Genomic DNA, 57,671 nt, shown 5'->3' with positions numbered 1-57,671 from the left:
AGCTTCGTCCATTTCTAACACCTTCTTTTCTAACTTATCAATTTGAACTTCTAATTTAGACAGTTGATTTTTCAATCTTTTAAGTTCTTTATCTCCTAATTTTGAAAACTTAAAAGCCTCTTTTTTACTAGTGTCAACTTTTTTAGGAGCCACCGTTCTTTTTTCAGCTTCTCGTAAATTTTCAATTTGATGTTGCTCTAAGAAATAATCAATATCACCTAAATATTCTTTAATTACTTTGTCTTTAAAACCGTAAACTGTTGTGGTTAAACCTTGCAAAAAATCTCTATCATGCGATACTAAAATTAATGTACCGTCAAAACTATTTAATGCTTGCTTTAACACATTTTTTGAAGCTATATCTAAGTGATTTGTTGGCTCATCCATAATTAAAACGTTGAAAGGAGACAACAATAACTTACACAATGCCAATCTATTTCTTTCACCACCCGATAACATTTTGGCTTTTTTATCTACAGCATCACCTCCAAATAAAAATGCACCCAACATATCTCTAACTTTTGCTCTGTTAGAATCTGTTGCGGCATTCTCCATAATCTCTAGTACCGTTTGTTCAGGCTCTAAATATTCTGATTGGTTTTGAGCAAAATACCCTATTTGTACATTGTGCCCCAATTTAAAATGACCACCGTGCGGAATTTCACCAACCAAAATTTTTGCCAAGGTAGATTTACCTTGACCATTTTGTCCAACAAAAGCAATTTTACTATTTCTTTCAATTAATAAATCTACATTTTCTAATACATGCTTATTTCCATAACTTTTTGAAAGTCCTTCTGCTTCAATAACAACTTTACCTGGCTCTTTTGAAATTTGAAAGCGAATATTCATTACAGCATTGTCATCATTATCAACTTCAATTCGCTCAACTTTATCAAGCTTTTTAATAAGAGATTGCGCCATTGATGCTTTATTGGCTTTTGCTCTAAACTTATCAATTAGTAATTGCGTAGCTTTAATTTCTTTCTCTTGATTTTTTTGAGCTTGTAATTGCTTTTCTTTTATTTCACTACGCAACAATAAAAATTGTGAGTATGGTTTTTTATAATCATAAATTTGGCCTAATGAAATCTCAATAGTTCTATTGGTAACATTATCTAAAAACATTTTATCATGCGACACCAAAACAATAGCTCCCGTATATGCTTTTAAAAAATTTTCTAACCAAATAATAGACTCAATATCCAGGTGATTTGTAGGCTCATCTAACAATAAAATATCATTGTTTTGCAATAATAATTTTGCAAGTTCAATACGCATTCTCCATCCTCCAGAAAAGGTATCGGTTAACTTATCAAAATCCTCTCTTTGAAAACCTAAACCTTGTAATATTTTTTCGGTATTTCCTTTGTAATTATAACCACCTAGTAACTCGTATCTATGTGTAAAATCGTTTAAATCAACCATTAAATCATGATAGTATTCACTTTCATAATCAGTTCTTTCAGCTAACTCAACATTAATGGCTTCTAATTTTTTTTCAATTTGTTTAATTTCTTCAAAAGCTTGATAAGCTTCTTCTAAAATTGTTCTTCCTTCAACAAAATCAATATCCTGACGCAAAAAACCAATACGAATATCTTTATCAAAAGCCATAGTACCTCCAGAGCTTTCAATATCTTTTGAAATTACTTTTAAAAGGGTAGATTTTCCTGCACCATTCTTCCCTATAAGTCCTACTCTATCTCCTTTATTTAATTTAAAAGTTATTCCTGAAAATAAATCGGATCCGGCAAAGGAAACCGTTAAATTATGTACGTTAAGCATTTAGTTTTGTATTTTTATGTAATTTTGTGTTTTTCGCAAAATTCTTGCAAATTTACTATAAAAAAATTGGAACTCAGTTAAAGTTATTTTTAATTAAACCTACCTACAAAAACGCTTATCTAATGATTAAAAAAGGAAATAAACTTTATAGTATTTTTTTTAATAAATGCCCAAGATGTCATGAAGGTGATTTTATGCAGGAAAAAAATATTTTTAAATTGCACAAGGCTTTTAATATGCATGAAAACTGTACAAAATGTGGATTGAAATACACGATGGAACCTTCATTTTTTTATGGTGCAATGTATGTAAATTATGGACTAACCGTAGGAATAGGAATTATAACTTTTGCAATAGCAACCTTATTTTTTAAATTAAGTTTACTTGAAAGTTTTCTACCAATTGTAGTTATGTTAGTATTAACTGCGCCCGTTACTATTCGCCTTTCAAGAATTATATGGATTAACATTTTTGTAAAATACGACCCTACTACAATAAGAATTACTGAAAACGATCAATAGAAATTTCAGAATCTATTTCAGTTCCTTTTTCTAAGCTATTAAACAATTCTTTTGCTGCTGTTGGAGCAATCATTACACCACGTGTTCCCAAACCATTTAAAATAGCCAAATTTTTATGCTTTGGATGAATTCCAACTAACGGTCTTCTATCTTTTGTAGTTGGTCTAATTCCGGCAATGTGATCAATAATTTTATATGAACAAGTAATACAAGTTTCTAACTTTTCAATAAGTTCAAGTTTACCTTCTTTTGAAGGGTTCATTGTTTTGTCTTTCCAATTAAATGTAGCACCAACTTTATACAAATCATTTCCTATTGGCATCACAAAAACGGCAGCTTTTATTAAAAAGTCTACTTTTAAATTTGGTGCATGAATAATTAACAATTCACCTTTAGCTTCTTGCATTGGTAAATAGTTAAAATACGGATTTTTTTTAAGTCCAAATCCTTCACAAAAAATAACTTTAGAAGCTCTTACATCTTTGTACTTCACAATATTTTCTTCAGAAATTAAAGCATTATACTCAAAAGATTCATTTCTTATTTTATCATTTTCATTTAAATAAGTAGTATAATCTTCTAATAATTTTTTGGTGTCAATCCTTCCGGTTTCTTGAAGCTTCCCATAACCAAAATCAGCAATAATCCCTTTATACCTCTCTTGTACAATTTCAGGAACCATATAATTGGTTAACTTTGGTTTATCACAAGCAACAAACCAATTATTTTGCTCTTCAATAGATTTAAATATTCTGTATATATCTACCGAATAATCATACTTTCCATTCAATTTATGCTCCAATTCTTTATAGAATGGCAATGCTATTTCTAATTGAGAAACTGCATTCCAAACAGGTGTAAACCTTTTTAAAATAACAGGATTATACATACCTCCTGCAACAATAGATGAATTTTGAGATTCATCTTCAAAAACCAAAAAAGATTTTCCGTGATCTTCAAGCTCTTTTGTAAAAGCCAATCCTGCCAAACCTAAACCAACAATTATATAATCTACTTGCATTAGCTACATTTATGTGTTAAAAAAAAACTCTTGCGGTTGCAAGAGTTTTAATTTTTTATGAAATTATTTTATTAATAATTCCACATATCAATTTCTTTATTGCGAATTTCATCCTTAATTTTATTGGACTCTAACACTTGAAATAATGCATTTCCTTTTACGTATTGAGAAACATCTCTGTTTCCATAAATATTCTCAGTACGATAAATAATGGCACTAAACCTTCTTGCATTTAAAATATGATCGAAAGAAATAGGATGCGCAGAATTTTTATGATTGAAAACTTTCATATTATGCAATACTTCACGAGCATCTCTATACCACACCCAAAACAACGCAAGTTTTTCTGTGTTATCAGAAACATCATCATTCCCCATAACTTGAACATCTGGAGCTACAGGAGCTATTGCTAACAATCTATATTTTAATTCTCCTTGACGCTTATCAAAATACCAAAATCCTTTAATTTTAAAGCCTTCAATATCTTGTGAAGTAAGGTTAATTCTATCAATGTATTCTTCAATATTAGTATTACCAAGGTTTAATTCATCAAAACCAGCATCGGTAGTATCTACTCTTGAAAGTTTACCAATAATTTCGGCCTTCGTCATTTTAGCTGTAAAATAAGAATCATCGTAAATTTCAGTAATTTCTCCAGATTTTATACCACGCAATAACGTATCAAACAATGAACGTCTATTCATAGAAACACTTACAGTGTCAACAGGGTAATATAAAGGTAAGTTGATACGTTCATTCAAATCAATATATTCCCAAACAACTTTAGACCAAACAATATCTCTATCATCAATATAACCGTATTCTAATGGTTTATCATCATCAACAGCTAATTGTCGGTCAGTTTTTTTACCAATATCTTGAGGTACCCTTGCATTACCTAAATTTGACTGCGCTATAATACTGCTTTGAAATAACAACAACGCCAATACAACTATTCCAATATGTTTCTTATTCATCATTTAATTTTCAATTTACTGTATTTCTACACTTACGGCTGAAGCAGGTTTAATTCTATATGTACTATTACCTACTAACGAAGATTTAATATCAAAAATTGTAATTACATCGCCTCTTCTTGATTTTGCAATCGCTTTTTTAGCCTGTGCATTCATCTTGTTTCCTCTAACTACTACCGCAGATTGACCAGGAACCTTAATAGTAAAGCCAGTAGTTCTTAAAGATAAATCAAAATCAAAATCAGGTAAAACAGCACCCACAGTAGCTTTTTCTAAACTCTGTTTTTGCATTTTTACGTACCCCATTTCTTTTCTAACAGATCCGCTAGGAGAAGGAATACCTTTAATTCTAAATTTTTGAGAAGTACTAACAGTAGTACCATCAGGTAATTTACCCGAAACATTTATAGTAACTTCTTTACCTGAAACTGGTTTCATTATATATTTTCCAGAGCCACCAATTTTTGTTAAGCCATTACCTCTTGCCGTTACTTTATTATCTGAAATTCCAGGAATTGAAATAGTCATAGGGTTATCAACTCCCATATAAACAACATTCATTTTATCTGCTGAAATAACTGCATTATTTGGCTTTGGAATTACAGCATAACTTGTTTCAATTGGAATAACAACATCTTTTCCATCTTGCGTAAATACAAATTCACCTTTAAGGTCTTTCTCTCCAACTGTTCCTGCAGGAAAACTTAACTCAACTCCACCATCTTTAAAGAATTTTTTATCAATAGAATTATCATTTACGGTAACTCTTGAAGGTTTTAAAGTTGCATCATATCTTCCTAACACCAATTTACCTTTGAAATTTTCTCCTTGAAAGAATGCAGATTTTTCAGGAATTAATATAGTTCTATAAGTGTTTTCTGAAATACCAGCATCAGCTTCTAACTGACCACCTAAAATTGAATTATATATCTCTGAATTTGTTACTTTAACATCTGTTTTCATAGATGTTATGTTTGTAAGAGTTGAGATTAAAGGAAAACCTTCATATCTATTATTTAACCAAGGTTGGTCTTTTCCATCTCTATTCTTTTGAACTGAAGTACTAAATCTATCGCTAATATTTGCTGCTAACGGACTATTTTCTCCAACAACAGCTATAGTACCTTCTCTATAAGCTTTTATTTGATCTAAAAATTCTTGACCTTTTTTAGTGAACTTATCTCCTACAAAAAAGTATTCATCAACAGTTGAAGTTTTATCCATTGATTCATAATCTTTAGGGTCTTCAACGCCCTTTAAAAAAGTTTCTTCTAAAGAATTTAAATAAGTAGTAAACGTAACTGTTAAGTTTTTAATTTTTTCTACTTGTTCAAATTTTGCAGCATATTTTTCTGGTTGATCAGCTGCTTTCGTTTTCAGATTATCATATTTTGCAATGTTACTTTTTTCAAACAAAATATTATTCTCTGTTAATTTTTCATTCATATACCCAAATGCAGAAAGAACTTGCTTAGACATTTGCATTGCAATCATTGCAATGAAAACTAAGTACATTAAGTTAATCATTTTCTGCCTTGGTGATAATTTACCTGAAGCCATTTTAATTAGTTTTTTTTGTTAATAATTTAGTTAAACAATCAACTAATTTTTAGTTTTTTGGAGTCATTGCAGATAACATACCTCCATAAACACCGTTTAATGATGATAAATTATTTGCCATAGATGCCATTTGCTCTTTTAGTTTTGCAGCATTTTCACTAATCTCTTGGTTAATTTCAGCTTGTCTACTAGTGCTTTCTAATTGAACTTTATATAAACTATTTAAAGATTCCATTTGTACTGCAGCCAATGAAAGTTGTTCACTGTATTTATTTGTTGCTGCTATAGAGTCAACTGCTGGGGCAATATTATCAGCTGCTCCTTTAAAATTTTGAAGGCTTTGTCCTAAACTTTCCATTAAGCCAGCATCTAACTTAGCTTCTTTTAACATATCATCTAATTTAGAAGATAATAAGCTTTGCGCTTGACTTGCATCTTTTCTATCTTGATCTTTATCTGCTCCTCCAGCTAATTCTGGGTATACTAAACTCCAATCTAAATCTTCTTCAACAGATTCAAAAGCTGACAAGAAGAATACAATTGCTTCTACTGCCATACCTAAAGTTAACATTTCACTACCAAATGGCCAGTGTTGAATTTTAAAAAGAGCTCCTACAATAACTACTGCCGCTCCAATTCCGTATGCGTAATTAAAAAGTTTTTTCTTATTTTTTGATTGTGCCATAATAAAAATTTATATGTTTTTAAGGTTGATTACTAATTTGAGGTTGTTCCAAGAAAATCTTGTACGGTTCTAAATCCTATATAACTTCTCGCTGAATCTTTGTATTCGTAATCTCGAGTACTTACTTCTAAATAGTAAGCAACGTCTTTCCAAGACCCTCCTCTAATTACTTTGCGATGATTATCTTCAATTTCTACGTTAGGGTTCATAGTTGACCCCATTTTATAAGATCCTTCATTATATGCAGTATTAGTCCATTCTGAAACGTTTCCTGCCATATTATACAGTCCATAATCATTAGGATTGTATGATTTTGCTTCCATAGTATACAAGGCGCCATCAACTGCATAATCACCTCTACTAGGTTTAAAGTTAGCTAAAAAGCAACCTCTATCACTTGTTGTGTAAGGTCCTCCCCAAGGATATGTTGAAAAGTTTAAACCACCACGTGCCGCATATTCCCACTCAGCTTCTGTAGCTAATCTAAAATACGGAACAGTTGTTGAATTCTTTTTTGTGCTTAAAAAATCATTTTTAATTTTAGTTCTCCAACTACAAAATGCTTTAGCTTGCATCCATTGCACACCAACTACAGGATAGTCATCATAAGCTTGGTGATAAAAATAATCTTGGTGCATTGGATCATTATAAGAATAATTAAAATCTTTTACCCATACAGTTGTGTCTGGATAAACTTCAACTACTTTAGATTTAATATAATCTTTTCTTTCTCCTTTCCCTCTTGCTGCAGACTCGCTGTCAAACCAAGAGTACTTGAATTTTAATTTTTTGGTATCTAAAATTCTTTTCCCATTAAAACTATTCTCTAATGGAATGTACATAGTGTCCATTACTTCTGAATAATACTCATCAGGAAATTCGCTAGGGTTCCAAACCAATTCAGGATCCCAATCTAAAGAACGGCCTTGCAAAGGTGAATCCATATCTCCAATACTTCCATAATTATTCATCATGTATTTCTCGTACGGTGTCATATTTGTTGTATCAATATTTTTAAATTGATACTCTTCCAATACAATATTTGTATCATCAGACATTAAATCTGACAATAACGCTAATTCAGTTCTAACAATTGAATCTCGTACCCAAAATACAAATTGTTTGTATTCAGCATTTGTAATTTCAGTTTCATCCATATAGTACGGACGCACTGTAACTGTACGGGTTGGTGAGTTAAGTGAACCGGCAACATCTTCATCTTGTCTACCCATTGTAAATGACCCTCCTGGAATTAACACCATTCCTAAAGGTTTTTTAGAATGCCATTCACTCTTTGATTTTACTCCGGTAAGCTCTCCCTGATCACTTGAACCACAGCTATATATTAATAAGGATAATAAAATATACAGTGATATTCTCTTCATAATAATTTTATTCATAATCTATTTACGCAAACCTATTACTAATTATTTTAAAAAACAATACTTTATTTAACGACTTAAACATAAAAAAACGAGTTTTAGTATATCTAATCATTATTTTTTTTTATACTATCTTTTTTAACGTTCTAATCCACCTTTCAGGAATTTCTTGATTGGTGGCGCTTATATAATCTTCGTATGTACATGGTATTAACGTGTGTCGCTTAAATTTATTACTTTCATTTAAGGCAATTTCCATCCACCATCTTCCACTTTTATTACTTTTATGAAAGTTCAACAATTGGTCTTCAATTGGAACAATATATTTTTGATATCTATCTTTTAATCCGAAAGGATAGTCATTCGCACGGTAATTTACACCTTCAATAAAATACCAAATCATTTGTGAAATTAATTGTGCTGTTTGATTTTTAGAATCAAGTTGTGCATTGTATTCATAAATTCCAAAGGAAGTAACCTTATCACTAATACCTGCATATCTTGAAATTGCACAAATTTCAGCACCTGTAAATCCGTTTGGAGATGCATTGTTATTTGCCGGGGCTTCAGAGTTTTTAACAGCCGATAAATCTACACTTACAATATCTGCATCACGTAAAACTGGCTCTACAATTGGCATTGAATTAGAAACTTCTCCTAAGCGGTATGCTTCAAAGTACAGGCTTTCTAACAAATCTATTTCTTCTTGTGCGTTAAAATAAGTTTGATACCCAATATTACTAAAGTTAAACAAATTTGCAGGCTGATCCATCACTATTCTACTTAAATAGGAGGTTGAACTCAACTCAGATTCAATAGAACCTAAATCAAATTTACTATCAACTGCAACTAAGTTAACTGTTTGCTCTAACTCATCATACGCACGGTAATTGGCGTATGTTAAATCTTGACCACCACCAATAATTACAGGAATAATGTTTCTTTTAATTAAATATGAAAGTAATTGTTTAACAGCAAAGTAAGTATCTTGTATGGTGTTTCCTTGCTGAATATCTCCTAAATCAGCAACATTCACTGGCCAATTTCCAGGAAACAACTCATATAAAGCTGTTCTAACAGCATCTAAACTATCTCCAACTCCAAAATTTTCTTCTGAAGCTCGTCCTTCAAGAACACCAACAATAGCTATTTTAACTTGATCTAAGTTTGGAAACCCTTTTTCTGACGTATAAATTTCAATACTTTGCCCTAAATTTTGATTAGCTCTCATTTGTGTGCGAGCCAATAAATCATCCTTAACAGGTTTTAAATAGTCGAAATTCATGTGCAGGGGTTATAGCTTTTAATTTTTCCGACGCAATATAGCTAAAAATATTATTTCTTTTTAGTTTTACGCTTCGTTGTTTTCTTTTTAGGTGTCTTTTTTTCAATTATATCTTTTACCTCTTCCAAAGTTAATTTAGTGGCATCAACTGTTTTTGGAAGTTCAATTTTTAGTTTTCCTTTTAAAATGTTAGATCTTCCCCAACGGGCTTTTTCTACTCTAATTCCTTCGTCTTCCCAATTATGAAGTACTTTTTCAATGTCTTTACGTTTTTTATCTTCAATCAACTCAACAATATCAGCTGCTGATAAATTATCAAAATCGTATTTTTTATTAACATTAATGTAAAGACCATTCCATTTTAAATACGGTCCAAAACGCCCTACTCCTTTTTGCACAGGTAATCCATCATGCTCAGCTATTGGAGCATCAGCTAATCTTTTTTCTTCAATAAGTTCTATTGATCTTGCTAAATCTATTGTCATAGGATTTTCATCCTTCGGAATAGAGACAAACATTTTGTCAAACTTAATGTAAGGTCCAAAACGACCTACTGCAACAATTACCTCAGTATCTTCATAACTACCTATAGTTTTAGGAAGCTTAAACAAATCCATTGCTTCTTCGTAAGTAACAGAATTTAATGTTTGATCTCCTTGTAAACTTGCAAATTTAGGTTTCTCTTCATCAGTAGCTTCACCTATTTGAACCATTGCCCCAAAACGTCCTAAACGTGCATAAACATTTTTACCACTTTCTGGATCAACTCCTAACAAACGTTCACCTTTTGCTCTATCAGCATTTGCGGCAACATCTTCTACCACTGGATGAAAGTTTGTATAAAAATCTTTTATCATTGAAATCCAATCTTCCTTTCCTTCAGCAATTTCATCAAATTCAGATTCTACTTTTGCTGTAAATCCAAAATCTAAAATATTTGAAAAATTGGCCACTAAAAAATCATTTACAATATTTCCAATATCTGTTGGAACCAATTTTCCTTTATCTGAACCAACTTTTTCTGTTAACAACGTATTGCTAACTGCGTTATTTTCTAATTTTAATTGTGTATAATTTCTTTCAACTCCTTCAACCATTCCTTTTACAACATATTCTCTTCTTTGAATTGTTGAAATTGTTGGCGCGTATGTAGATGGTCTTCCAATACCTAACTCTTCTAATCTTTTCACCAAAGAAGCTTCTGTATAACGGTAAGGACCTTTTGTATAACGTTCTGTAGCTGTAATGTACTCGTTATTTAATTGATCTCCTACAGTTAAAGTTGGCAACATGCCATCTTGTTCTTCATCTTCATTATCATTTCCTTCTAAGTAAACTTTTAAGAAACCATCAAACTTGATCATTTCTCCATTTGCTGTGAAAATTTTATTGTTATTAGAATTTCCAACTTTTACATTGGTACGTTCTAATTGTGCGTCACTCATTTGAGATGCAATAGTTCTTTTCCAAATTAAATCGTACAATCTGTCTTGATCATAATCAACTGAAACAGTATGCTGACTCATATTAGTAGGTCTAATTGCTTCGTGAGCTTCTTGCGCTCCTTTAGACTTGTTACTAAAGCTTCTTGGAAAGCTGTAACTTTCACCATATGATGAAGTTATTTCTTGCTGTGCATCATTTTTACAATCGTCTGATAAGTTTACACTATCAGTTCTCATATAAGTAATTAAACCGGCTTCGTATAAACGTTGCGCAATCATCATTGTTTTAGCTACTGGAAAATACAATTTTCTAGCTGCTTCTTGTTGTAATGTTGAAGTTGTGAATGGTGCTGCAGGTGATTTTTTTGCAGGTTTCTTTTGCAAATCATTCACTTTAAAATCAGCTCCTAAACATGAATTTAAAAATGCTTCAGCTTCTTCTCTTTTATCAAAATTCTTAGCCAAAGAAGCTTTGAATTTTTTTCCGTCTAATGAAATAAACTCACCTACAACTTTATAAGAAGCAACTGGTTTAAAATTTTCAATTTCACGCTCTCTCTCAACAATTAATCGCACTGCTACAGACTGTACTCTACCTGCTGATAAACCACCTTTTACTTTTCTCCATAAAACTGGTGAAAGCTCGTATCCAACCAATCTATCCAAAACTCTTCGAGCCTGTTGTGCATTTACTAAATTATAATCTAAACTTCTTGGATTTTCAACAGCTTTTAAAATAGCTTTCTTTGTAATTTCATGAAAAACAATTCTTTTTGTAGCAGCATCTTTTAATTTTAACTGCTCAAATAAATGCCAAGCAATTGCTTCTCCTTCGCGATCCTCATCAGATGCTAACCAAACTGTTTCTGCTTTTTTTGCTAAATCCTTTAATTTTTTTACAAGTGCCTTTTTATCTGAAGGTACTGCATACTTTGGCATAAAATCTCCATCAACATTTATCCCTATTTCCTTGGAAGGTAAATCTGCAATATGTCCAAAACTTGATTCAACTTGAAAATCTTTTCCTAAAAATTTCTCTATTGTTTTTGCTTTTGCAGGTGACTCAACTATCACTAAATTCTTCGCCATATATCTTATTCTTAAGTATTTATATCCACAATCTCTGTTTTTTTAACATTAAATTACATTAAAAAATTGTGAGTTTTCGGACTGCAAAAGTAGGTTCTTTTTTTTAAAAACAAATTTTAAGTTTCAAAAAGAACCTTTTTTAACATACTTTTCACGTCTAATTTTCTGCCAATATGTCACATTATTGATTTATTGGTTATATCTTTGCAAATCAATTTGGATATATGAAAAGTGATAAAGTAATAGTAGAAAAAAATCAAGGTCAAGCACTTTTAACCGAAAATAAAAAAGAGAACACTAAAAAAGTATATTTAGAAAGTTATGGTTGTTCCATGAATTTAAATGATAGTGAAATTGTAGCTTCAATTTTATCTGAAGAAGGTTATAACACTACTAATTTAATGGAAGAAGCTGATTTGGTTTTGGTAAACACTTGTTCTATTAGAGAAAAAGCTGAGCAAACAGTTCGTAAACGTTTAGAAAAATACAACGCTGTTAAAAAAATAAACCCAGCAATGAAAGTTGGTGTTTTAGGTTGTATGGCTGAACGATTAAAAGCTAAATTTTTAGAAGAAGAAAAAATAGTTGACCTAGTAGTAGGACCAGATGCATATAGAGATTTACCTAATTTATTAGAAGAAGTTTCTGCGGGTAGAGATGCTGTAAACGTAATTTTATCTAAAGAAGAAACTTACGGAGATGTTTCTCCAGTACGTTTAAATAGCAACGGTGTTTCTGCTTTTGTTTCCATAACTAGAGGTTGTGATAATATGTGTACTTTTTGCGTGGTTCCGTTTACAAGAGGAAGAGAGCGAAGCCGTGACCCAAAAAGTATTATTGAAGAAATTAGAGGTTTAGTAACTAATAATTATAAAGAAATTACACTTTTAGGTCAAAACGTAGACAGTTATCTTTGGTATGGCGGCGGCTTGAAAAAAGATTTTAAAAACGCTTCTGAAATTGCAAAAGCTACTGCAGTTGATTTTGCGCAATTATTAGATTTAGCTGCTACTGAATTTCCTAACACACGATTTAGATTTTCAACATCAAATCCTCAAGATATGAGCGTTGATGTAATTCACGTAATGGCCAAACATAAAAATGTTTGTAAATATTTACACCTACCTGTTCAATCTGGAAGTACTTCTGTATTAAAAAGAATGAACCGTCAACATACGCGTGAAGAATATATTGAGCTTATTGACACTGCAAGAAGAATTTTACCAGACTGCTCTATTTCACAAGATATGATTGCTGGTTTTTGTGGAGAAACCGAAGAAGAACATCAAGAAACATTAAGCTTATTAGAATATGTAAAGTATGATTTTGGGTTTATGTACGCTTACTCTGAAAGACCTGGTACTCCTGCTGAAAAACGCATGAAAGACGATGTTCCTTTAGATGTTAAAAAAAGAAGATTGGCTGAAATAATTGAAATTCAAAGAAAACATAGCCATTTAAACACTAAAAAGTTTGTTGGTAAAACGGTAGAAGTTTTAATTGAAGGAAGTTCAAAAAAATCTAATGCACATTGGAAAGGAAGAAATACACAAAATGCTACTGTTATTTTCCCTAAAGGAGATGAACAAATTGGTGATTTTGTAAATATTTATATTGAAGATTGCACATCAGCTACGTTATTAGGTAAAAAAGTTTAAAACTATGGAATCACTACAAGCAATTAAACAACGTTTTGAAATTATTGGTAACGATTTACAATTAAATCGTGCACTTGAAAAAGCAATTCGAGTTGCTCCTACTGATATTTCAGTATTGGTAACTGGTGAAAGTGGAGTTGGTAAAGAAAGTATTCCAAAAATAATTCATCATTTATCACATAGAAAACATGCAAAATACATTGCTGTAAACTGTGGTGCTATTCCTGAAGGAACAATTGACAGTGAACTTTTTGGCCATGAAAAAGGTGCTTTTACAGGAGCTACTACCACTCGAAAAGGATATTTTGAAGTAGCCGATGGTGGTACTATTTTTTTAGATGAAGTTGGTGAATTACCATTAACAACACAAGTACGTTTATTGCGTGTTTTAGAAAATGGTGAGTTTATAAAAGTAGGTTCATCACAAGTTCAAAAAACAAATGTTAGAATTGTTGCCGCTACCAATTTAAACATGCACGAAGGTATAGGAAAAGGAAAATTTAGAGAAGATTTATACTACCGTTTAAGCACTATTGAAATTACCTTACCTCCACTAAGAGAACGAAAAAATGATATTCATTTATTATTTCGAAAATTTGCTGCAGATTTTGCCCAAAAATATAAAATGCCAACTATTAGATTAACTGATGACGCTGTTAAAATTTTAGAAAATTATGGCTTTCCAGGAAATATTAGACAACTAAAAAATATTGCTGAACAAGTTTCAGTTGTTGAAGAAAATAGGCAAATAAATAGTCAAAGTTTAATGCAGTATTTACCTAGCAAAGGAACCAACTTACCTTCAGTAATTGACGAAAATAAATCGGCAAGTGATTTTTCTTCAGAAAGAGAAATTATGTATCAAATTTTATTTGATATGCGTAATGACATTAACGATTTAAAAAAATTGACGCTTGATTTAATGAAAAGTGACGACACTGTTAAAGTAAAAGAAGAAAACAAACATTTGATTCAAAAAATTTACAGTGAAAAAACTATTGAACAGCCAAAAGAAAATCAAATTGAAGTTGTAAGACTTCAAGATTCTTACGCAAACAATAGCAATATAGATGATGAGTACGAATTTGCTGAAACTATTGATGCTGACGAAAGCCTATCTATTCAAGACAAAGAAATTGAATTGATAAAAAAATCTTTAGAACGTAATAACGGCAAACGCAAAATGGCTGCCAAAGAATTAGGAATTTCAGAAAGAACACTGTACCGAAAAATTAAACAATACGATTTATAATTCTTTTATCAACTATTAATAAATTTAGTACTTTTACACAGTATCACAACTATTATAAATGAAAAAACTTAGTATCCTTCTTCTTTTTGTTCTAACATTTACCATTCAAAGCTGTGGTATTTATTCTTTTACAGGAACCAACTTACACCCTGATGTAAAAACAGTTCAAATAGATTATTTTCCTAACAATGCCATTTTGGTAGAACCTACTTTAAGTACTGTTTTTACTTTGGCGCTTCAAGATAAGTTTTTAACACAAACCAATTTAGAACTTGTAAAATCTAATGGTGACTTACAATTTGAAGGTGAAATTACGGGCTACAAAATAAATCCAATGACAGCTACGGCTGAACAAACAGCATCACAAAACAGAATTACAATTACTGTAAATGTTCGTTTCTATAACAATAAATTAGAAGAAGATAATTTTGAGCAAACGTTCTCATTTTATTATGATTTTGATGGAGACCAATCACTTACAGGTACATTGTTAACAGATGCTTATGATGAAATTTTGGAACGTATAACACAAGATATTTTTAACGCTTCAGTAGCAAAATGGTAAACTCATGAACAGCACAGACTTTACTAACTTACTACAAAACCCATCGCAAATTAACGCTTCAAAAACCGAGCTTTTAAATGAAGTTATTGAAATGTATCCCTATTTTCAATCTGCCAGAGCTATTCAATTAAAAGCACTTAAAACAACTAACAGTTTTAAATACAACCAAGCACTTAAAAAAACAGCTGCTTACACAACCGATCGTAAAGTTCTTTTTGATTTTATCACATCACAAAACTTTATTAAAAACACGTATAAAGAAATTCATGTTTTAGAAGAAATTGAAGTTATTGATCCAGAAACAATTGAGGCTTTACAAGAAAATATTGAAGAAATTACAGTAGAAGAAAATAATACACCTGCAACACAAAATGATGCTATTGAAGAACTTTTAGAAATAGGAAAACCAATTCAATTTAAAAGTACTGAACCTCATTCATTTAATGAATGGATGCAATTAATTTCGAAAAAAACTATTGACAGAACAGAAATTCAAACAAATACAACTAAAAAAAACACAAAAAACGAAGATAAATTTCATCTTATAGATAAATTTATTGAAGCCAAACCAAAAATAAAACCAGTTGATAAAAACGCTGTTTTTCAAGATATTACACCTAAGCAAACAGAAGAAAACGAAAGTTTAATGACCGAAACTTTAGCCAAAGTGTACCTAGAACAAAAAAAATACGGAAGCGCTATAAAAGCGTATCGCATTTTAAGTTTGAAATATCCAGAAAAAAGTGGTTTCTTTGCAGACCGAATTAAAGCAATAAAAACTTTACAAAAAAACAAGTCATGACATATACACTATTTTTAGTACTTATTATGATAGTAGCATTTTTGCTAATACTAATCATTATGGTTCAAAACCCAAAAGGTGGTGGATTATCTTCTTCTTTTGGAGGAGGAGGAACACAATCTTTAGGAGGTGTTCAAAACACAACAAATTTTTTAGATAAAAGTACTTGGACACTTTCAATAGTGTTATTAGCACTTATTTTATTATCTAACTTTGCAGCACCAAGAATTAATACTGTTGATACAAGTTCTGAAATTGAAAATACTATTGAAAACCGTGAGGTACAGGATGTAGAAAGCTTTCCTGCTACTGAACCAGTTTCGCAAGATTCAGTTCAATAATATTTTAAATAAAATATTTATAAATGCCAATGTGTTGTGACACGTTGGCATTTTTTTTATCCCAAAATTCTGTAAAAAGCACATTTGTCAGTAATCGCACATTGGCACAATTTTGGGAAGTTTAATTCAAGAATTAATAATTTTTAAACTAATTATAAAAATGAATAAAATTAACATTAAACCATTAGCAGATAGAGTTTTATTACAACCTGTTGAAGCCGAAACAACTACCGCTTCTGGACTTATAATTCCAGACTCAGCAAAAGAAAAGCAACAAAAAGGAACAGTTTTAGCCGTTGGAAACGGAACTAAAGATGAGCCAATGACTGTGAAAGTTGGTGATACAGTTTTATACGGTAAATATGCAGGTACTGAACTTGTTTTAGAAGGTACTGAGTATTTAATTATGAGAGAGAGTGATATTTTAGCAATTGTTTAAATTTCATATATAGCTATTTACGGTTGTAATTAGCTCAAAAAAACTTATAAAAATCAGCAAAAAGCAAAGGCGCAAAGCCAACAGCATTTTGCAAAAAAATATAATTAAAATGGCAAAAAATATAATTTTTGATATAGAAGCACGTGACGGATTAAAGCGTGGTGTTGACGCTTTAGCAAATGCAGTTAAAGTAACATTAGGTCCTAAAGGAAGAAATGTAGTTATTGGAAAAGCTTTTGGTGGCCCATCAATAACAAAAGATGGTGTAAGCGTAGCAAAGGAAATTGAATTAGAAGATTCTCTTGAAAATATGGGAGCTCAAATGGTAAAAGAAGTAGCTTCAAAAACCAACGATTTAGCCGGTGACGGAACAACTACTGCTACCGTTTTAGCACAAGCAATTGTAAAAGAAGGTTTAAAAAACGTTGCTGCAGGAGCAAATCCATTAGATTTAAAACGTGGAATTGACAAAGCTGTTGAAGCTATTGTTAAAAACTTACAAGAACAATCTGAAGAAGTTGGTAACCAATCAAACAAAATAAAACAAGTTGCATCTATTTCAGCAAATAATGATGATACTATTGGTGATTTAATTGCTGAAGCATTTGAAAAAGTTGGAAAAGAAGGTGTAATTACTGTTGAAGAGGCAAAAGGAACTACAACATATGTTGATATTGTTGAAGGTATGCAATTTGATAGAGGATACTTATCTCCTTACTTTGTTACAAACGCAGACAAAATGCTAACTGACTTAGAAAATCCTTACATTTTGTTATTTGAAAAGAAAATAACAAACCTTAAAGATTTACTTCCAATTTTAGAACCAGTTGCCCAAAGCGGTAAACCATTATTAATTATTGCTGAAGATGTTGAAGGAGAAGCTTTAGCTACTTTAGTAATGAATAAATTACGTGGTGCATTAAAAATTGCAGCTGTAAAAGCTCCAGGTTTTGGTGACCGTAGAAAAGCAATGTTAGAAGATGTTGCTATTTTAACTGGTGGAACTGTTATTTCTGAAGAAAGAGGTTTAAGTTTAGAAAACACTACTTTAGAAATGTTAGGTACTGCTGAAAGAGTAACTATTGACAAAGACAATACAACTATTGTAAATGGTGCTGGTGATGTAGATATTATTAAAGCTAGAGTTGCACAAATTAAAACTCAAATTGAAACTACAACTTCAGATTACGATAAAGAAAAACTTCAAGAGCGTTTGGCTAAATTAGCAGGTGGTGTTGCAGTTTTATATGTTGGTGCGCCAAGTGAAGTAGAAATGAAAGAGAAAAAAGACAGAGTAGATGATGCATTACACGCAACACGTGCTGCTGTTGAAGAAGGAATTGTTGCCGGTGGTGGTGTTGCTTTAGTTAGAACTATTGAAGTATTAAAATCAATCACTTCAGATAGTTTAGACGAAGTAACTGGTATTAAAATTTTAGCAAGAGCTATTGAAGAGCCATTACGTCAAATTGTTGAAAATGCTGGTGGTGAAGGTTCTGTTGTAGTAGCTAAAGTTATGGAAGGAGAAAATGATTTTGGATACAATGCTAAAACAGATGAGTACACTCAAATGCTAAAAGCTGGTATTATTGATCCTACTAAAGTTACAAGAGTTGCATTAGAAAATGCTGCTTCAGTTTCTGGTATGATTTTAACTACTGCGTGTACATTAGTTGACATTAAAGAAGATACTCCGGCTCCTGCTATGCCTCCAATGGGTGGTGGAATGCCTGGAATGATGTAATCATTCTTTTAATAAAAGAAAATATTTAAAACCACTTGATAGCAATCAAGTGGTTTTTTTATTGAAAAAATTAAAGATTACTAGCTGTTCACATTTAGTATAAGATAATTTTAAGTATTTTTGAAACGTATAATTCACAACCATAAATAATGAAAATTGAAGCAATTACAACTATTGAAGAATGTAGAAAAGTATTAACTTCTGAAATAAAAACATTTCCAGATTGGCCTGAAAAAGGTGTAAATTTTAAAGATGTCCAAAGTATTTTATTTAACCCAGAGTTAGCTTCAGTTACTTCACATTATTTAAAAGAACTACTACCAAAAAACGAAAACAACGAGTTTGAATTCAATAAAATATTGTGTTTTGACGCGCGTGGATTTTTATTTGGTTTTGATTTAGCGCAAGCTTCAAAAGCACCAATGATTTTAGCTAGAAAACCTGGAAAACTACCTGGAAAAGTAATTACTCAAATTTTCAAAAAAGAATACGGAACAGATGAAATTCAAGTACAAGAAAGGTTAATTGTACCTGGAGACAAAGTACTTATTCATGACGATTTATTAGCAACAGGTGGAACTGCAGGTGCAGCTGCCGAAATAATTTTAAAATGTGGTGCTGAAATTGCCGGATTTAACTTTATTATGGATCTTACTTTTTTACCAGGACGAAAAGAACTTCAAAAATATGTTTCAAATTCAAAAATTAAAGCCCTTTTAGAATTTTAATTTTAAAAATACCTATATAAAAAAGCCAGATTAGTATTTACTAATCTGGCTTTTTATTTTATAGCTAGTGCAAACTTTAAGCTTTACACTCGCAAGATCCTGGTTCACATTTAGTACAACCTTCAGCTTTAGCCACAACTTTTTCCGATTTACAAGTTGAAGCTGCTGTATCGCATTTACCACATTCTTTTGCTACAGAAGCAGTTTCAGTGTTGCATTGGCATTTTCCATCTTCACAAGTACACTCATCACCATCTTTACAAGTACAACTTTCAGCATGTTTTAATTTAACTGATTGCTTCTTTAAGTCCATTTTACAAACTGGACAAGCACCAGCTTCTTCATACGATTTTCCTTCTTCACAATCCATTGGGCACTTAAAAACTTCACTTGAAGCAATAGCATCCTCACTTTTATGTTCGTGTTCCTCGTGAATTTCAATCTCAACTTCTTCTTTCTTTGTTTCTTTACAAGATGTAAACATTACCGCTATTGAAAAGATAGCAGCTACTAATAACATTGATTTTTTCATTTTTTATACGTTTTATTTTAATTAACAATCTAATTGATTGTAAAAATACTAAAATAAAACTTATGTAACATAGGTATCATAATTAATTACGCTGCTTCAAATTTTGATAATAAAAAGCTGGAAGTAAAATAAAAACAAAAAGAGGATGAATTAAGAACCTTCTTATATAAAACAACAACATATTGCTATTTATATTAAAATAGAGAATTAAAAATAAAAATAAACCAAGTATTAAAAAGGCCAACAAATAAAACTTAACAGAAAATACTAAATACTCTAAATTACTAAATACCAAATAAATAACACCTAAAGAAACTATAGTGTTTAAAAAGTACCTAAAGCCTAAATGTAAAAAAAAGCGTCCAAAATTAATGGTTGGAATTGAAATATGTAAATAGTCACCCAAAAAATAATCATGCAAAGGATCGTAAAAAAATGGCGCTACAAAACCTCTAATTGCAATTAAAATTGCAACTAAAAATACAATGAATACAAAACGTATTATTTTATTCATTTCTTCAATTTTGAAAATTTTTGGATCCACACAAACCACAACAAAAACGTAATTCCGTAAATTATTGAAGGGAAAAGCAAATCGTGTAAAACATACTGGTAATTGGGATATTTGTACAAGGCAATACAAATAATTGCAATTCGTAACACATTAATGGCGTAGATAATAAAACTTCCAATAACAATATATAAAAAGGTAGGCCAAAATGTTGTTGAAAAAGAAACTATAAATGAAATAAATAAAATTATAATACTAATTGCATTACAACCTTCAATAACACGTGCAATAATTACATTATTTAAAGTTAAATTCAATGACAATTCATTTGGATGCTGTGCTACTGAAGCCTCATAACCAAATGTATTTAAAACAGCTACAGTTTGATTGGCTACAGTTTCAGTAATTGGTGCGCAAGTAAAAAAATTAGAAGTGTGTTGAGTGTTGTTTAAATACAAGCCGTATAAAAAAGATAACAGCGCATAGGTACCAAAAAACTTTATCAAAAAAAATACAATAAATTTATTACTTTTCACCAAAAAAGAATTTTAAATTTGCATAAAACTACAAATTAAAAATGAACATTACTCCATTAAAAAATTCGGTAAATAATATTTTTAGTCAAGATACTTCAACTTCAAAAAAACTACAGCAAGTATGTGATTATTTAAAACAAGAAATTCCATATTACGATTGGGTTGGGTTTTATTTCAAAAACGGAGATAAAGACGAATTGAAATTAGCAGAATTCGCAGGAGAACCAACAGACCATGTAATTATACCTTTTGGAAAAGGAATTTGTGGACAAGTTGCAGTGAGTAATGAAAATTATGTAGTTCCTGATGTTACAGCACAAGACAATTATATTTCTTGCGGATGGAAAGTAAAAAGTGAAATTGTAATACCAATATTTGTAAACAATGAGAATATTGGGCAAATTGATATTGATTCTCACACCATTGATCCTTTCTCAAAAGAAGATGAATTATTACTAGAATTTGTTTGTGAAAAAGTATCTGAACAGTATTCAAAAAACACCACAGCTTAAGGTTTAGTATCTAACTGATAATCAACACAAAAAAACATTTAAAAGTAAATTTATTTTCATTCTTTTTTTATATTGAAAAATAAACAGAAACCTTTAAAATTATCCTCTAATTTGTATTGTATAAATAGCTGATAATTATTAGCTTTGCGCAAAAGCAACAATACACCACATGAACACAACTAAAAAAGCAAAAAGCGCATTAATTTCGGTATTTCACAAAGATGGTTTAGAACCAATTATTCACAAATTAAATGATCTTGGAATCACCATTTATTCAACTGGAGGAACAGAAAAATTCATTAATGATTTAGGTATTAACGTTGTACCTGTTGAAGAATTAACATCATATCCATCAATTCTAGGAGGAAGAGTTAAAACATTACACCCAAAAGTTTTTGGTGGAATTTTAGCAAGAAGAGAAAATGAAAACGACTTAGCTCAATTAGGTGAATTTGAAATCCCTGAAATTGACATTGTAATTGTTGATTTATATCCTTTCGAAAAAACAGTAGCAAGTAAAGCTCCTGAACAAGATATTATTGAAAAAATTGATATTGGTGGTATTTCTTTAATTAGAGCAGCTGCAAAAAACTTTAAAGATGTTATTTGTGTTTCATCTATGAATCAATACGATGAATTTTTACAAATAATGACAGATAATAACGGAACAACAACTATTGCTGACCGTAAAAATTTCGCTGCAAAATCTTTTGCTGTTTCAAGTCATTATGACACTGCTATTTTCAATTACTTAAATGATGATGAACCTGTATTTAGACAAAGTTTTGATGTTTCAAAACAATTGCGTTACGGAGAAAACCCTCACCAAAAAGGATTCTTTTATGGAAACTTAGATGAGTTATTTGAAAAATTACACGGAAAAGAACTTTCTTTCAATAACTTATTAGATGTTGACGCTGCCGTAAACTTAATTAAAGAGTTTAAAGGAGAAGCTCCAACATTTGCTATTTTAAAACACAACAATGCTTGTGGATTTGCACAAAGAGAAACATTAGTACAAGCTTATGTTGATGCATTGGCCGGAGATCCTACTTCAGCATTTGGTGGTGTTTTAATTGCCAACCAAGAAATTGATGAAGCAACTGCTACAGAAATTCACAGTTTATTTTGTGAAGTTGTTATTGCACCGTCATTCTCTGAAGCTGCATTACAAATATTAAAAGGAAAGAAAAACAGAATTCTTTTAATTCAAAAAGAAGTAGAATTTCCAAATATCAGCTACCGAACTGCACTAAATGGAGTGTTAGCGCAAGACCCAAATAATATTACAGATACTAAAGAGGGATTAAAAAACGTTACTAATAGAATTGTTACTGATTCAGAAATTGAAGATTTATTATTTGCTTCAAAAATATGTAAGCATACAAAATCTAATACCATTATCTTAGTTAAAAACAAACAACTATGCGCAGGTGGTACAGGTCAAACATCAAGAGTTGATGCTTTAGAACAAGCAATTACCAAAGCAAAAACATTTAATTTTGATTTAAATGGAGCCGTAATGGCAAGTGATGCATTTTTCCCATTTCCTGATTGCGTAGAAATTGCAGGAAAACAAGGAATACAAGCTGTAATACAGCCAGGAGGTTCAATCAAAGATCAATTATCTATTGATTATTGTAATGAACACAATATTGGAATGGTATTTACAGGAACACGTCATTTCAAGCACTAATTTTAGTAACTTTGAAAGGATAGAATAAGAATTTAAAAAAACAATAAATAAAATATGGGTTTTTTCGACTTTATGACGGAAGACATTGCCATTGACTTAGGTACGGCAAATACGTTAATTATTCACGATGGAAAAGTAATTGTTGATGCTCCATCAATAGTTGCACGTGATAGAATTTCGGGGAAAATAATTGCCACTGGTCAAAAAGCTAGTTTAATGCAAGGAAAAACTCATGAAAATATTAAAACTATTAGACCTTTAAAAGATGGTGTAATTGCAGATTTTGAAGCTTCGGAACAAATGATAAAAGAATTTATCAAAAACATTCCAAGCATTAAAAAGAAATTTTTTACACCATCTTTAAGAATGGTTATTTGTATTCCTTCTGGTATTACGGAGGTTGAAAAAAGAGCGGTAATTGACTCTGCCGAACATATGAATGCCAAAGATATTTATCTAATTCATGAACCAATGGCGGCAGCTATAGGTATTGGTATTGATATTATGGAACCTAAAGGAAATATGATTATTGATATTGGTGGTGGTACAACTGAAATTGCTGTAATTGCTTTAGGAGGAATTGTTTGCGACAAATCAGTAAAAGTTGCAGGTGATGTTTTTACTGCTGATATTGCGTACTACATGAGAACCCAACACAATTTATACGTTGGTGAACGTACAGCTGAAAAAATTAAAATTCAAATTGGTGCAGCTACTGAAGATTTAGAAACACCGCCTGAAGATATGCTAGTTCAAGGACGTGATTTACTAAGCGGAAAACCAAAACAAGTTCAAGTTTCATTTAGAGAAATTTCTAAAGCCTTAGATAAATCAATTTTAAGAATCGAAGATGCTGTTATGGAAACTCTTTCAAGAACACCTCCTGAATTGGCGGCTGATATTTATAATACCGGAATTTATTTAGCTGGTGGAGGATCTATGTTACGTGGGTTAGACAAACGTTTATCTAGAAAAACAGACTTACCTGTTTATGTTGCCGAAGACCCTTTAAGAGCAGTTGTTAGAGGAACTGGTATTGCGTTAAAAGAGCTTGATAAATTTAAAAATGTATTAATGAAATAATACATTTTATAGAATTACTATATGCAGCAAATTATTTATTTTTTTAAAAAATTCAGATTTTTTCTGCTTTTTTTGCTGCTTGAAATTGTAGGCTTATACTTTACCATTCAACATCACTCCTATCATAAAAGTAAATTTGTAAGTTCAGCAAATGCAATTACTGGCGGAATTTATAAAAAAACCACTGCAATATCAGATTACTTTCATTTAAAAGCAGAAAACAAACTGCTAAACGAAGAAAATACCCGTTTAAAAAATTTATTAGAAAATAAAGAAGTTGAGTATTCCGTTAATTTTTTAGTTAAAGATTCTACAAAATACACTAAAAAATACGAATATATTGCTGCTAAAATTATTAAAAACGATTACACCAAAAGAAATAATTTTTTAACCTTAAACAAAGGTACAGAACAAGGATTAGCTTCAGATATGGGTGTAATAAATGGCAAAGGAATAATTGGTGTTGTTAAAAACATTTCTGCCAACTATGCCTCTGTTTTATCTATTTTAAATAAAACTTCTAAAATAAATGTAAGTTTAAAAAATAGTGATCATTTTGGAACACTTATTTGGAATGGTGAAGATTACAACATTTTACAAATATCAGATATTCCTAGGCAAGCCCAATTAAAAATTGGAGACACAATTTTAACTGGTGGTAAATCTGTAATATTTCCCGAAGGAATTCTTGTTGGTACTATTAAAGATTTTAAGTTTGAGAATAACCAATATCAAGAAATTAACGTACAGTTATTTAATGATATGAGTGCACTTGGCCATGTTCAAGTAATTAAAAATCTTGAGAAAGAAGAATATAAAAAATTAGAACAAACCCTTTTAAATGAATAATATCATTTTAACAAATAGTTTCCGCTTTATAGCCTTGTTACTTTTGCAAGTGTTTGTATTCAACCATATTCATTTGTTTGGTTATGTAAATCCGCTAGTTTACATAGCTTGGATATTTCTTTTTCCTATTCGAAAAAACATTAATCTATTTCTAATTTTAAGCTTTTTACTTGGATTGTCTGTTGATTTTTTTTCAGATTCAGGAGGAATTAATGCAACGGCCATTGTATTTATTGCGTTTATTAGATTACCTCTTTTAAAAACAATTTTAGGAAAGTCAGATTTTGATTATCTTTTATTTAATTTAAGAACTATTGCTTTTAGCAAAGCACTTTTATTTATTTCAATTTTAACAATAATTCATCATTTTATCGTTTTTAGTTTATCATACTTCAGCTTTGAAGATTTATTAACGATTGTTTCTCGCTCTTTAACTACAAGTATTTTTAGTATACTTATTATATTGCTAGGAATTACTTTATTTACAAAAAAGAAATAAATGAAAAGAATAGGTTTATTATCAATAGTAATTATCCTTGTTGGAATTATTTTTATTGGTCGTTTATTTTATTTACAAATTTTAAGTAACTCATACCAACTACATCCTTTAAATAATTCAGCAGTTAAAGTAACTTATGATTATCCTGAAAGAGGCTATATTTACGATAGAAATGGACTTTTATTAGTTGCCAATCAACTTTCTTATGATATCATGATTATTCCAAGAGAAGTAAAACCCTTGGATACACTTGAGTTTTGTACATTATTAAAAATTACCAAAGAAGATTTTTTAAAAAAGTTTAAAAGAGCTAAAAGGTACTCTTCAAGAATACCTTCAACATTTGTACCTCAACTTTCAAAATCTGATTATGCTTATTTACAAGAAAAAATGCATAAATTTAAAGGGTTTTACATTCAAAAAAGATCATTAAGAGAATATCCTGTAAAATCTGCTCCCAATGTTTTAGGTTATATTAGCGAAGTAAATGAAGCTATTATAAATAAAAATCCATATTACCAATTAGGAGAATTAATTGGCACAGCTGGTGTTGAAAAAACGTATGAAAAAACGCTAAGAGGAACTAAAGGTGTAAAATATATTCAACGAGATCGATTCAATAAAGAAATTGGTCCGTATAAAAATGGAATTTATGATACACTTCCAATACCAGGGAACGATGTTACTTTAACTATTGATGGTATTTTACAACAATACGGCGAATCATTAATGGCACATAAACGAGGCGGAATTGTAGCAATTGAACCTTCATCAGGTGAAATTTTAGCATTGGTTTCTACTCCAACTTACGACCCAAATTTAATGGTTGGAAGAGATCGTTCTAAAAATTTCACAAAAATGTATCTTGATAGCGTTAGTAAACCTTTATTAGATCGAGGTTTACAAGGAGAATACCCTCCAGGATCGCCATTTAAAGTTATTACCGCATTGGTTGCATTACAAGAAAATGTTATCAATTCTTCCACAGCTATTAAATGTTTTGGAGGCTATAAATATGGATCAGGAAAAGGTGCGTTTATGGAATGCCATTGCGGAACTCATGGAAGCCCCGTTCTCTTAGATAAAGCAATTTATAGATCTTGCAATAGTTATTTTGCCAATGCGTATCGTAAATCTATTGAAAAATATCCTTCATCTTCTGAAGGAATGAATATTTGGAGTAATCACGTGAAAAGTTTTGGCTTAGGAAATTATTTAAATAATGATTTATCTGTAGGTCAAAAAGGTTTGGTACCAACCGGTAATTTTTACGATAGATGGTATCCTAATTCTAGGTGGACAGCCACATATAATATCTCCAACGCAATAGGTCAAGGTGAAATATTAACCACTCCTATTCAATTGGCTAATATGACCGCAGCAGTTGCAAACAGAGGATTTTATTATACACCTCATATTGTAAAAAATATAGCTGGAGTAGAATTAGACCCAAAGTTTAAAACTAAAAAACAAACATCTATTGATGAAAAATATTTTGAACCAGTTATAGAAGGTTTATTTAATGTATTTGAAAACCCAAATGGTACAGCTACTTGGTCTCGTGTAAAAGGTATTGAAATTTGTGGAAAAACGGGAACTGCAGAAAATCCTCACGGACAAGATCACTCCATTTTTATAGCTTTTGCCCCTAAAGAAAATCCAAAAATTGCGCTTGCGGTATTTGTAGAAAACGGATATTGGGGATCGCGTTGGGCAGGTCCAATAGCAACATTAATGATTGAAAAATATTTAAACGGAGGCACAACTAGACCTAGAGAAGAAAAGCGCATGTTAGAAGGAAGTTTAGAAGAAGAATATGCAAAACAATTAATAGAAACATTAGAAGTTGAGAAGTAGAAAAACAAATATATTTCACGGAATTGATTGGGTATTGGTACTCTTTTATTTTGCGCTGGTGTTTATTGGGTGGATAAATATTTATTCAGCCACAAACACTGAAGAAAACCTTAATTTGATAAACTTCTCTACAGAATACGGAAAACAATTGGTTTGGATTGCACTAAGTATTCCGTTAATTCTTTTAATTCTGTTATTTGAGGCCAAATTCTACGAAAAATATGCATCTATTATTTACTTAATAAGTTTGTTTTCATTAGTAGGATTATTTCTTTTCGGAAAAAATATAAATGGTGCTACCTCTTGGTATAATTTAGGTGTTTTTAGTTTACAGCCTTCTGAATTTGTAAAAGCCGCCGTAGGTTTGGCAATTGCGAAATTGGTAAGTGACAAACAGTTTAATTTAAAAAAATTAAATACCCAACTACAAGCATTTATTGTGCTTTTTTTACCTGCAATTTTAATTACATTACAACCAGATCCGGGTTCAGCGTTGGTATATTCAGCTTTTATATTTGTTTTGTACCGTGAAGGTTTACCATTTTATTACGTAACTGTAGGTTTTATTGCGGCAACCTTATTTGTTACTACTTTATATTTTGGCTACTTATATACTTTTATAGCTGTATTTGCTTTATTTCTTATTATACTACTCTACTTTAATTTTTATAGAAAAAAAGCATTAAAAACCGGTTGGGTAAAAATTATTGGATTGTTTTTAACGGTAGTTGTATTTATTTTTAGTGTTGATTTTGTTTTTAATCATGTATTTGAACAACGTCACAGAGACAGATTTAATATTCTTTTAGGGAAAACAACCGATATTAAAAATATTGGATACAACACTAACCAATCTGTTACTACAATTGCTTCAGGTGGATTTTCAGGAAAAGGATTTTTACAAGGAGAACGCACGCAAGGTAATTTTGTTCCTGAACACCAAACCGATTATATATTTACCATTATTGGTGAAGAGTGGGGCTTTTTAGGTAGTACTTTTGTAATTGTTTTATTTATTCTTTTCTTTTTAAGAATAATTAGGACTGCTGAAAAGCAAAAATCAAAATTTAGCAGAGTTTATGGCTACAGTATTGCTGCAATATTATTCACACATTTTACCATTAATATTGGTATGGCAATTGGTTTATTACCAACCATTGGAATTCCGTTACCATTTTTTAGCTATGGTGGTTCTGCTTTATGGGGTTTTACTGTGCTTCTATTTATATTTATTCGCTTGGATGCCAATAAATCATACGAGTGGTAAACAAACTGCTTAAGAAGTATTTCAACTATCTTTAATCATTCTACAAGCAGTGTAACAATCGATTTACTAATCTAATAAATTTCGTACTCGCTATTTAAATTATCACACAATTTAAACCTAATGTACCTTTATAGCAACTAAGCAACTTCTGTATAAAAATATATGATAAACCCTTTGATAAAATTAGGCACAAAAAAAAGCATCCAAATTGGATGCTTTAATACTTTCTTTAATAAAGAATTATAGTGCAGCTACATGCTTAGCTAACTTAGATTTTAAGTTATTCGCTTTGTTTTTGTGAATAACATTATTCTTAGCTAATTTATCAAGCATAGCAACAACAGAAGGAAATAATACTTCAGCCTCTTTCTTTTCTGTAGTAGCACGTAAATCTCTAACAGCATTACGAGTTGTTTTATGCTGATATTTGTTTCTTAATTGCTTAACGCGATTACTTCTAATTCTTTTTAATGCTGACTTGTGATTTGCCATTATAATTTTTTATTAATTTTATTGTAGTCCGTAGGGGAATCGAACCCCTGTTACATGGATGAAAACCATGCGTCCTAACCCCTAGACGAACGGACCGTTATTATTTTGCGATGACATTATTTCGTCATTGCGGATGCAAAAATACAACTTATTTTCACTTCTCAAAACTTTTTTCGAAAAAATTAATAAGATTTTGCAAATAATACTCTTTTTTTCGACGGAGCCCCCGTAAACACACACTTTCCGTCTTCAAATTTATTTTCTAAAGGAATACATCTTATGGTTGCTTTGGTCAATTCTTTGATTTTATCTTCAGTTTCTATGGTTCCATCCCAATGTGCAGACACAAAACCACCCTTATTTTCTATTGCATCTTTAAATTCTTCAAAAGTATCTACTTCCGTAGTGTGCTCTTCTCTATAAGTAATAGCTCTATTAAATAGGTTCTCTTGTATTTCTTCTAATAAGTTAGATACAAACTCAACCACATTATCTTGTGCAACAGTTTGCTTCTCTAAAGTATCTCTTCTTGCAATTTCAACCGTATTGTTTTCTAAATCTCTTTTTCCAAATGCAATTCTTACAGGAACACCTTTTAATTCGTATTCTGCAAATTTAGCACCTGGTCTATATGTATCTCTAGTATCAAACTTTACAGAAATACCTTTAGCTCTCAATTCTTTTACAAATACATCTACTTTTTCTGAAATAGCTGCTAATTGTTCATCTCCTTTATAAATTGGAACAATAACCACTTGTATTGGCGCTAATTTTGGAGGTAACACCAATCCAAAGTCATCTGAATGTGTCATAATTAAACCTCCTATAAGTCTTGTTGAAACTCCCCAAGAAGTTGCCCACACATATTCTTGCTTCCCTTCTTTAGAAGTATATTTTACATCAAAAGCTTTGGCGAAATTTTGACCTAAAAAATGAGACGTACCCGCTTGCAATGCTTTTCCATCTTGCATTAATGCTTCAATAGTATATGTTTCATCAGCCCCTGCAAAACGCTCACTTTCAGACTTTGCTCCTTTTATTACTGGCATTGCCATAAAATTCTCAGCAAATTCAGCATATACTTTTTGCATTTGTAAAGCTTCAGTCAACGCTTCTTTTTTAGTAGCGTGTGCTGTATGTCCTTCTTGCCATAAAAACTCAGCAGTTCTTAAAAATAAACGTGTACGCATTTCCCAACGTACTACATTTGCCCATTGATTTATTAAAAGTGGTAAATCTCTATAAGATTGAACCCAACCTTTAAACGTATTCCAAATAATAGCTTCAGAAGTAGGGCGAACAACAAGTTCTTCTTCTAGTTTTGCAGCTGGATCCACACGAAGCTTTCCTTCATTATCCGGATCATTTTGCAATCTATAATGTGTTACAACCGCGCATTCTTTTGCAAAACCTTCTGCATTTTTCTCTTCAGCTTCAAATAAACTTTTAGGAACAAATAACGGAAAATAGGCATTTTCATGACCTGTTTCTTTAAACATCCTGTCTAATTCAGCTTGCATTTTTTCCCAAATAGCATAACCATATGGTTTTATAACCATACAACCTCTAACTGCCGAGTTCTCAGCTAAATCAGCCTTCACTACTAGTTCGTTATACCATTTAGAATAGTCTACTTCTCTCTTTGTTAAATTCTTACCCATAATCAAAAGTTTGGCACAAATATTGTAACTTTAATAATAAAAAAATGTTAATTTTCGACAAAATTAGTTTTTTTTAATTGTTCAACCATAAAAATTTCAATTGATTATGCAAGTTTCAAATAAAGTACAGTTAAAGCTTTCGCACCTGAGTTTACTTTTAGTATCTCTTGTAAGTCTATATTCTTGTGGTACCTACCAAAGTGCTTATAATAATGATGGTATTTATGACACCTATTCTACGAATGAAATAGTGGTTACAGATAATAATGATACCTATGCAAGCAACTATTTTTCTCGACAATTAGATGAAATAAGTGAAAACGACGAAGAAGGAGAGGAAATTTTTACAGATGTAGATGATTATTATTACGCAGACGATTCTTATAATGAAAATGACGAATATTATAGTAATGATAGTAATGCGCCTTGGGGATATGACAGTGACATAACAATTACATACAATACAGGCTTTAACGGATATTACGGTTATGGTGGTTTTGGAGGTTATGGTTATGGCTTTGGTTATAGCAATTGGTACAATCCTTTTTATTACCCTTATTACCCTTACTACAGACCTCCTTATTACGGAGGCGGATGGTATGGTGGTTATTACCCTCCTTACTATGGCGGTGGTGGATATTACAGACCTCCTTACTATGGTGGAGGCGGATATTATAGACCTCCACATAATAGTACATATGGAAAAAGAAACTCGTATAGTACCATTGGAAGAAGATCAAATGCTGTAGTAGCTTCTGGAACAAATAGAAGAAGTACCTCTACAACTAGTAATACATTAGATAGAATTTCTCAATCTGGTAGCAAATCTACAAGTAGATCAACAAGAAGTGTTAACACTAGAAGAACTACAACTAACAACGCAAATACATCAGTTAATAGAAGTAGCTCTTCAAACAGATCAAATAGTGTAAACAGACAGCAATCAACAGGAACTCGTAGCTCTTCAATTCAAAGAGGATCTTCTTCTATGGGAAGAAGTTCTTCAGTAGGTAGATCATCTTCAGTAAGAAGAAACATCTCATATAATACAACACCTTCTTCTGTAAGATCTTCAAATGGAAGAACTACATATTCGCCTACAAATTCTATTTCAAATCAGGTATATAGAAACAGATACGCTACTAATACAAGAGCAGTAACAAGTGGTGCTTCTAGTGTACGAAGATCAAACAATTCAAACTCTAACATAAACAGATCTTCTTCTACCTCAAGTAATAATAGAGCTGCAACTAAAAGTACTACAAATAGAAATAGAGCTTCTAGAACTTCTTCAAGCAGATCAAAACCCGCATCAAGCTCTAGATCTTATAGCAATAAATCTTCTAGCAGCTCACCAAGCAGGTCTTCTTCGGCATCTAGTTCAACTAGAAGATCGTCATCATCTGCATCAAGCTCGTCAAGTAGATCTTCATCATCAAGATCTTCTTCTAGAAGAAACTAAAAACATCATTTTAACCGTATTATTATGAAAAAAATATTATTTACCATCGCCCTATTTTCCGCGATTTTTACTTATGCCCAAACGGCAAGTTATAACGATATTGGTGTATTATTTGCAAATGAAAACAGCACAGGTACAGCTAGGTTTAATGCTATGAGTGGTGCTTTTGGAAGTTTAGGTGGAGATCTTTCAGCAATAAGTGTAAACCCTGCAGGAGCTGCAGTTTTTTTAAAAAGTGAAGTATCATTCTCTTTAGACTTTGACAATATTGACACCAAAGCAAATTATTATGGAAATAACACATACACTTCTTACGACGATGTGACATTTTCGCAAACAGGTGGTGTTTTTGTGTTTAGAAATAATTATGCAAATAATGGTGGTTGGGGACGTTTTGCTATTGCCTTTGACTATACAAGAGCCAATGATTTTAATAATTTTTGGTATGCAGAAGGAAATAGTGACTATCCAACTTGGATACAAGATCCAAATGATGAAAACATTCTTTATTTAAATTCTGACGGGCAATATTTTGAAAACTTAACCAGAGGAAGCAGTGATAAATATAACTTTACTATTGCTGGAGAATACAATAACAATTTATATGTTGGAGCTTCATTTACAACGTACAATATAGATTATTACCAAAGCATTTTATTAGAAGAATATAATTATGCAAACAATAATGATTATTTAGACGCTTCACTTATTCAAGAGTTATCTACTTATGGACATGGTTATTCTTTTAACTTAGGAATTATAGGGAAACCAACTAAAAATTTAAGAATTGGTGTTGCTTACCAATCACCGGTTTGGTACACTTTAAATGAAAGCTATTTAGATTATGACGAGCAAATTTATGTAAGCAATGTTGATGAAGTATATTCAAATATTTCTGACGTTAGTCGTTTTTCATATAGTTTAAGAGTACCAAGTAAATTTACCGGTAGTTTTTCATATGTATTTAATAAACAAGGTTTATTTAGTGTTGATTATGCTTATAGAAATTACAGCAATATTAATTTAACAAACGGACCTTTTAACCAAGAAAATCAAAATTTTAAAAGTGATTTAAGAAGCACCAACGAAGTTAGATTAGGAACTGAATGGAGAATTGATAAATTTTCACTGAGAGGTGGTTATCATTTTGAACAAAGCCCATACAAAAATGCATTTTCATCAGACAATAAAGAGGGATATTCATTTGGTTTAGGATACAATTTTGGAGCTGTTAAATTAGATTTTTCGTACCAGCAAGACTCTCAAACAGCCGCTTACGATTTTTACCCACAATATGACCAAGTTGATGCTACAAATTTAGATTTACAAACTTCTAAATTCACAGCTTCAATGATTATAAACATCTAATTTTTCACAAAATACAGTAAAAAACGCCTCAATTATGAGGCGTTTTTTAGTTACAACCAAAATTCCTTAATATGTTTTAGTACTTTTGCACAAATAACTAAATAAAATGGACACAATTTCTTTAAATATACAAACAACAACTTCTGACACGATTATAAAATTTACTGCCGATAAAGCATTGACAAGTGGTAGTCACCAGTATAACAATATTGACGAAGCTAAAAATTCACCTTTAGCACAGCAACTTTTTCATTTACCTTTTGTAAAACGCGTATTATTCTCAGCAAACTTTATTGCTTTGGAACGATTTTCAATAGTTGAATGGAAAGATGTACAAGAAGAAGTAAAAGAGCAATTAGAAAACTATTTAAACAGTGGAGATCCAATTGTTTTGGAAGATCATATTCAAAAAAAGGTACCTGTTGAAGTGTATGCTGAAGTAACACCAAACCCTTCAGTATTAAAATTTGTAGCCAACAAAAAATTAGTTGATGTTGATTTTGAATTTAAAAATAAAGACGAAGCAAAAGATGCTCCTTTAGCAATTGAATTATACAATTTTCCTTTTGTAAAAGAAATTTTTATTTCAGAAAATTATGTGTCAATTACAAAGTCTGATGTGGTTGAATGGAGCGATATTACTGTTGAAATTAGAAGCTTTATTAAAGAATTTATTGCCAACGGTAACACTATTGTAAATAGTACCCAACAAAAAGTTGAGACTAAAACTGAAATACATAATACTGAAGATTTAGATGAAGTTTCAAAACAAATTATTAGTATTTTAGATGAATATATTAAACCAGCAGTTGCTGCTGATGGTGGAAATATTTTATTCAATTCATATGACTCCGAAACAAAAATTGTAAATGTTGTATTACAAGGAGCCTGCAGCGGATGCCCATCTTCAACTGTAACCCTAAAAAATGGAATTGAAAACATGTTAAAACAACTTATTCCTGGTAAAATTGAAGGAGTTGTTGCTGTAAACTACTAATTATTTATGAGCAAGAAAGTAACGCCTTATAAAAATTCTGACCAAGGAAAGAAAGAACAGGTTACCCAAATGTTTGATACTATTTCAAAAGAATACGATAATTTAAATCGTGTTATTTCTTTTGGAATTGACATAAAATGGCGTAATAAAGTAGTTGATATTGTTGGAAACACAAACCCAACAACTATTCTTGACATTGCAACAGGAACAGGTGATTTAGCCATTAATTTAACCAAAACAACTGCAACTAAAATTGTTGGTTTGGATATTTCAGATGGTATGTTAGAAGTTGGACGTACTAAAATAAATAAACTTCAATTAAACAATAAAATTGAAATGGTTTTAGCCGATTCAGAAGAAATTCCTTTTGAGGATAACTCTTTTGATGCTATTACAGTTGCTTTTGGAGTTCGAAATTTTGAACATTTAGAAAAAGGACTGACTGAGATTTACAGAGTACTAAAACCTGGTGGTACATTTGTTGTTTTAGAAACTTCGGTTCCTACTAAAACACCTTACAAACAAGGCTATCAATTTTATTCTTCAAAAATACTACCAACCATTGGTCGTCTTTTTTCAAAAGATAAAGTAGCTTATAAATATTTATCAGATTCTGCGGCGTCTTTTCCATATGGTGAAGCCTTCAACAATATTTTACAAAAAATTGGGTTTATAGATATAGAAAATAAACCTCAAACTTTTGGAGTTGCTACAATTTACTTGGCAAAAAAATAATTTATGAAAAAAATAGGTGTTGCATTACTTTTAATTGTTTTCTCTTTAAACTACAGTTTTGCTCAAAAAAGAGACATTGTTGAATACCAACAAAACTGGGATAAACAAAAAATATTTTGGGGTTATTACTTAGGGTTAAATATGAAAAGTTATAAAATCACCTATTTAACAGACACTAATACATTTATTGATGTTTCACCTTCAGTAGGTTTTAATGTTGGATTAATTGGTGACTATAGACTACATAAAAACATTAATTTAAGATTAGAACCAGGCCTTTCAAGCAATACAAAAGAACTTGCTTTTACTCATATTCCTGGCGGATCTACAGATAGTATTAGAAGTGTAAACTCTACCTATTTACGAATTCCGTTGTTGCTAAAATTAAACACTGATAGATACAATAACATTAGACCGTACATTATTGGAGGTGTATCATATGATTATAATTTCTCAAGTAATGAAGACAATCCAGATGATAATTACGACGGAGAATTTAGAATGAAAAAAAGCAATTTTACCTATGAAATGGGATTAGGTATAGATATTTATATGCCTTATTTTATTTTTTCACCTTCAATAAGAGGTGTTTTTGCTATAAATGATGAATTGGTGAGAGATAATAACACCAATAGCCCGTGGACAGGTAATGTTGATTACTTTGGAACTCGTGGTATCTTTTTAAAATTAGCCTTTCACTAAACTAAACGCTTAAACTCACTTAATAAAATAGCTGTTGCAGTGGCTACGTTTAAACTTTCGGTTGCTTGTACACTTCCAAATCTAGGAATTGAAACAGCAGTATCCAACTCTTTTAAAACAGCGTCACTAATCCCATTTGCTTCATTTCCCATAACTAAAATAGCTTGTTTAGGCAATTTGCTTTTATACACATTTTCCCCATCCATTAAGGTTGCGTATTTGGGCAAAACAGACTCTTTTAAATAATCACTCAAATTGGTATACAAAATAGAGACTCTTGTTAAAGATCCCATAGATGCCATTACTACTTTAGAATTGTAACAATCTACTGTATTTGTTGAGCATATTAATTGATCTATTCCAAACCAATCACACAGTCTAATAATAGTACCCAAATTCCCAGGATCATTAATTTCGTCAAGCGCAATAAATAAACCTTCTTTTTTTATTGTTTCTTCCGCAGGAATTTCAAACAAAGCCAACACATTATTGGGTGTTTTTAAAGTGCTTATTTTTTTTAAGTCTACTTCTGAAATAACAGTAACATTTTCTAAACTGTTATAAGCGGTATTATCAACACAAAATAATTGATGTAATTTGAATTTTGAGTTTAAAAACTCATTAACAACCTTGGTGCCTTCAGCAATAAACAAACCGTTTTTAACACGGTACTTTTTTTGCTGTAAACTAGTTATTAACTTTAATTGATTTTTACTTAAACTCATAAATTTATTTATAATTATTTGATATTGGGTAATACCTTGAAAAGTTTTACATTTGAAACAAATTTAAACTCTTATTTATTGAAAAACAATTTTATAATATTAATAATTATATTAAGTATAACTTTAAGTTTTTCAGCTTGTAACGTCGTAAAGTATGTTCCTGAAGATGAGCATTTATTGGTTAAAAACGCTGTTACAGTAAATAATAAAAAAAATGTTGATAGCGAAATAAGTGATTATATTGTACAACGTCCAAATCAACTTGTTCTTGGCGTACCACTGCAACTGCATATTCATAATTTTGGGAACAAAGATTTTAATAATGATTTTGAATCTTGGAAAGCAGCATATCCTAAGCGATACAATTTAACTTCCACTCTATTTTCAGACAAGCAAGCAAGAGGACTTCGAAAATTTAAGTACGACGGAAATCAATGGTTACTAAAAAGCGGTGAAGAACCTGTTATTTTAGATAACAAAAAAACCAAACAAACCATTGATAATTTAGTGCAACATTATTTTAATGAAGGTTACTTTAAGGCAACCGTAAATTCAGAAGAAAAAGAAGTTGCCAATAAAAAAGTTAAAGTTAATTACATTATTGAAACGGGAAAGCCTTACATGGTAGATAGTGTTAAAACTAATATTGCTTCAACGGTTTTAGATTCTATCTACTTGCAAACAAAAGAAGAATCCTTCATAAAAAAAGGAAATCAATTCAAGCTTTCATCATTTATTGAAGAACAAAACAGACTTACAAACTTATTTAGAAATTCAGGTGTATATAGGTTTAATAAAAATGCAATTACGTTTGAAGCAGACTCTTCTAACTACAAAGCAACCATTGAATTGCTTATAAATGATAGTATTGCTAATAACCCTTTTAAAATTCAGAAAATTAAAAACGTAAAAATATATACAGACTATTCATTTCAAGCTAAAGATGCGCCTATAACAGATACGATTACATATAAAGGATATCAATTTTTATCAAAAAGTAAATTAAGGTACAATCCTAAATATTTATTAAATGCCGTTTTTATAGAATCTAATCAGTTATATAATGATGACTCAAGAGAATTATCTAGAAAAGGATTAAGAAGTTTAAACAATTTTAGATCGGTTGATATTAAATATGACGAATTAGAAAATGACGAATTAGAAGCTTCAATTTACTTAACTCCATTAAAAAAATATGGAATAGGTTTTAATACAGAACTAACACACTCAAACGTTAGACCTGTAGGAACCTTAGCCAAAATCTCATTTTTAAATAGAAATGCTTTTAAAGGAGCAGAAACCTTAAAACTTTCTGTTCAAGGATCTTTTATAGATTCTAAAGATGCCGCTGAAGATGAAGGTTTTTTTGACGCTTGGGAAATTGGAGCCGATATTTCTCTTGATATCCCACGATTTTTATCTCCATTTAATTTTAAAAAATTCTTAGCAAAAGGAAAATCTCCTAAAACAACTTTTACACTAGGAACAAGTTTGCAAAAAAATATTGGTTTAGACAAACAGCGATTTACAGGTATTATTGATTATAACTGGCAAGCATCAAAAACTACAAAACATAGTTTTCAAATTTTAAATGCACAGTTTATTAAAAACTTAAATCCTGATCAATATTTTTATGTGTACACCTATGAATATGGTGAGCTAGAAGATATTCAAGAAGCGTATTTCCCTAATTACCCGTTAACAGAAGACAATGCCTTAGATTTTATTAACGATGAACTTACACCTGAGTTTGGAGAAGAACATCCTGATGATTATGAAACGGCAAAAAACATAGAGTCTAGGTATTATATTATTACAGAAAATGCTTTTATACCAACAATTGCCTATACCTATTCATACACTAACAGAAAAAATTTTAAAGACAACAACTTTTCGTTTTTTAGAGCTAGAATTGCTGCCGCCGGAAATATTACAACAGCAATTGTAAAACAAAAAGACTCAACCAATGTAAAAACATTATTTCACACACCTATTTCCCAATATATTAGAACCGATTTAGAGTATAAAAAGTTTTGGGAAATAAATGTTGAAAGTATTTTGGCATTTAGATCATTTTTAGGAGTTGCAATCCCTTATGGAAATTCAGAAACAATTCCTTTTAGCAGAAGTTATTTTATTGGAGGTCCAAATGATTTAAGAGCATGGAGAGTATACGATTTAGGTCCAGGAAGCAGTCAAACTGGATTGGAATATAATGTTGGAAATTTAAAATTCTTAACAAGTTTAGAGTATCGGTTTGAGATATTAAACAGTATGAAAGGAGCACTTTTTGTAGATGCCGGAAATATTTGGGATATCACAGATTCAGATTTAAACCCGTCAGAAGCCAAATTTACAGGTTTCGATTCTTTAAAAGATATTGCAATTGGCTCAGGGTTTGGACTAAGATACGACCTAAGTTTTATACTAATTAGGCTAGATTTAGGGTTTAAAACATATGAACCTTATTTAGAAAACGGGGACCAATGGTTCAATAATTATAATTTCGGTCACGCCGTTTATAATTTTGGTATTAGCTATCCTTTTTAAAAAAAACACAAATAAAACTATTACGATTTCGCATTATTTTGTAGTTTAACACCAGTTTTATTACAAATTATTCATTATTTTTGTTTGAAACTTATCAATAATAATTATACACAAAATATTATGACTAATACTATTAAACCAGGTGTTGCAACAGGAAGTCAGGTACAAGAAATTTTTAAATTAGCAAAAGCTAAAAATTTTGCGTTACCAGCTGTAAATGTTATCGGATCAAATACCATGAATACTGTTTTAGAAACAGCAAAAGAATTAAACTCTCCAGTAATTATTCAATTTTCAAATGGAGGTGCACAATTTAACGCAGGTAAAGGATTATCTAACGAAGACCAAAAAGCTGCTATTGCAGGTGGTATTGCAGGAGCAAATCACGTACACGTTTTAGCAAAAGCTTATGGTGTACCAGTAATTTTACATACGGACCACTGTGCAAAAAAATTATTACCTTGGATTGACGGATTATTAGATGCAGGTGAAAAATTCTACAAAGAAAATGGTATTCCTTTATTTAGTTCTCATATGATTGACTTATCTGAAGAACCTTTAGAAGAAAACATTGAAATTTGTAAAACCTATTTAGCTCGTATGGCTAAAATGGGAATGACATTAGAAATTGAGTTAGGTATTACAGGAGGTGAAGAAGATGGTGTAGATAACTCTGATGTTGATGCATCTAAATTATACACTCAACCAGAAGAAGTAGCATACGCTTATAATGAATTGAAAAAAGTAAGCGACAATTTTACCATTGCAGCTTCATTTGGAAATGTTCACGGTGTATACAAACCAGGGAATGTAAAATTAACTCCAAAAATTCTAGACAATTCTCAAAAATTTATTGAAAAAGAAAATGGAACTGAAGCAAACCCTGTAGATTTTGTTTTCCACGGTGGTTCAGGTTCTACTCTTGAAGAAATTAGAGAAGCAATTGGATACGGTGTTATAAAAATGAATATTGATACTGATTTACAATTTGCATTTGCTGAAGGAATTAGAGATTACATGAATGACAAAATTGATTATTTAAAAACTCAAATTGGAAATCCTGAAGGAGCAGATTTACCTAATAAAAAATATTACGACCCACGAGGATGGTTACGTAAAGGTGAATTAACTTTTAAAGCTCGCTTAATTGAAGCTTTCAAAGATTTAAACTGTGTAGACACCTTATAAACAACACTTTAAAACAATAATTTAAGTAAAGAGAGCATATTTTATATGTTCTCTTTATTTTTTTTAGTATTTTGCACCACAATTTTCAACTAAAAACAAATATTTATGTCGTCTTGGTTTAAAAGAAAAGATAAAGGAATTCAAACTCCTACTGAAGATAAAAAAGATGTACCAAAAGGCTTATGGTATAAAACACCTAGTGGTAAAATTGTAGATACTGACGAGTTAAAAGAAAACTACTACGTAAGTCCAGAAGATGGATACCACGTACGCATTGGAAGTGCTGAATATTTTGAAATTCTTTTTGATGATAACAAATTTGAAGAATTTGATAAAGATATGGTATCTAAAGACCCTTTGAAGTTTACTGATACCAAAAAATATACTGAAAGACTTAAACAAGCCTATGCAAAAACTAATTTAAATGATGCTGTAAGAACGGCTGTAGGAAAATCTTTAGGAAAAGAATTGGTAGTTGCCGCTATGGATTTTGCTTTTATTGGTGGTTCTATGGGAAGTGTTGTAGGTGAAAAAATTTCTCGTGCTATAGATTATGCTATCAAAAACAAATTACCTTTTGTAATGGTTTCAAAATCAGGTGGAGCAAGAATGATGGAAGCATCATTATCATTAATGCAATTGGTAAAAACTTCGGTAAAATTAGCACAATTAGCAGATGCAAAACTGCCATATATTTCTTTATGTACAGATCCAACAACAGGAGGAACTACTGCTTCATATGCAATGCTAGGTGATGTAAATTTTGCTGAACCAAACGCATTGGTAGCTTTTGCAGGACCACGTGTTGTTAAAGATACAACTGGAAAAGAATTACCTGAAGGGTTTCAACGTTCAGAATTTGTATTAGAACATGGATTTTTAGATAGAATTATTGAGCGTAAAAGTTTAAAACAAGAAATTAACTTATACATAGATTTAATTCAAAACCTTCCAATTAGAAGCTAATTTATTACATACATAAAACTATAAAAAACTTACTAAGTAATTTTAGTAAGTTTTTTTTATTCTAGATTTAGAAAACTTTTAAAACCCATTTTAAAACGCCGCTACCAAAAACACCATCAAAATAAGTTCTATGTTTTTTATTATTAGATAATTAGCCCAAAAAGTTCTTTTCAAATTTAATTGTCCAACAAAATAATAAATAGTATATTTGCCGACCGTTAGCTGCGACAGCACTAACAAATACATAAAAATTATTAAATAAATTAATGTTAGCATGTACTTAACAAAAGAAAAAAAAGCAGAAATTTTTGCTAAACACGGAGAAAAAGCAACAAACACTGGATCTTCAGAAGGACAAATTGCCTTATTTACTTTCAGAATTAACCACTTAACAGAACACTTAAAAAGAAATCGTAAAGATTACAATACAGAGCGTTCTTTGGTAAAATTAGTAGGTAAAAGAAGAAACTTACTAGATTATCTTATTAAAACGGACATTGTAAGATACCGTGAGATAATCAAAGAATTAGGAATAAGAAAATAATTTCATTCAAATTAAGAGGCAAATTTTGCCTCTTTTTTTTTGATATTTCTTATTTTAAAGAAAGCTTAAATTAAACTTTTCATTGGGAAACACACAACACAACAACAACCAATTGTTTAATTAAATTTTAAAAAATTATTTATGATACCTAAGGTACATACACAAATTATTGATTTAGGAGATGGAAGAACCATTTCTATTGAAACAGGAAAATTAGCAAAACAAGCGCATGGTTCGGTTGTGGTACAAATGGGAAAAGCTATGTTGCTTTGTACAGTAGTTTCTAACTACAAACAAAGTGATGTTGATTTTTTACCATTAACAGTAGACTACAGAGAAAAATTTGCTGCTGCAGGTCGTTATCCAGGTGGTTTCTTTAAAAGAGAAGCAAGACCTACGGACGCTGAAGTTTTAACAATGCGTTTAGTCGATAGAGTTTTACGTCCATTATTCCCAAAAGATTACCACGCTGAAACACAAGTAATGATTCAGTTAATGAGTGCTGACGAAGATGTTATGCCAGACGCTTTAGCTGGTTTAGCTGCTTCAGCTGCAATTCAGTTAAGTGACATTCCTTTTGAAACTCCAATTTCTGAAGTAAGAGTTGCAAGAGTAAACGGTGAATTTATCATTAACCCAAGTAGAGAATTATTAGAACAAGCTGACATTGATATGACTATTGGTGCTTCTGCTGATTCTGTAATGATGGTGGAAGGTGAAATGGATGAGTGTAGCGAAGAAGAAATGGCTGACGCTATTAAATTTGCACATGAAGCTATTAAAGTACAATGTGCTGCACAAGTTGCATTAGCAGAATCTTTTGGTAAAAAAGAAACTCGTGAATACGAGCCAGAAGAAGAAAATGAAGAATTAGCTGCTAAAATACATGAGTTAGCATACCAAAAATGTTATGATATTGCTAAAAAAGGAACTTCTAAACATGAAAGAAGCACCGCTTTTGAAGAAGTAAAAGAAGAAATTATTGCTTCATTTACTGAAGAAGAAGTAGCTGAATTTGGTGGTTTTATTGGAAAATACTTCAACAAAGCACAAAAAACAGCAGTACGTGAATTAACTTTAAGTGAAGGTTTACGTTTAGATGGAAGAAAAACTACAGATATTAGACCAATTTGGTGTGAAGTAGATTATTTACCATCAACACATGGTTCTTCAATTTTTACTCGTGGAGAAACGCAAGCATTAGCTACTGTTACTTTAGGAACATCAAGAGAAGCAAACCAAATAGACATGCCTACTTACCAAGGTGAAGAAACATTCTATTTACATTATAACTTCCCTCCTTTTTGTACAGGTGAAGCAAGACCTTTAAGAGGAACTTCACGTAGAGAAATAGGACACGGAAACTTAGCACAACGTGCATTAAAAGGAATGATTCCTGATAATTGCCCATATACAGTGAGAGTAGTTTCAGAAGTATTAGAATCTAACGGTTCTTCTTCAATGGCTACAGTTTGTGCTGGTACAATGGCATTAATGGATGCTGGTGTTCAAATGAAAAAACCAGTTTCAGGTATTGCAATGGGATTAATTTCTGATGGTGACCGTTATGCTGTATTAAGTGATATTTTAGGTGATGAAGATCACTTAGGAGATATGGACTTTAAAGTTACAGGAACTGCTGATGGTATTACTGCTTGTCAAATGGATATTAAAGTAAAAGGTTTATCATACGAAATTTTAGTGAATGCATTAAAACAAGCTCGTGATGGTCGTTTACACATTTTAGGAAAATTAACTGATACAATTGCACAACCAGGTGCAGAAGTAAAAGCACACGCTCCAAAAATGGTTTCAAGAAGAATTCCTAACGAATATATTGGTGCATTAATTGGACCTGGAGGAAAAGTAATTCAAGAAATGCAAAAAGAAACTGAGTGTACAATTGTAATTAATGAAGACCCAGTAACTGAAGAAGGTATTGTTGAAATATTAGGAACTAATCAAAACGGTATTGATGCTGTTTTAGCAAAAATAGATTCATTACTATTTAAGCCTCAAGTAGGAAATGTTTACGAAGTAAAAGTAATTAAAATGTTAGATTTTGGTGCTGTTGTTGAATATACACAGGCTCCAGGAAACGAAGTTTTATTACACATTTCTGAATTAGCTTGGGAACGTACTAATGACGTGAAAGACGTTGTGAATATGGGTGATGTTTTTGAAGTAAAATACTTTGGAAAAGATCCTAAAACACGTAAAGATAAAGTATCTAGAAAAGCTCTTTTACCAAAACCTGAAGGTTTTAATGAAAGACCTCAAAGAGATAACAATAAAGGACGTGACAACCGTGGAAGAGATAACCGTGGTGATAGAGATAGAAAACCAAGATCAAGAGATTAATAAAACAATCTCAAATAGTTTACAAAGTAAAAAGCGTCTCATTTCTGAGACGCTTTTTTTATTAGAAATACTAACCCATAATATTTCTAAAAATATTTTTATTAGTGTTAACTAATTTCAATTTTTTGATCAACAAAATATTTAATTGGCAACACAACCAACCCATCTTTTGTTCTAATAGTAATACAAATATTATCAATCTGCTCAATAACTCCTTCAAGCTTTTTTGTTTTAATTTTTTGACCAACTTGAAAGTTTTTACGCGAATAAAATCCAAATAACAATCTAGTAACAACGTCTCTTGCTCCCAATCCAAATGCAATGGTAAACGAAATTAATACTGATCCTAAAATTAAAGTTAAATTACTTGTAATAATCTCAGTATCAATACCTGCTTGATTTAAAGCCGTAATAGAAACCACAACTACAATAGCATAAAAAGCAATGTTTCCTACTAAATTTGATCCCGAAATCTCTAAAGATTTAAAAGTATCAATAATAGCATTCTTAATTAATGAAGCTAAATAAACACCTACTACAAAAATTAATAACGCACTAATTAAAACTGGTAAATAAGCTATAAAATTACCTATTCCTTCAGAAATCATTTGTAAACCAAGCATTTCAGAAGCAATTACGGTAAAAACTAATATGAGCAAGTACTTCACAAATTTTAATATTATTTTAGAAGGAACCACATTATAATCACTTTTACCAAACAATTCGGCTTCATTTAACTTGGTAGTTAAAGAATCAATTTTTGTGATTTTTAATATTTTTTTCAAAACAAAATTCACTACTTTAAGAATTAACCAAGCCAATACAATAAAACCAATACCTAAAAATAATTTTGGTAAAAAATCTAATATATTACTCCATAAATCTTGAAGAAATGGAAAGCTGTCATCTGTAAATTGAATTATTGTTTTCATACTGTAATGTTTTGGGTTATAATTGTTTATTCTAAATACTTATTTTTATTCTACATTTGAATCAGAATCCTTCTCAGTGGTTAAAAATTCGCCTATGGTATTAGGGTATTTCACCACAAATAAGTCTGCCAAATCTAAAGAAAGTTTAATTAACGAAATATCGTTAATTACTTTTTCTTTAAGCACCTTAGGTACTTCTTCGTTATGTAGCAATTTCTTAAATGGATTCTCCATTACTTAAGATTTTTATATACACTAATTACTTTTTCTCTTGCCCTTTTCAAGCGCATTTTTACGGCACTTGAGCTTAAATTTAATGACTCTTGAATTTCATTGATTGAAAAATCATCTTGATATTTCATTAATAAAATCATTTTATCATTTGGATCAATTAGCTCCATTGCTTTCGCTAATTTTTCAGCTTTCAACTCAAATAAAGCTGATTCACTTGTATCTACGTCTTCATCTACATCAGGAAATTCTCCTTCAAAATTTTTCTCATTCTTTTTATAATTGTTTCTAGTCACATAATTTACACAAAAATTATAGGTAAAAGAATACAACCAAGTTGAAAATTTAGAGGTTCCTTTAAACGTTCTTAATTTCACAAACAATTTTATAAATACATCATGTGTTAAGTCTTGCGCTTCTTCTTTTGATGATGCAAAACCATAACATTTATTGTATACTAAAGAAACATGCCTATCATACAAAACTGCAAACAACTGACTGTCGTTTGTTTTAACAATTTTTTGTACTAAGTCATTATCGCTCAATAGAGATATGTCCTCGTTTGAATTCAATAATTTTAATTTGGGTTATATATGTAAGACACTTTTTTATTTATAAAGTCACAAAAAATAAATTTATGAGATATTTTGTAACATTTTCAAAAATACAACGTATATATATTGTAGCACACATAAAAATCAAAATATTTTAATTTTACATGAGACAACTTAAAATTACCAAGCAGGTTACAAATAGAGAAACCGCATCATTAGATAAGTACTTACAAGAAATAGGAAAGGTAGATTTAATTACTGCCGAAATGGAAGTTGAATTAGCACAACGAATTAAAGCTGGTGACCAAGTTGCATTAGAACGTTTAACAAAAGCTAATTTACGTTTTGTTGTTTCTGTTGCTAAACAATATCAAAACCAAGGATTAACATTACCTGATTTAATTAATGAAGGAAATTTAGGTTTAATTAAAGCGGCAAAACGTTTTGATGAAACTCGTGGTTTTAAATTTATATCATATGCTGTTTGGTGGATTCGTCAATCTATTTTACAAGCATTGGCTGAACAGTCTCGTATTGTACGTTTACCTTTAAACAAAATTGGTTCTATTAATAAAATCAATAAAATGTATGCGTTTTTAGAGCAAGAGAATGAAAGACCTCCTTCTGCTGAAGAAATTGCCAAAAAATTAGATATGACCGTTAATGATGTAAAAGAGTCTATGAAAAACTCTGGTCGTCACGTATCTATGGATGCTCCTTTAATTGAAGGTGAAGATTCTAACTTGTATGATGTATTAAATACAGGAGATTCTCCAAATCCTGACAGATCTTTATTACACGAATCATTAAAAGTTGAAATTGAACGTGCTTTAGAAACATTAACTCCAAGAGAGGCTGATGTTGTTCAACTATACTTTGGTTTAGGTGATACGCACCCAATGACTTTAGAAGAAATTGGTGAAACATTTGATTTAACTCGTGAGCGTGTACGTCAAATTAAAGAAAAAGCAATTAGAAGATTAAAACACACATCAAGAAGTAAAATTTTAAAAACTTATTTAGGTTAAACAAACCTACTTTTTTGATACTGAATAAAAAACGCTCGAAATTTCGAGCGTTTTTCTTTTTTATACACTTCCTTTTATATATTTGCAAAAACATAAACTACAAAAATGACCAAGTACATTGCTCCCTCAATTTTAGCTGCAGATTTTGCAAACTTACAACGTGATATTGAAATGGTTAACAACAGTAAAGCTGACTGGTTTCATATTGATGTTATGGATGGTGTTTTTGTGCCAAACATATCATTTGGAATGCCAGTAATTAGCGCCATTAAAAAGCACGCTACCAAAACAATGGATGTGCATTTAATGATTGTAGATCCTGACAGATATATTGAAGACTTCAAAAAAGTTGGCGCTGATATTTTAACGGTTCATTATGAAGCATGTACGCATTTACACCGCACAATTCAAGCAATAAAAGCTGCAGGAATGAAAGCTGGAGTATCTTTAAATCCGCATACGCCAGTTGCTGTGTTAGAAGACGTAATTAAAGATATTGATGTTGTTTTAATAATGAGTGTTAACCCAGGATTTGGAGGTCAAAGTTTTATTGAAAACACCTACAAAAAAGTGCAACAATTAAAAGCTTTAATTGAATTTTCTGAAGCTGAAACATTAATTGAAGTTGATGGTGGTGTAACCAACCAAAACATTGAACAATTATTAGAGGCAGGAGTTGACGCTTTTGTAGCTGGTAGTTTTGTATTTAAAAGCGAAAACCCAAGTGAAACCATTAATGAGCTTAAAAGCTTAATTTCATTTTAAGTATCCAAAGCTTCTAATTCATATTGTTTTAATAAATACTTTAACAAATCAGTTGTTGTAACAATACCTACTAATATATTGTTTTCAACAACAGGCAATGCATGAAACTCATTTGTAGCTAAAATTTCAGCAACCACTTTAATACTCACACTTGAACTTACTTGTACAGGATTTTTTACCATTAATTGATAAATACTTAAAATATCATAAATGGCGTTATCAATTTCAACTTCACGTGCATCATACGAGTCTAAAAAACTAATTCTTTTTAAATCAGAATAACTCAACATACCAATAATATGTTCTTTTTCAACAATCGGAATATGCCGGATATGATGTTTCTTAAATAGCTTTTCGGCACGATACAAATCATCAGACAAGCCTAAAGTTATAAGTTCTGTAGTCATAATCTTAGATACTGGTTCCAAATTTTTCATAATAATGCTTTTAGAATTACTATAAAGTTCTAAAATTAAAGCAACTATTCATATGATTATAATCAGTTATCATCTCATTTTTTTTAAACACTTTTTGTAATAAGCCTTCAAAAACCAACAATTTTATAAAACATTATACGCATTAAGGCTCATTAAAAAAGAATGTCATTATATTTTCAAATTTTGACAAAATAATACTACCTATAACCTTAAGTAATCTATAAATTTGATAAACAAATTTATTCAAATGAGTAGAACGCTAGTAAATACACTTCAACTATTTTTATTTATTTCATTATTTTCTTTAATATCGTGTAATCATACACCTCAAAAACAAATTGTAGAAACTACTTTTACAGATTCTAACGCTTCAGAAAATGTAAAAAAATTACATCAAAGGTTAATAAATATTTCTAAAAAAGGAATTGCTATTGGTCACCAAGATGATACTTCTTACGGTTTAGGATGGAATCATAAAAACCATTTAGACACAATTAAAAGTGATGTGCAAATAGTAACAGGTGATTTTCCGGCTGTATTTGGGTTTGATCTTGGATGGATTGAAATTGACAAACCTTATAATTTAGATACGGTTCCTTTCAACTCTATGAAAAACTTAATTATTGATGCTCATAAAAAAGGAGGAATTATTACAATTAGTTGGCACGTAAATAATCCTGTAACTGAAGGCAGCTCTTGGGATAAAACCTCAGCAGTAACTTCAATTATAAAAGGTGGTGCTCAAAGAGAAAAATACGAGTTATGGGTTTCTAAATTAGCCAATTTTATGAACGACTTAAAATACAACGGAGCTGATATCCCTGTAATTTTTAGACCGTTTCATGAAATGAATGGATCCTGGTTTTGGTGGGGCGGCGAAAATTGTAACCCAAAAGATTATATAACATTATGGCAAGAAACCGTTGAATTATTAAGAGACACACACCAAGTACATAATTTATTATATGCGTATTCTCCAAATAAATTAAACCCAGAAGATGATTATTTAAGGTATTATCCTGGTGATAATTTTGTTGATATTTTGGGAATAGACATTTACGATTTCAACAATTCTGAAGATTATAAAAAAGCTGTAATTCACGATATAGCTGTTCTAAAAAAAATTGCCAAACAAAAAAATAAGCCTTACGCATTTACAGAAACCGGATTAGAATCTCTTCAAACTAAAAATTGGTTTACACAAGTTTTATACCCAACAATTGAAGGTTCAGGTATTTCTTGGGTATTAACCTGGAGAAATTATGATACAAAACATCATTACATGCCGTACAAAGGACAATTAAATGAAAAAGACTTTATTCAGTTTGAAAAATTACCAGAAACTTTATTTTTAAAAGATATCACCAACTAAATTTATATTAAATCAACTTATGAAATTATTACACACCGCTGACATATTAATTATTCTATTGTACTTAGTTACCATAGTAGTAATAGGATTAGTTCTTAGAAAAAGAGCTCAAAAAAGTAAAGACGATTATTTATTAGGAGGAAAATCAATTCCTTGGTATATGTTAGGCCTTTCTAACGCATCAGGAATGTTTGATATTTCGGGTACAATTTGGTTGGTTACACTTATGTTTGTTTACGGTATTAAAAGTGCTTGGATTCCTTGGTTATGGCCAGTTTTTAATCAAGTTTTTTTAATGGTTTATTTATCTAAATGGCTGCGAAGATCAAATGCTACAACAGGTGCTGAATGGATTGGTACACGTTTTGGCTTTAAAAAAGGCGCCAAACTTTCGCACATAGTTGTGGTAGTTTTTGCCTTAATTATGTGTCTTGGTTATTTAGCATATGGCTTTATTGGACTAGGGAAATTTGTTGAAATTTTTATTCCTTGGGAAGTTGTAAGCAATTATATTCCTTTTGCTGTGACTCCTGAATATGTACCTCATTTCTACGGAATTATATTTACTTGCTTTGCTGTATTTTACTCTTTATTAGGTGGAATGTCTGGTATTGTTTGGGCTGATGTTGTTCAATTTGCAATTATGACTGTAGCCGCTTTAATTATTGGCTATTTAGGTTTTCAAGCTGTAGGAACACACATGTTAAACGTACCTGAAGGTTGGATGAGTCCTACTTTTGGTTGGGAATTAAATTTAGATTGGGGCACAATTATTCCTGAAGTAAATCAAAAAATAAAAGAAGATGGTTTTGGACTATTTACTATTTTCTTTATGATGATGGTTTTCAAAGGTATACTAGTAAGTTTAGCTGGTCCTGCTCCAACCTACGATATGCAAAAAATACTATCAACCAAAAGTGCTGCAGATGCTTCAAAAATGAGTGGATTTGTTTCTGTTGTTTTAATGCCAATTCGTTATTTAATGATTGCCGGCTTTGCAGCTTTAGCTTTAATTTATTACGAAAAATTAGATTTGATAAATACAACTGGCCAAGTTGATTTTGAATTAATACTACCAACCGCTATTAAAGAATTTGTTCCTGTAGGATTGTTAGGTTTATTATTAGCTGGTTTAATTGCTGCGTTTATGTCAACCTTTGCAGGAACTTTAAATGCTGCTCAAGCATATTTAGTAAATGATATTTATTTAAAATATAAAAACCCAAATGCAAGCAATATTCAAATTAAAAACATGAATTACTTAACTGGTATTGTAGTAGTACTTGTAAGTATTGTACTGGGTATTTTTGCTAAAGATGTAAACTCTGTATTGCAATGGATTGTTTCTGTTTTATACGGAAGTTACGTTGGTGCCAACATTTTAAAATGGCACTGGTGGCGCTTTAATGGTGAAGGTTTCTTTTGGGGAATGGCTGCCGGATTAGTTTCTGCAGGTATTGTTCCTGAATTATTTCCTAATGTTTTAGGCTTGTATTTGTTCCCAATAATTTTAGTTATTTCGTTAATAGGTAGTATTGTTGGAACCTACACTGCTCCACCAACTGAAGAAGCTGTTTTAAAAGACTTTTATAAAAATGTTAGACCGTGGGGATTTTGGAAACCAATTAGCAACAAACTAATTGCTGAAGACCCTAACTTTAAAACCAATAAAGACTTTAAAATAGATATGTTTAATGTTTTTACAGGAATTGTAGCACAAACTGTATTAGTAATTATTCCAATGTATATTATTTTTAGACAAGCAACACCTGTATATATTTCAATTGCCATTTTAATTGTATGCATATTTTTATTGAAAAAATACTGGTGGAATACTCTTGAAGATAAACTAGACTAAGGCGTATGAAAAACTCACATTTAAAAAAAACTCAAAAGCGTTATAAAAAATTAATCACCAAAAAAAACAAACTCAGCAAACAATCAAACGGAATTTATAACCGCTATAAAAACCCAATTTTAACTGCTGAACATACGCCAATTGAGTGGAGATACGATTTAAACCCTTCAACAAATCCATACCAATTAGAACGAATAGGTATGAATGCAACCTTTAATGCTGGCGCTTTAAAATGGAACAATAAGTATATTTTATGTGTTCGTGTTGAAGGTGTAGATCGTAAATCATTTTTTGCAATAGCAGAAAGTGCAAATGGAATTGACAACTTTAAATTTTGGGAAAAACCTTGCGTAATTCCACAAATTGAAGGAAATCCTGATACCAATGTGTATGATATGCGCTTAATTCAACATGAAGACGGCTGGATTTACGGCATTTTTTGCACAGAACGTAAAGATCCTAACGCTGCAAAAACTGACACAAGTTCAGCAATTGCAAATGCAGGAATTGTGCGTACTAAAAACTTAATAGACTGGGAACGTTTACCAGATTTAGTATCAAACTCAGGGCAACAACGAAACGTTGTTTTACATCCTGAGTTTGTAAATGGAAAGTATGCGTTATACACAAGACCTCAAGACGGTTTTATAGACATTGGAAATGGTGGTGGTATAGGCTTTGGCTTGGTTGATGATATGACCAATCCTGTAGTTAAAAACGAAACAATTATCAATAATAAAATATATCATACCGTTTACGAACTAAAAAACGGATTAGGTCCTGCGCCCATTAAAACAAGTGAAGGCTGGTTACATTTAGCACACGGCGTACGCAATACAGCCGCTGGCTTACGTTATGTTTTATACTTATTTATGACCGATTTAGATGACCTCACCAAAGTAATTCATCAGCCTGCAGGTTATTTTATGGCACCTAACTACAAAGAAACTTTAGGCGATGTTTCTAATGTTTTATTCTCTAACGGTTGGATAAAAGACGAAGATGGAATAGTTTATATTTACTACGCCTCATCTGACACTAGAATGCACGTTGCAACCTCAACAATTGAAAAATTAGTTGATTATGTACTTATGAGTCCTAAGGATAATTTTAATTCTCAAGGCTCTGTTCAAACAATTATAGATTTAGTTGAAAGAAATAAATGTTTCTATGAAGCATCCAAAAGCTGAAAAAATAGCAAATGTTTTAACCAAAGAACTTGAAAATATACTAAACTATTGGACTCACAATTCAATAGATGAACTAAACGATGGGTTTTTAGGTGAACGTGATCATTACAATAACATAGTTCCAAACGCTACCAAAGGAGTTATTTTAAATTCTAGAATATTATGGTCTTTCTCTGCCGCTTCCAGCCATTATAAAACAGACAAATACCTCGCTATTTGTAAACGTTCTTATGATTACTTAGAAACTTTTTTTAAAGATGAATTATACGGCGGTGTATTTTGGGAATTAAGTTCTGAAGGAAAACCTTTAAACAAAAGAAAACAAATATACGCGCAAGCATTTATGATTTATGCCTTGTCTGAATATTACCTATATTCAAAAAATCAAGATGCTTTAGAATGGGCAATTGATATTTATGAATTAATAGAAAAACATGCAAATGACACCGTAAACAACGGTTATATTGAAGCTTTTAATGAAGATTGGTCGCCTATAAAAGATATGCGCTTAAGTAATAAAGATGCCAACGAAGCTAAAACTATGAATACGCATTTACATGTGTTAGAAGCCTATACAAACTTATACAAAGTCTATAAAAATCCTTCCTTAAAACAGCATTTAACCAATTTAACAACACTCTTTTTCAATAAATTTTTGAATCCCGAAAATCATTTAAATCTATTTTTTGATGAAGAATGGAATTTAAAAAGCTCAACAATTTCTTACGGTCATGACATTGAAACCGCTTGGCTTTTAATTGAAGCAGCAAAAGTAATAGCTAATGAAAAATTACTTCAAAAAACACAAGACATAGCTGTTTTAATTGCAAATACATTTGTAAAAGAAGGTATTGATACGGACGGTGGAGTTTTAAATGAATACAATCCTATTTCAAAAAAATTAGATGGAGACAAACATTGGTGGCCACAAGCAGAAGCCTTGGTTGGCTTAACTTATGCGTACAACATTACAGAAAACGAAAAGTATTTAACAGCTGCAATACGTGTTTTAAATTTTCTTGAAAAACATATTATTGATCATAAAAATGGAGAATGGTTTTGGAGAGTACATCAAAATCAAAAAGTAGATACTTCAAACTGTAAAATGGGTATGTGGAAAGCACCTTACCACAATTCTAGAGCTTGTATAATGTTATCAAAATAACTGAATTTTACCTTATGAAAAAATTATATTTCTTCATTTTCTTAATCATTTTAACAACTGTAATTTCCTGTAAAGAAGTTTATAAAAAAGAAGCTTTGGTTGAAGTTGAATTGGTTACCGTAAAAAACACTCAATTTTACAAAGGCAATAAACCTTACTATTTTATAGGTGCAAATTATTGGTACGGACCTTTAATTGCCGCAAAAAATATAGGCGATAGAGAGCGATTGCTTAAAGAGTTAGATTTAATGAAAGAAATTGGCATTGACAATCTTAGAATTTTAGTAGGTGCCGAAGGTGATGGTGGAGACTCAAGAGTGCATCCGGCATTGCAATACAAACAAGGAAAATACAACGAAGATTTACTTGATGGTTTGGATTTTTTATTGGCCGAAATGCGTAAAAGACATATGTATGCCGTTTTGTATTTAAATAATAATTGGATATGGTCTGGTGGAATATCTCAATATTTAGAGTGGAACGGTTTTGGAAAAGTACCCAATCCATTTTTAGAGGAATACACTTGGGAAGAATATATGAATTATACCAAACAATTTCATAGTTGTGAACCTTGTAAAGAAGCATTTTATACACACGTAAAATTTATTTTAGAACGAACTAACTGTTATACAGGTTTAAAATACATAGACGATTCTGCTATTATGTCTTGGCAAGTTGCAAATGAACCTCGTGTTTTAATAACACCTGAACATGAAACAGCTTTTGCCAGTTGGTTAAATGAAACCGTAAATTTAATAGAATCTATAGATAGCACACACTTAATTTCAACAGGCGCAGAAGGAAAAGCAAGCTATTTACAAGATATTAATATGTACGAACGTTTACATTCAAACAAAAACATAGACTATTTAACAATGCATATGTGGCCTAAAAATTGGGGATGGTATAATATTGAGAATGAAGCGCAAACCACATTAGAATCCATTGATAAAGCCAATAATTATATGAATGAACATATTGTTATAGCTCACAAACTAAATAAACCAATTGTAATGTCAGAATTTGGCTTTCCTCGTGAAAAAGAAAGTTTAGATCCAACAGCTTCTATTAAAAATAGAAATACATTTTACAAAGCTATTTTTGAAAGAATTACAAAGAGCGAAAAAAAACAAGGTGCTTTGGCCGGGCTAAATTTTTGGGGATTTGCAGGCTATGCAAAAACAAATCATGAAAGTGGAAAATGGCAATCTGGAGATGATTTTAGTGCTGATCCTCCACAAGAACCTCAAGGCTTAAACTCTGTATTTGCTTCAGATACTTTAACGTTAAAATTGATTCAAAAAGCCAATATTAATTTAATTAAATAATTTAAATTTCAAACAACCGCTTTAAACTAAAATCAATTGGTACTTTTTAATCTAAGTACCAATAATAAAAACATGTTTCATTCTAAATCTTGCAGAACATTCTTAAAAAAAGGCAACAATTCTTTTGCAATTTCTTGATGTTCACTAACACTTGGGTGCCATAAACAACCTCCGTTATAAGCTTTATTAAATTCAAACAATAAAATTTGTTGCTCATTATTTTCGTTAAAATAAGACTGAACTTCTTTTAAACAAGCACTCAATAATATATTTGCTGCTGCGCCAGACATAGGACTATTTAATAAAACAATTTGCGTATTTGGGTAATAACTATAAACTGTTTTTACAAAATTTATATAATTAGTTACAAATTTTTCTTTATTAAAAGGCAAACGAGGTTTTAAGCCATCTCCTTCAGATAAATCATTCGTACCTAAACAAACACTCACAATATCAGGAATATAACTAAAACTATATTTTTTTGAATTATCTAAATTTAAATATAAATTTTCGTAAACCTGAGGCATAATTGGCTCTTCTATGTTCTCATCATTCCAATTCCTATAAATTCCATAACCAGATACTGAACTGAGCATAAAATTTGTGTTTAATGCTCTTGACAAGCTTGGCCCATATGCAAAGTACACATTTTGATGATCAGAGTACAACCCTTCTTCACAAGGCAAGACACTACCATCAGATGCTGCACCACAAGTAATTGAGTTCCCTATAAACTCTATGTATTTTGTTGAAGGTAATTTATAAAAAATAATTTTTTCAGCTTTTATTCCACTAAATAAAATTGTTCCATTTGAAGCTTCAGATTCTTTAAAAACTTTAAGCGTGTGCATTTTTTTTGACGTTGAAGCCTTAAAAACATAACCTTTTACGGAGTCACTCTTCACCTTAATTCTCCCCAAATACTCGCCATCTAATTCAATTGAAACATAATTATACGGCTGTTGCTCTGCTTTTAAAAACACTTCACAAGAATCTCCTATAAAACTACTGGCAACATAAGCTCCTGGCGAAATTAAGGCTGCAGTACTATCGTTTAAAACAGCTGTTCTTCCCTGATAATAAAATAGCTCACTACCTGCTTTTTCAATATTAAAAATAGCTTCTTTTTTAGGTGTACAGTTCATTAAAAAAACAGAAAAAACAACCAACAAAAACTTAATTATTTTAGTACTCATTTTGAATTGAAATATTTATTTCTTTTGAAATATTATTTGAAGCATTTCCAACATATATAATATACTCGCCTTTTTCTAAATTCCAATCAGAAATGGTTTCATCGTAAAAAGCTAAATCTTTTACGTTTAGTGAAATTTCTACTTTTTTTGTTTCACCTTTTTTAACCATTACTTTTTGAAAACCCTTCAATTCTTTTACTGCTCTTTCTACTTTAGATGTTGGTTTTCCAACATACACTTGCACTACTTCTGCTCCGTCAAAATTACCTGTATTTGAAACAGCTGCTGAAATGGTAATATGCTCATGTGTTGCATATACCTTTTTATTTGACTCGATTTTTGAAATTTCAAAATTTGTGTATGATAAACCTTCACCAAAAGCGAACAATGGTTTTATATTTTTAGTATCGTGCCAACGATATCCTACCAAAATTCCTTCTTTATAATATTGATTTATACTATCGCCCGGATAAGAAACTTCTCCAAACGAATGTGCAGCATTGTCATTTAATTTCTTTGGAAAAGAAAAAGGTAATTTTCCTGAAGGGTTTACATCTCCGCTAATTACATCGGCAATGGCGTTTCCGGCTTCACTTCCTAAATACCAAGTTTGCATAACAGCCTTTACATTTTCCACCCAAGGCATTTCAACAGCATTTCCGCTTACTAAAACCACACCTACATTTTTGTTGACTTTTAATAACTCTTGAATTAATTCATCCTGACCAAATGGTAAGCCAAACGATTCTCTATCTCCACCTTCACAATCTTGGTGATGGTTTTTATTTAATCCTCCAAAAAACAATACAATGTCAGCTTTTGAAGCTACTTCAACAGCTTCTTTTTGTAATTTAAGAGCATCTAGTTTTGATGGAATTACTTGCCCATACACTGATGGCCCAGATGCATAACCCATTGCGTGAATTATAGTTGCATTTTTAAATCGTTCTTGTAAGCCTTTTAGTGGCGAAATTTCATTTTTAGCTTTTAATTCTGAAGAACCACCACCAATTGTTAATTTTTTTGTAGCATTTTCGCCAATAACAGCAATTGTTATTTCCTTGTTAGGATTTATAGGGAAAAATGATTTTTTATTTTTCAATAACACAATTCCTTCTGAAGCAATTTTTCGAGCAACATCTATATGTTCTTTGTTGTTTATACGACCTAACGGACGATTCAAACTCATATTTGTACGATACATTAAACGCAGTATTCTACGTACTTTATCGTCTAAAAC

Annotated in this window: 53 protein-coding genes and 1 tRNA gene (2 of these 54 only partly in view); 33 read left to right on the top strand and 21 right to left on the bottom strand. The window is 30.9% G+C overall.

Going from position 1 to position 57,671, the window contains the following annotated elements; all coding sequences use genetic code 11:
- Nucleotides 1-1,788, bottom strand: partial view of an ABC-F family ATP-binding cassette domain-containing protein gene (locus ACFQ5N_RS06035; RefSeq protein ID WP_386808590.1) — the 5' portion only. It extends 132 nt beyond the left edge of the window; only the first 1,788 of its 1,920 coding nucleotides appear in the window; its start codon is at nt 1,786-1,788; its stop codon lies beyond the left edge, outside the window.
- A 122-nt stretch (nt 1,789-1,910) separates the two neighbouring features.
- Between ACFQ5N_RS06035 and ACFQ5N_RS06030 the strand changes: the two genes are divergently transcribed.
- Nucleotides 1,911-2,309: a DUF983 domain-containing protein gene (locus tag ACFQ5N_RS06030; protein ID WP_386808589.1), complete on the top strand. Its 399-nt coding sequence runs from the start codon at nt 1,911-1,913 to the stop codon at nt 2,307-2,309.
- Here the strand turns inward: ACFQ5N_RS06030 and ACFQ5N_RS06025 are convergent.
- The 7 genes from ACFQ5N_RS06025 to topA all read right to left on the bottom strand — a co-directional run bounded on the left by ACFQ5N_RS06025 (nt 2,290) and on the right by topA (nt 11,753).
- Nucleotides 2,290-3,330, bottom strand: coding sequence for an NAD(P)/FAD-dependent oxidoreductase (locus ACFQ5N_RS06025; protein WP_386808588.1), 1,041 nt, complete (start codon nt 3,328-3,330; stop codon nt 2,290-2,292). The genes ACFQ5N_RS06030 and ACFQ5N_RS06025 overlap by 20 nt on opposite strands.
- Before the next feature lie 71 nt (nt 3,331-3,401).
- On the bottom strand, nt 3,402-4,310 hold the full coding sequence (gene porN / locus ACFQ5N_RS06020; RefSeq protein ID WP_386808587.1) for a type IX secretion system ring subunit PorN/GldN: 909 nt from the start codon (nt 4,308-4,310) through the stop codon (nt 3,402-3,404).
- A 12-nt stretch (nt 4,311-4,322) separates the two neighbouring features.
- Nucleotides 4,323-5,867: a type IX secretion system motor protein PorM/GldM gene (porM, locus tag ACFQ5N_RS06015; RefSeq protein WP_386808586.1), complete on the bottom strand. Its 1,545-nt coding sequence runs from the start codon at nt 5,865-5,867 to the stop codon at nt 4,323-4,325.
- Nucleotides 5,868-5,916: 49 nt separating this feature from the next.
- The gene (gene porL, locus ACFQ5N_RS06010) at nt 5,917-6,552 is read right to left on the bottom strand and encodes a type IX secretion system motor protein PorL/GldL (RefSeq protein ID WP_386808585.1); all 636 of its coding nucleotides are present in this window, start codon (nt 6,550-6,552) and stop codon (nt 5,917-5,919) included.
- A 32-nt stretch (nt 6,553-6,584) separates the two neighbouring features.
- Complete coding sequence (gene porK, locus ACFQ5N_RS06005) at nt 6,585-7,937, bottom strand: T9SS ring complex lipoprotein PorK/GldK (protein WP_386808584.1); 1,353 nt, start codon at nt 7,935-7,937, stop codon at nt 6,585-6,587.
- 121 nt (nt 7,938-8,058) lie between these two features.
- Nucleotides 8,059-9,219 (bottom strand): formimidoylglutamase, encoded by a 1,161-nt coding sequence (locus ACFQ5N_RS06000; RefSeq protein ID WP_386808583.1) that lies wholly within the window; start codon nt 9,217-9,219, stop codon nt 8,059-8,061.
- 50 nt (nt 9,220-9,269) lie between these two features.
- Nucleotides 9,270-11,753, bottom strand: coding sequence for a type I DNA topoisomerase (gene topA / locus ACFQ5N_RS05995; RefSeq protein WP_386808582.1), 2,484 nt, complete (start codon nt 11,751-11,753; stop codon nt 9,270-9,272).
- Nucleotides 11,754-11,977: 224 nt separating this feature from the next.
- Here topA and miaB point away from each other — a divergent pair, with 224 nt between their 5' ends.
- From miaB to ACFQ5N_RS05955, 8 genes are all read left to right on the top strand, one after another.
- Entirely contained in the window at nt 11,978-13,411 is a 1,434-nt protein-coding gene (miaB, locus tag ACFQ5N_RS05990; RefSeq protein ID WP_386808581.1) for a tRNA (N6-isopentenyl adenosine(37)-C2)-methylthiotransferase MiaB, read from the top strand.
- A gap of 4 nt (nt 13,412-13,415) precedes the next feature.
- Entirely contained in the window at nt 13,416-14,663 is a 1,248-nt protein-coding gene (locus tag ACFQ5N_RS05985; protein WP_386808580.1) for a sigma-54 interaction domain-containing protein, read from the top strand.
- 58 nt (nt 14,664-14,721) lie between these two features.
- A complete protein-coding gene (locus ACFQ5N_RS05980) occupies nt 14,722-15,228 on the top strand; it encodes an LptE family protein (protein ID WP_386808579.1) in 507 nt (168 codons plus the stop codon).
- Nucleotides 15,229-15,232: 4 nt separating this feature from the next.
- On the top strand, nt 15,233-16,030 hold the full coding sequence (locus ACFQ5N_RS05975) for a hypothetical protein (RefSeq protein ID WP_386808578.1): 798 nt from the start codon (nt 15,233-15,235) through the stop codon (nt 16,028-16,030).
- Nucleotides 16,027-16,371, top strand: coding sequence for a preprotein translocase subunit SecG (gene secG, locus ACFQ5N_RS05970; RefSeq protein ID WP_386808577.1), 345 nt, complete (start codon nt 16,027-16,029; stop codon nt 16,369-16,371). Before ACFQ5N_RS05975 ends, secG begins: the two co-directional genes overlap by 4 nt.
- 160 nt (nt 16,372-16,531) lie before the next feature.
- Nucleotides 16,532-16,810 (top strand): co-chaperone GroES, encoded by a 279-nt coding sequence (locus tag ACFQ5N_RS05965; protein WP_386808576.1) that lies wholly within the window; start codon nt 16,532-16,534, stop codon nt 16,808-16,810.
- 109 nt (nt 16,811-16,919) lie between these two features.
- Nucleotides 16,920-18,554, top strand: coding sequence for a chaperonin GroEL (groL, locus tag ACFQ5N_RS05960; protein ID WP_386808575.1), 1,635 nt, complete (start codon nt 16,920-16,922; stop codon nt 18,552-18,554).
- Nucleotides 18,555-18,703: 149 nt separating this feature from the next.
- Nucleotides 18,704-19,282 carry an adenine phosphoribosyltransferase gene (locus tag ACFQ5N_RS05955; RefSeq protein WP_386808574.1) on the top strand — a complete coding sequence of 193 codons (579 nt, stop codon included), beginning with the start codon at nt 18,704-18,706 and terminating at the stop codon, nt 19,280-19,282.
- A 76-nt stretch (nt 19,283-19,358) separates the two neighbouring features.
- Here ACFQ5N_RS05955 and ACFQ5N_RS05950 read toward each other — a convergent pair whose 3' ends face one another.
- The 3 genes from ACFQ5N_RS05950 to xrtF form a co-directional block, all read right to left on the bottom strand.
- The gene (locus ACFQ5N_RS05950; protein WP_386808573.1) at nt 19,359-19,814 is read right to left on the bottom strand and encodes a heavy metal-binding domain-containing protein; all 456 of its coding nucleotides are present in this window, start codon (nt 19,812-19,814) and stop codon (nt 19,359-19,361) included.
- A gap of 82 nt (nt 19,815-19,896) precedes the next feature.
- Nucleotides 19,897-20,328, bottom strand: coding sequence for an exosortase F system-associated membrane protein (locus tag ACFQ5N_RS05945; protein ID WP_386808572.1), 432 nt, complete (start codon nt 20,326-20,328; stop codon nt 19,897-19,899).
- Nucleotides 20,325-20,861, bottom strand: a complete 537-nt coding sequence (gene xrtF, locus ACFQ5N_RS05940; RefSeq protein WP_386808571.1) for an exosortase family protein XrtF — start codon at nt 20,859-20,861, stop codon at nt 20,325-20,327. Before xrtF ends, ACFQ5N_RS05945 begins: the two co-directional genes overlap by 4 nt.
- Nucleotides 20,862-20,902: 41 nt before the next feature.
- Here xrtF and ACFQ5N_RS05935 point away from each other — a divergent pair, with 41 nt between their 5' ends.
- The 7 genes from ACFQ5N_RS05935 (at nt 20,903) to rodA (ending at nt 28,624) form a co-directional block, all read left to right on the top strand.
- Nucleotides 20,903-21,373, top strand: coding sequence for a GAF domain-containing protein (locus ACFQ5N_RS05935; RefSeq protein ID WP_386808570.1), 471 nt, complete (start codon nt 20,903-20,905; stop codon nt 21,371-21,373).
- A gap of 169 nt (nt 21,374-21,542) precedes the next feature.
- Entirely contained in the window at nt 21,543-23,069 is a 1,527-nt protein-coding gene (gene purH, locus ACFQ5N_RS05930; RefSeq protein ID WP_386808569.1) for a bifunctional phosphoribosylaminoimidazolecarboxamide formyltransferase/IMP cyclohydrolase, read from the top strand.
- A 54-nt stretch (nt 23,070-23,123) separates the two neighbouring features.
- A complete protein-coding gene (locus ACFQ5N_RS05925; protein WP_386808568.1) occupies nt 23,124-24,152 on the top strand; it encodes a rod shape-determining protein in 1,029 nt (342 codons plus the stop codon).
- Between the two features lie 21 nt (nt 24,153-24,173).
- Nucleotides 24,174-25,001 (top strand): rod shape-determining protein MreC, encoded by an 828-nt coding sequence (gene mreC, locus ACFQ5N_RS05920; protein ID WP_386808567.1) that lies wholly within the window; start codon nt 24,174-24,176, stop codon nt 24,999-25,001.
- On the top strand, nt 24,994-25,500 hold the full coding sequence (gene mreD / locus ACFQ5N_RS05915; protein WP_386808566.1) for a rod shape-determining protein MreD: 507 nt from the start codon (nt 24,994-24,996) through the stop codon (nt 25,498-25,500). Before mreC ends, mreD begins: the two co-directional genes overlap by 8 nt.
- Nucleotides 25,501-27,357 carry a penicillin-binding protein 2 gene (gene mrdA, locus ACFQ5N_RS05910; RefSeq protein WP_386808565.1) on the top strand — a complete coding sequence of 619 codons (1,857 nt, stop codon included), beginning with the start codon at nt 25,501-25,503 and terminating at the stop codon, nt 27,355-27,357.
- On the top strand, nt 27,347-28,624 hold the full coding sequence (gene rodA / locus ACFQ5N_RS05905; RefSeq protein WP_386808564.1) for a rod shape-determining protein RodA: 1,278 nt from the start codon (nt 27,347-27,349) through the stop codon (nt 28,622-28,624). Before mrdA ends, rodA begins: the two co-directional genes overlap by 11 nt.
- A 240-nt stretch (nt 28,625-28,864) precedes the next feature.
- Here rodA and rpsT read toward each other — a convergent pair whose 3' ends face one another.
- The 3 genes from rpsT to proS all read right to left on the bottom strand — a co-directional run bounded on the left by rpsT (nt 28,865) and on the right by proS (nt 30,777).
- Entirely contained in the window at nt 28,865-29,116 is a 252-nt protein-coding gene (rpsT, locus tag ACFQ5N_RS05900; RefSeq protein ID WP_386808563.1) for a 30S ribosomal protein S20, read from the bottom strand.
- Nucleotides 29,117-29,140: 24 nt separating this feature from the next.
- Nucleotides 29,141-29,212, bottom strand: a tRNA-Glu gene (locus tag ACFQ5N_RS05895).
- An 86-nt stretch (nt 29,213-29,298) separates the two neighbouring features.
- Complete coding sequence (proS, locus tag ACFQ5N_RS05890; protein ID WP_386808562.1) at nt 29,299-30,777, bottom strand: proline--tRNA ligase; 1,479 nt, start codon at nt 30,775-30,777, stop codon at nt 29,299-29,301.
- Nucleotides 30,778-30,883: 106 nt separating this feature from the next.
- Between proS and ACFQ5N_RS05885 the strand changes: the two genes are divergently transcribed.
- The 5 genes from ACFQ5N_RS05885 (at nt 30,884) to porT (ending at nt 36,041) form a co-directional block, all read left to right on the top strand.
- Nucleotides 30,884-32,239: a hypothetical protein gene (locus tag ACFQ5N_RS05885; RefSeq protein WP_386808561.1), complete on the top strand. Its 1,356-nt coding sequence runs from the start codon at nt 30,884-30,886 to the stop codon at nt 32,237-32,239.
- A gap of 24 nt (nt 32,240-32,263) precedes the next feature.
- Nucleotides 32,264-33,607, top strand: coding sequence for an OmpP1/FadL family transporter (locus ACFQ5N_RS05880; protein ID WP_386808560.1), 1,344 nt, complete (start codon nt 32,264-32,266; stop codon nt 33,605-33,607).
- 106 nt (nt 33,608-33,713) lie between these two features.
- A complete protein-coding gene (locus ACFQ5N_RS05875) occupies nt 33,714-34,604 on the top strand; it encodes a NifU family protein (protein WP_386808559.1) in 891 nt (296 codons plus the stop codon).
- Nucleotides 34,605-34,610: 6 nt separating this feature from the next.
- A complete protein-coding gene (ubiE, locus tag ACFQ5N_RS05870; protein ID WP_386808558.1) occupies nt 34,611-35,339 on the top strand; it encodes a bifunctional demethylmenaquinone methyltransferase/2-methoxy-6-polyprenyl-1,4-benzoquinol methylase UbiE in 729 nt (242 codons plus the stop codon).
- 3 nt (nt 35,340-35,342) lie between these two features.
- Nucleotides 35,343-36,041 (top strand): type IX secretion/gliding motility protein PorT/SprT, encoded by a 699-nt coding sequence (gene porT / locus ACFQ5N_RS05865; RefSeq protein WP_386808557.1) that lies wholly within the window; start codon nt 35,343-35,345, stop codon nt 36,039-36,041.
- On the opposite strand, the gene ACFQ5N_RS05860 is transcribed toward porT, so the two are convergent.
- Nucleotides 36,038-36,766, bottom strand: a complete 729-nt coding sequence (locus ACFQ5N_RS05860; RefSeq protein WP_386808556.1) for a TrmH family RNA methyltransferase — start codon at nt 36,764-36,766, stop codon at nt 36,038-36,040. The genes porT and ACFQ5N_RS05860 overlap by 4 nt on opposite strands.
- A gap of 78 nt (nt 36,767-36,844) precedes the next feature.
- Here ACFQ5N_RS05860 and tamL point away from each other — a divergent pair, with 78 nt between their 5' ends.
- From tamL to ACFQ5N_RS05835, 5 genes are all read left to right on the top strand, one after another.
- The gene (gene tamL / locus ACFQ5N_RS05855) at nt 36,845-39,316 is read left to right on the top strand and encodes a translocation and assembly module lipoprotein TamL (RefSeq protein WP_386808555.1); all 2,472 of its coding nucleotides are present in this window, start codon (nt 36,845-36,847) and stop codon (nt 39,314-39,316) included.
- A 120-nt stretch (nt 39,317-39,436) separates the two neighbouring features.
- Nucleotides 39,437-40,504, top strand: coding sequence for a class II fructose-bisphosphate aldolase (fbaA, locus tag ACFQ5N_RS05850; RefSeq protein ID WP_386808554.1), 1,068 nt, complete (start codon nt 39,437-39,439; stop codon nt 40,502-40,504).
- 105 nt (nt 40,505-40,609) lie between these two features.
- Nucleotides 40,610-41,470, top strand: a complete 861-nt coding sequence (gene accD, locus ACFQ5N_RS05845; RefSeq protein ID WP_386808553.1) for an acetyl-CoA carboxylase, carboxyltransferase subunit beta — start codon at nt 40,610-40,612, stop codon at nt 41,468-41,470.
- Between the two features lie 274 nt (nt 41,471-41,744).
- Complete coding sequence (gene rpsO, locus ACFQ5N_RS05840; protein ID WP_386808552.1) at nt 41,745-42,014, top strand: 30S ribosomal protein S15; 270 nt, start codon at nt 41,745-41,747, stop codon at nt 42,012-42,014.
- A 141-nt stretch (nt 42,015-42,155) separates the two neighbouring features.
- Nucleotides 42,156-44,375 (top strand): polyribonucleotide nucleotidyltransferase, encoded by a 2,220-nt coding sequence (locus ACFQ5N_RS05835; RefSeq protein WP_386808551.1) that lies wholly within the window; start codon nt 42,156-42,158, stop codon nt 44,373-44,375.
- A gap of 107 nt (nt 44,376-44,482) precedes the next feature.
- On the opposite strand, the gene ACFQ5N_RS05830 is transcribed toward ACFQ5N_RS05835, so the two are convergent.
- From ACFQ5N_RS05830 to ACFQ5N_RS05820, 3 genes are read right to left on the bottom strand one after another with little or no spacing between them, the layout of a single operon-like run.
- Nucleotides 44,483-45,307 (bottom strand): mechanosensitive ion channel family protein, encoded by an 825-nt coding sequence (locus ACFQ5N_RS05830; RefSeq protein ID WP_386808550.1) that lies wholly within the window; start codon nt 45,305-45,307, stop codon nt 44,483-44,485.
- Nucleotides 45,308-45,352: 45 nt separating this feature from the next.
- Entirely contained in the window at nt 45,353-45,541 is a 189-nt protein-coding gene (locus ACFQ5N_RS05825; RefSeq protein WP_386808549.1) for a hypothetical protein, read from the bottom strand.
- Nucleotides 45,541-46,110, bottom strand: coding sequence for an RNA polymerase sigma factor (locus ACFQ5N_RS05820; protein ID WP_386808548.1), 570 nt, complete (start codon nt 46,108-46,110; stop codon nt 45,541-45,543). The genes ACFQ5N_RS05825 and ACFQ5N_RS05820 overlap by 1 nt, the downstream gene beginning before the upstream one ends.
- A gap of 146 nt (nt 46,111-46,256) precedes the next feature.
- Between ACFQ5N_RS05820 and ACFQ5N_RS05815 the strand changes: the two genes are divergently transcribed.
- Nucleotides 46,257-47,120, top strand: coding sequence for a sigma-70 family RNA polymerase sigma factor (locus ACFQ5N_RS05815; RefSeq protein WP_386808547.1), 864 nt, complete (start codon nt 46,257-46,259; stop codon nt 47,118-47,120).
- A 105-nt stretch (nt 47,121-47,225) separates the two neighbouring features.
- Nucleotides 47,226-47,885, top strand: coding sequence for a ribulose-phosphate 3-epimerase (gene rpe / locus ACFQ5N_RS05810; RefSeq protein ID WP_386808546.1), 660 nt, complete (start codon nt 47,226-47,228; stop codon nt 47,883-47,885).
- Here the strand turns inward: rpe and ACFQ5N_RS05805 are convergent.
- The gene (locus tag ACFQ5N_RS05805; protein WP_386808545.1) at nt 47,882-48,322 is read right to left on the bottom strand and encodes a CBS domain-containing protein; all 441 of its coding nucleotides are present in this window, start codon (nt 48,320-48,322) and stop codon (nt 47,882-47,884) included. The genes rpe and ACFQ5N_RS05805 overlap by 4 nt on opposite strands.
- A gap of 247 nt (nt 48,323-48,569) precedes the next feature.
- On the opposite strand from ACFQ5N_RS05805, the gene ACFQ5N_RS05800 reads away from it, so the two are divergent.
- The 5 genes from ACFQ5N_RS05800 to ACFQ5N_RS05780 are packed head-to-tail and all read left to right on the top strand — an operon-like array spanning nt 48,570 to nt 55,235.
- Complete coding sequence (locus tag ACFQ5N_RS05800; RefSeq protein ID WP_386808544.1) at nt 48,570-49,694, top strand: glycoside hydrolase family 26 protein; 1,125 nt, start codon at nt 48,570-48,572, stop codon at nt 49,692-49,694.
- Nucleotides 49,695-49,713: 19 nt separating this feature from the next.
- Nucleotides 49,714-51,552 carry a sodium:solute symporter family protein gene (locus tag ACFQ5N_RS05795; RefSeq protein WP_386808543.1) on the top strand — a complete coding sequence of 613 codons (1,839 nt, stop codon included), beginning with the start codon at nt 49,714-49,716 and terminating at the stop codon, nt 51,550-51,552.
- A 5-nt stretch (nt 51,553-51,557) separates the two neighbouring features.
- Entirely contained in the window at nt 51,558-52,742 is a 1,185-nt protein-coding gene (locus ACFQ5N_RS05790) for a glycoside hydrolase family 130 protein (RefSeq protein ID WP_386808542.1), read from the top strand.
- Entirely contained in the window at nt 52,723-53,907 is a 1,185-nt protein-coding gene (locus ACFQ5N_RS05785; RefSeq protein ID WP_386808541.1) for an AGE family epimerase/isomerase, read from the top strand. Before ACFQ5N_RS05790 ends, ACFQ5N_RS05785 begins: the two co-directional genes overlap by 20 nt.
- 14 nt (nt 53,908-53,921) lie before the next feature.
- Nucleotides 53,922-55,235 (top strand): glycoside hydrolase 5 family protein, encoded by a 1,314-nt coding sequence (locus tag ACFQ5N_RS05780; protein WP_386808540.1) that lies wholly within the window; start codon nt 53,922-53,924, stop codon nt 55,233-55,235.
- A 77-nt stretch (nt 55,236-55,312) separates the two neighbouring features.
- Here the strand turns inward: ACFQ5N_RS05780 and ACFQ5N_RS05775 are convergent, their stop codons facing one another.
- Both ACFQ5N_RS05775 and ACFQ5N_RS05770 read right to left on the bottom strand, forming a co-directional pair.
- Nucleotides 55,313-56,431, bottom strand: coding sequence for an SGNH/GDSL hydrolase family protein (locus ACFQ5N_RS05775; RefSeq protein WP_386808539.1), 1,119 nt, complete (start codon nt 56,429-56,431; stop codon nt 55,313-55,315).
- Nucleotides 56,421-57,671, bottom strand: partial view of a beta-glucosidase family protein gene (locus ACFQ5N_RS05770; RefSeq protein ID WP_386808537.1) — the 3' portion only. Its footprint extends 957 nt past the window's final position; 1,251 of the gene's 2,208 nt are visible here — the last part of the coding sequence; the start codon falls outside the window, past its right edge; the stop codon is at nt 56,421-56,423. The genes ACFQ5N_RS05775 and ACFQ5N_RS05770 overlap by 11 nt, the downstream gene beginning before the upstream one ends.

Origin of the sequence: Lutibacter holmesii, from assembly GCF_042679665.1 — a bacterium.
Classification (GTDB): Bacteria; Bacteroidota; Bacteroidia; order Flavobacteriales; family Flavobacteriaceae; genus Lutibacter; species Lutibacter holmesii.
This window is presented reverse-complemented; position numbering and strand designations above follow the sequence as displayed.

Excerpts from the sequence above, each read along its gene's own strand:
- ACFQ5N_RS06030 (WP_386808589.1), top strand. The coding sequence starts at position 1,911 with ATGATTAAAAAAGGAAATAAACTTTATAGTATTTTTTTTAATAAATGC.
- ACFQ5N_RS06025 (WP_386808588.1), bottom strand. The coding sequence starts at position 3,330 with ATGCAAGTAGATTATATAATTGTTGGTTTAGGTTTGGCAGGATTGGCT.
- porN (WP_386808587.1), bottom strand. The coding sequence starts at position 4,310 with ATGATGAATAAGAAACATATTGGAATAGTTGTATTGGCGTTGTTGTTA.
- porM (WP_386808586.1), bottom strand. The coding sequence starts at position 5,867 with ATGGCTTCAGGTAAATTATCACCAAGGCAGAAAATGATTAACTTAATG.
- porL (WP_386808585.1), bottom strand. The coding sequence starts at position 6,552 with ATGGCACAATCAAAAAATAAGAAAAAACTTTTTAATTACGCATACGGA.
- porK (WP_386808584.1), bottom strand. The coding sequence starts at position 7,937 with ATGAAGAGAATATCACTGTATATTTTATTATCCTTATTAATATATAGC.
- ACFQ5N_RS06000 (WP_386808583.1), bottom strand. The coding sequence starts at position 9,219 with ATGAATTTCGACTATTTAAAACCTGTTAAGGATGATTTATTGGCTCGC.
- topA (WP_386808582.1), bottom strand. The coding sequence starts at position 11,753 with ATGGCGAAGAATTTAGTGATAGTTGAGTCACCTGCAAAAGCAAAAACA.
- miaB (WP_386808581.1), top strand. The coding sequence starts at position 11,978 with ATGAAAAGTGATAAAGTAATAGTAGAAAAAAATCAAGGTCAAGCACTT.
- ACFQ5N_RS05985 (WP_386808580.1), top strand. The coding sequence starts at position 13,416 with ATGGAATCACTACAAGCAATTAAACAACGTTTTGAAATTATTGGTAAC.
- ACFQ5N_RS05980 (WP_386808579.1), top strand. The coding sequence starts at position 14,722 with ATGAAAAAACTTAGTATCCTTCTTCTTTTTGTTCTAACATTTACCATT.
- ACFQ5N_RS05975 (WP_386808578.1), top strand. The coding sequence starts at position 15,233 with ATGAACAGCACAGACTTTACTAACTTACTACAAAACCCATCGCAAATT.
- secG (WP_386808577.1), top strand. The coding sequence starts at position 16,027 with ATGACATATACACTATTTTTAGTACTTATTATGATAGTAGCATTTTTG.
- ACFQ5N_RS05965 (WP_386808576.1), top strand. The coding sequence starts at position 16,532 with ATGAATAAAATTAACATTAAACCATTAGCAGATAGAGTTTTATTACAA.
- groL (WP_386808575.1), top strand. The coding sequence starts at position 16,920 with ATGGCAAAAAATATAATTTTTGATATAGAAGCACGTGACGGATTAAAG.
- ACFQ5N_RS05955 (WP_386808574.1), top strand. The coding sequence starts at position 18,704 with ATGAAAATTGAAGCAATTACAACTATTGAAGAATGTAGAAAAGTATTA.
- ACFQ5N_RS05950 (WP_386808573.1), bottom strand. The coding sequence starts at position 19,814 with ATGAAAAAATCAATGTTATTAGTAGCTGCTATCTTTTCAATAGCGGTA.
- ACFQ5N_RS05945 (WP_386808572.1), bottom strand. The coding sequence starts at position 20,328 with ATGAATAAAATAATACGTTTTGTATTCATTGTATTTTTAGTTGCAATT.
- ACFQ5N_RS05935 (WP_386808570.1), top strand. The coding sequence starts at position 20,903 with ATGAACATTACTCCATTAAAAAATTCGGTAAATAATATTTTTAGTCAA.
- purH (WP_386808569.1), top strand. The coding sequence starts at position 21,543 with ATGAACACAACTAAAAAAGCAAAAAGCGCATTAATTTCGGTATTTCAC.
- ACFQ5N_RS05925 (WP_386808568.1), top strand. The coding sequence starts at position 23,124 with ATGGGTTTTTTCGACTTTATGACGGAAGACATTGCCATTGACTTAGGT.
- mreC (WP_386808567.1), top strand. The coding sequence starts at position 24,174 with ATGCAGCAAATTATTTATTTTTTTAAAAAATTCAGATTTTTTCTGCTT.
- mreD (WP_386808566.1), top strand. The coding sequence starts at position 24,994 with ATGAATAATATCATTTTAACAAATAGTTTCCGCTTTATAGCCTTGTTA.
- mrdA (WP_386808565.1), top strand. The coding sequence starts at position 25,501 with ATGAAAAGAATAGGTTTATTATCAATAGTAATTATCCTTGTTGGAATT.
- rpsT (WP_386808563.1), bottom strand. The coding sequence starts at position 29,116 with ATGGCAAATCACAAGTCAGCATTAAAAAGAATTAGAAGTAATCGCGTT.
- proS (WP_386808562.1), bottom strand. The coding sequence starts at position 30,777 with ATGGGTAAGAATTTAACAAAGAGAGAAGTAGACTATTCTAAATGGTAT.
- ACFQ5N_RS05885 (WP_386808561.1), top strand. The coding sequence starts at position 30,884 with ATGCAAGTTTCAAATAAAGTACAGTTAAAGCTTTCGCACCTGAGTTTA.
- ACFQ5N_RS05880 (WP_386808560.1), top strand. The coding sequence starts at position 32,264 with ATGAAAAAAATATTATTTACCATCGCCCTATTTTCCGCGATTTTTACT.
- ACFQ5N_RS05875 (WP_386808559.1), top strand. The coding sequence starts at position 33,714 with ATGGACACAATTTCTTTAAATATACAAACAACAACTTCTGACACGATT.
- ubiE (WP_386808558.1), top strand. The coding sequence starts at position 34,611 with ATGAGCAAGAAAGTAACGCCTTATAAAAATTCTGACCAAGGAAAGAAA.
- porT (WP_386808557.1), top strand. The coding sequence starts at position 35,343 with ATGAAAAAAATAGGTGTTGCATTACTTTTAATTGTTTTCTCTTTAAAC.
- ACFQ5N_RS05860 (WP_386808556.1), bottom strand. The coding sequence starts at position 36,766 with ATGAGTTTAAGTAAAAATCAATTAAAGTTAATAACTAGTTTACAGCAA.
- fbaA (WP_386808554.1), top strand. The coding sequence starts at position 39,437 with ATGACTAATACTATTAAACCAGGTGTTGCAACAGGAAGTCAGGTACAA.
- accD (WP_386808553.1), top strand. The coding sequence starts at position 40,610 with ATGTCGTCTTGGTTTAAAAGAAAAGATAAAGGAATTCAAACTCCTACT.
- rpsO (WP_386808552.1), top strand. The coding sequence starts at position 41,745 with ATGTACTTAACAAAAGAAAAAAAAGCAGAAATTTTTGCTAAACACGGA.
- ACFQ5N_RS05835 (WP_386808551.1), top strand. The coding sequence starts at position 42,156 with ATGATACCTAAGGTACATACACAAATTATTGATTTAGGAGATGGAAGA.
- ACFQ5N_RS05830 (WP_386808550.1), bottom strand. The coding sequence starts at position 45,307 with ATGAAAACAATAATTCAATTTACAGATGACAGCTTTCCATTTCTTCAA.
- ACFQ5N_RS05825 (WP_386808549.1), bottom strand. The coding sequence starts at position 45,541 with ATGGAGAATCCATTTAAGAAATTGCTACATAACGAAGAAGTACCTAAG.
- ACFQ5N_RS05815 (WP_386808547.1), top strand. The coding sequence starts at position 46,257 with ATGAGACAACTTAAAATTACCAAGCAGGTTACAAATAGAGAAACCGCA.
- rpe (WP_386808546.1), top strand. The coding sequence starts at position 47,226 with ATGACCAAGTACATTGCTCCCTCAATTTTAGCTGCAGATTTTGCAAAC.
- ACFQ5N_RS05805 (WP_386808545.1), bottom strand. The coding sequence starts at position 48,322 with ATGAAAAATTTGGAACCAGTATCTAAGATTATGACTACAGAACTTATA.
- ACFQ5N_RS05800 (WP_386808544.1), top strand. The coding sequence starts at position 48,570 with ATGAGTAGAACGCTAGTAAATACACTTCAACTATTTTTATTTATTTCA.
- ACFQ5N_RS05795 (WP_386808543.1), top strand. The coding sequence starts at position 49,714 with ATGAAATTATTACACACCGCTGACATATTAATTATTCTATTGTACTTA.
- ACFQ5N_RS05790 (WP_386808542.1), top strand. The coding sequence starts at position 51,558 with ATGAAAAACTCACATTTAAAAAAAACTCAAAAGCGTTATAAAAAATTA.
- ACFQ5N_RS05785 (WP_386808541.1), top strand. The coding sequence starts at position 52,723 with ATGAAGCATCCAAAAGCTGAAAAAATAGCAAATGTTTTAACCAAAGAA.
- ACFQ5N_RS05780 (WP_386808540.1), top strand. The coding sequence starts at position 53,922 with ATGAAAAAATTATATTTCTTCATTTTCTTAATCATTTTAACAACTGTA.
- ACFQ5N_RS05775 (WP_386808539.1), bottom strand. The coding sequence starts at position 56,431 with ATGAGTACTAAAATAATTAAGTTTTTGTTGGTTGTTTTTTCTGTTTTT.